50 protein-coding genes (2 of these 50 running past the window's edge) are annotated in these 57,368 nt (G+C 65.0%); 25 read left to right on the top strand and 25 right to left on the bottom strand.

The window, feature by feature from the left end:
• The 6 genes from AC1PQG_RS04590 to AC1PQG_RS04565 form a co-directional block, all read left to right on the top strand.
• Positions 1-420, top strand: partial view of a branched-chain amino acid transaminase gene (locus tag AC1PQG_RS04590; protein ID WP_374486637.1) — the 3' portion only. It extends 501 nt beyond the left edge of the window; the window shows 420 of its 921 coding nt (coding positions 502-921); its start codon lies off the left edge, out of view; the stop codon is at positions 418-420.
• A gap of 18 nt (positions 421-438) precedes the next feature.
• Positions 439-639: a zinc-finger domain-containing protein gene (locus AC1PQG_RS04585; RefSeq protein WP_481121474.1), complete on the top strand. Its 201-nt coding sequence runs from the start codon at positions 439-441 to the stop codon at positions 637-639.
• Positions 640-718: 79 nt separating this feature from the next.
• A complete protein-coding gene (locus tag AC1PQG_RS04580) occupies positions 719-1,150 on the top strand; it encodes a YybH family protein (RefSeq protein WP_481121473.1) in 432 nt (143 codons plus the stop codon).
• Positions 1,151-1,170: 20 nt separating this feature from the next.
• Positions 1,171-2,121 (top strand): YheT family hydrolase, encoded by a 951-nt coding sequence (locus AC1PQG_RS04575; RefSeq protein ID WP_481121472.1) that lies wholly within the window; start codon positions 1,171-1,173, stop codon positions 2,119-2,121.
• A gap of 125 nt (positions 2,122-2,246) precedes the next feature.
• Positions 2,247-3,629, top strand: a complete 1,383-nt coding sequence (locus AC1PQG_RS04570) for a phosphomannomutase/phosphoglucomutase (protein WP_481121471.1) — start codon at positions 2,247-2,249, stop codon at positions 3,627-3,629.
• 166 nt (positions 3,630-3,795) lie between these two features.
• Positions 3,796-6,099 carry a bifunctional diguanylate cyclase/phosphodiesterase gene (locus AC1PQG_RS04565; protein WP_481121470.1) on the top strand — a complete coding sequence of 768 codons (2,304 nt, stop codon included), beginning with the start codon at positions 3,796-3,798 and terminating at the stop codon, positions 6,097-6,099.
• 45 nt (positions 6,100-6,144) lie between these two features.
• Here the strand turns inward: AC1PQG_RS04565 and alaS are convergent, their stop codons facing one another.
• The gene (gene alaS / locus AC1PQG_RS04560; RefSeq protein WP_481121469.1) at positions 6,145-8,769 is read right to left on the bottom strand and encodes an alanine--tRNA ligase; all 2,625 of its coding nucleotides are present in this window, start codon (positions 8,767-8,769) and stop codon (positions 6,145-6,147) included.
• Between the two features lie 143 nt (positions 8,770-8,912).
• Between alaS and AC1PQG_RS04555 the strand changes: the two genes are divergently transcribed.
• Positions 8,913-9,464 (top strand): cob(I)yrinic acid a,c-diamide adenosyltransferase, encoded by a 552-nt coding sequence (locus AC1PQG_RS04555; protein ID WP_481121468.1) that lies wholly within the window; start codon positions 8,913-8,915, stop codon positions 9,462-9,464.
• A 55-nt stretch (positions 9,465-9,519) separates the two neighbouring features.
• Here the strand turns inward: AC1PQG_RS04555 and murI are convergent, their stop codons facing one another.
• The 3 genes from murI to queG form a co-directional block, all read right to left on the bottom strand.
• The gene (murI, locus tag AC1PQG_RS04550) at positions 9,520-10,329 is read right to left on the bottom strand and encodes a glutamate racemase (RefSeq protein WP_481121467.1); all 810 of its coding nucleotides are present in this window, start codon (positions 10,327-10,329) and stop codon (positions 9,520-9,522) included.
• Between the two features lie 69 nt (positions 10,330-10,398).
• On the bottom strand, positions 10,399-11,172 hold the full coding sequence (locus AC1PQG_RS04545; RefSeq protein ID WP_481118260.1) for an N-acyl amino acid synthase FeeM domain-containing protein: 774 nt from the start codon (positions 11,170-11,172) through the stop codon (positions 10,399-10,401).
• 9 nt (positions 11,173-11,181) lie between these two features.
• Positions 11,182-12,279 (bottom strand): tRNA epoxyqueuosine(34) reductase QueG, encoded by a 1,098-nt coding sequence (gene queG, locus AC1PQG_RS04540; protein WP_481121466.1) that lies wholly within the window; start codon positions 12,277-12,279, stop codon positions 11,182-11,184.
• Here queG and tsaE point away from each other — a divergent pair.
• Positions 12,262-12,771 carry a tRNA (adenosine(37)-N6)-threonylcarbamoyltransferase complex ATPase subunit type 1 TsaE gene (gene tsaE, locus AC1PQG_RS04535; protein ID WP_481122966.1) on the top strand — a complete coding sequence of 170 codons (510 nt, stop codon included), beginning with the start codon at positions 12,262-12,264 and terminating at the stop codon, positions 12,769-12,771. The two genes, queG and tsaE, sit on opposite strands and share 18 nt — an antisense overlap.
• 38 nt (positions 12,772-12,809) lie before the next feature.
• Positions 12,810-14,153, top strand: a complete 1,344-nt coding sequence (locus AC1PQG_RS04530; protein ID WP_481122965.1) for an N-acetylmuramoyl-L-alanine amidase — start codon at positions 12,810-12,812, stop codon at positions 14,151-14,153.
• 24 nt (positions 14,154-14,177) lie between these two features.
• On the opposite strand, the gene AC1PQG_RS04525 is transcribed toward AC1PQG_RS04530, so the two are convergent.
• The 8 genes from AC1PQG_RS04525 to AC1PQG_RS04490 form a co-directional block, all read right to left on the bottom strand.
• Positions 14,178-16,535, bottom strand: coding sequence for an ATPase, T2SS/T4P/T4SS family (locus AC1PQG_RS04525; protein ID WP_481121465.1), 2,358 nt, complete (start codon positions 16,533-16,535; stop codon positions 14,178-14,180).
• A 106-nt stretch (positions 16,536-16,641) separates the two neighbouring features.
• A complete protein-coding gene (locus AC1PQG_RS04520; RefSeq protein WP_481121464.1) occupies positions 16,642-17,412 on the bottom strand; it encodes a 3',5'-cyclic-nucleotide phosphodiesterase in 771 nt (256 codons plus the stop codon).
• A gap of 115 nt (positions 17,413-17,527) precedes the next feature.
• On the bottom strand, positions 17,528-18,211 hold the full coding sequence (locus AC1PQG_RS04515; RefSeq protein ID WP_481121463.1) for an FHA domain-containing protein: 684 nt from the start codon (positions 18,209-18,211) through the stop codon (positions 17,528-17,530).
• A gap of 24 nt (positions 18,212-18,235) precedes the next feature.
• On the bottom strand, positions 18,236-19,015 hold the full coding sequence (locus AC1PQG_RS04510) for a PP2C family protein-serine/threonine phosphatase (protein WP_481121462.1): 780 nt from the start codon (positions 19,013-19,015) through the stop codon (positions 18,236-18,238).
• A gap of 23 nt (positions 19,016-19,038) precedes the next feature.
• Positions 19,039-19,737 (bottom strand): TerC family protein, encoded by a 699-nt coding sequence (locus AC1PQG_RS04505; protein ID WP_481121461.1) that lies wholly within the window; start codon positions 19,735-19,737, stop codon positions 19,039-19,041.
• A gap of 94 nt (positions 19,738-19,831) precedes the next feature.
• On the bottom strand, positions 19,832-20,725 hold the full coding sequence (gene sucD, locus AC1PQG_RS04500) for a succinate--CoA ligase subunit alpha (protein ID WP_481121460.1): 894 nt from the start codon (positions 20,723-20,725) through the stop codon (positions 19,832-19,834).
• An 11-nt stretch (positions 20,726-20,736) separates the two neighbouring features.
• Positions 20,737-21,897: an ADP-forming succinate--CoA ligase subunit beta gene (gene sucC, locus AC1PQG_RS04495; protein ID WP_481121459.1), complete on the bottom strand. Its 1,161-nt coding sequence runs from the start codon at positions 21,895-21,897 to the stop codon at positions 20,737-20,739.
• 285 nt (positions 21,898-22,182) lie between these two features.
• A complete protein-coding gene (locus AC1PQG_RS04490) occupies positions 22,183-22,740 on the bottom strand; it encodes a DUF2889 domain-containing protein (protein ID WP_481121458.1) in 558 nt (185 codons plus the stop codon).
• On the opposite strand from AC1PQG_RS04490, the gene AC1PQG_RS04485 reads away from it, so the two are divergent.
• Positions 22,688-24,730 (top strand): type IV pilus assembly protein FimV, encoded by a 2,043-nt coding sequence (locus AC1PQG_RS04485; protein ID WP_481121457.1) that lies wholly within the window; start codon positions 22,688-22,690, stop codon positions 24,728-24,730. The genes AC1PQG_RS04490 and AC1PQG_RS04485 overlap by 53 nt on opposite strands.
• Here AC1PQG_RS04485 and AC1PQG_RS04480 read toward each other — a convergent pair whose 3' ends face one another.
• A complete protein-coding gene (locus AC1PQG_RS04480) occupies positions 24,731-25,477 on the bottom strand; it encodes a Nif3-like dinuclear metal center hexameric protein (protein WP_481121456.1) in 747 nt (248 codons plus the stop codon).
• A gap of 66 nt (positions 25,478-25,543) precedes the next feature.
• On the opposite strand from AC1PQG_RS04480, the gene AC1PQG_RS04475 reads away from it, so the two are divergent.
• The 3 genes from AC1PQG_RS04475 to AC1PQG_RS04465 all read left to right on the top strand — a co-directional run bounded on the left by AC1PQG_RS04475 (position 25,544) and on the right by AC1PQG_RS04465 (position 29,293).
• A complete protein-coding gene (locus AC1PQG_RS04475) occupies positions 25,544-26,713 on the top strand; it encodes a Do family serine endopeptidase (RefSeq protein ID WP_481121455.1) in 1,170 nt (389 codons plus the stop codon).
• Positions 26,710-27,954 carry an MFS transporter gene (locus tag AC1PQG_RS04470; protein ID WP_481121454.1) on the top strand — a complete coding sequence of 415 codons (1,245 nt, stop codon included), beginning with the start codon at positions 26,710-26,712 and terminating at the stop codon, positions 27,952-27,954. The genes AC1PQG_RS04475 and AC1PQG_RS04470 overlap by 4 nt, the downstream gene beginning before the upstream one ends.
• A gap of 85 nt (positions 27,955-28,039) precedes the next feature.
• The gene (locus AC1PQG_RS04465; RefSeq protein WP_481121453.1) at positions 28,040-29,293 is read left to right on the top strand and encodes an alkaline phosphatase family protein; all 1,254 of its coding nucleotides are present in this window, start codon (positions 28,040-28,042) and stop codon (positions 29,291-29,293) included.
• Between the two features lie 16 nt (positions 29,294-29,309).
• On the opposite strand, the gene AC1PQG_RS04460 is transcribed toward AC1PQG_RS04465, so the two are convergent.
• Positions 29,310-30,335 (bottom strand): type I glyceraldehyde-3-phosphate dehydrogenase, encoded by a 1,026-nt coding sequence (locus AC1PQG_RS04460; protein ID WP_481121452.1) that lies wholly within the window; start codon positions 30,333-30,335, stop codon positions 29,310-29,312.
• 408 nt (positions 30,336-30,743) lie between these two features.
• Here AC1PQG_RS04460 and AC1PQG_RS04455 point away from each other — a divergent pair, with 408 nt between their 5' ends.
• The 6 genes from AC1PQG_RS04455 (at position 30,744) to AC1PQG_RS04430 (ending at position 37,718) form a co-directional block, all read left to right on the top strand.
• Positions 30,744-32,507, top strand: a complete 1,764-nt coding sequence (locus tag AC1PQG_RS04455; protein ID WP_481121451.1) for a PQQ-dependent dehydrogenase, methanol/ethanol family — start codon at positions 30,744-30,746, stop codon at positions 32,505-32,507.
• Positions 32,508-32,568: 61 nt separating this feature from the next.
• Positions 32,569-33,357 carry a substrate-binding periplasmic protein gene (locus tag AC1PQG_RS04450; RefSeq protein ID WP_481121450.1) on the top strand — a complete coding sequence of 263 codons (789 nt, stop codon included), beginning with the start codon at positions 32,569-32,571 and terminating at the stop codon, positions 33,355-33,357.
• A 32-nt stretch (positions 33,358-33,389) separates the two neighbouring features.
• Positions 33,390-33,869: a c-type cytochrome gene (locus AC1PQG_RS04445; RefSeq protein WP_481121449.1), complete on the top strand. Its 480-nt coding sequence runs from the start codon at positions 33,390-33,392 to the stop codon at positions 33,867-33,869.
• 220 nt (positions 33,870-34,089) lie between these two features.
• Positions 34,090-35,514: an aspartate ammonia-lyase gene (aspA, locus tag AC1PQG_RS04440; protein WP_481121448.1), complete on the top strand. Its 1,425-nt coding sequence runs from the start codon at positions 34,090-34,092 to the stop codon at positions 35,512-35,514.
• 34 nt (positions 35,515-35,548) lie between these two features.
• The gene (locus AC1PQG_RS04435) at positions 35,549-36,847 is read left to right on the top strand and encodes a dicarboxylate/amino acid:cation symporter (RefSeq protein WP_481121447.1); all 1,299 of its coding nucleotides are present in this window, start codon (positions 35,549-35,551) and stop codon (positions 36,845-36,847) included.
• A gap of 115 nt (positions 36,848-36,962) precedes the next feature.
• Complete coding sequence (locus AC1PQG_RS04430) at positions 36,963-37,718, top strand: sulfite exporter TauE/SafE family protein (RefSeq protein WP_481121446.1); 756 nt, start codon at positions 36,963-36,965, stop codon at positions 37,716-37,718.
• Positions 37,719-37,740: 22 nt separating this feature from the next.
• Here AC1PQG_RS04430 and thiC read toward each other — a convergent pair whose 3' ends face one another.
• Positions 37,741-39,657, bottom strand: a complete 1,917-nt coding sequence (gene thiC, locus AC1PQG_RS04425) for a phosphomethylpyrimidine synthase ThiC (protein ID WP_481121445.1) — start codon at positions 39,655-39,657, stop codon at positions 37,741-37,743.
• A 393-nt stretch (positions 39,658-40,050) separates the two neighbouring features.
• Here thiC and AC1PQG_RS04420 point away from each other — a divergent pair, with 393 nt between their 5' ends.
• The 3 genes from AC1PQG_RS04420 to AC1PQG_RS04410 all read left to right on the top strand — a co-directional run bounded on the left by AC1PQG_RS04420 (position 40,051) and on the right by AC1PQG_RS04410 (position 43,790).
• Positions 40,051-41,199 carry a porin gene (locus AC1PQG_RS04420; RefSeq protein ID WP_481121444.1) on the top strand — a complete coding sequence of 383 codons (1,149 nt, stop codon included), beginning with the start codon at positions 40,051-40,053 and terminating at the stop codon, positions 41,197-41,199.
• 40 nt (positions 41,200-41,239) lie between these two features.
• The gene (locus AC1PQG_RS04415) at positions 41,240-42,910 is read left to right on the top strand and encodes an outer membrane protein assembly factor BamB family protein (protein ID WP_481121443.1); all 1,671 of its coding nucleotides are present in this window, start codon (positions 41,240-41,242) and stop codon (positions 42,908-42,910) included.
• A gap of 211 nt (positions 42,911-43,121) precedes the next feature.
• Positions 43,122-43,790, top strand: coding sequence for a c-type cytochrome (locus AC1PQG_RS04410; RefSeq protein WP_481121442.1), 669 nt, complete (start codon positions 43,122-43,124; stop codon positions 43,788-43,790).
• 332 nt (positions 43,791-44,122) lie between these two features.
• Here the strand turns inward: AC1PQG_RS04410 and AC1PQG_RS04405 are convergent, their stop codons facing one another.
• The 5 genes from AC1PQG_RS04405 to AC1PQG_RS04385 form a co-directional block, all read right to left on the bottom strand.
• Positions 44,123-46,414, bottom strand: a complete 2,292-nt coding sequence (locus tag AC1PQG_RS04405; protein ID WP_481121441.1) for a TonB-dependent receptor — start codon at positions 46,412-46,414, stop codon at positions 44,123-44,125.
• 103 nt (positions 46,415-46,517) lie between these two features.
• On the bottom strand, positions 46,518-47,597 hold the full coding sequence (locus AC1PQG_RS04400) for an ABC transporter substrate-binding protein (RefSeq protein ID WP_481121440.1): 1,080 nt from the start codon (positions 47,595-47,597) through the stop codon (positions 46,518-46,520).
• Positions 47,598-47,633: 36 nt separating this feature from the next.
• A complete protein-coding gene (locus AC1PQG_RS04395; protein ID WP_481121439.1) occupies positions 47,634-48,653 on the bottom strand; it encodes an amidohydrolase family protein in 1,020 nt (339 codons plus the stop codon).
• A gap of 32 nt (positions 48,654-48,685) precedes the next feature.
• Positions 48,686-49,948, bottom strand: coding sequence for an acyl-CoA dehydrogenase family protein (locus AC1PQG_RS04390; RefSeq protein ID WP_481121438.1), 1,263 nt, complete (start codon positions 49,946-49,948; stop codon positions 48,686-48,688).
• 32 nt (positions 49,949-49,980) lie between these two features.
• On the bottom strand, positions 49,981-51,300 hold the full coding sequence (locus AC1PQG_RS04385; protein WP_481121437.1) for an MFS transporter: 1,320 nt from the start codon (positions 51,298-51,300) through the stop codon (positions 49,981-49,983).
• Between the two features lie 342 nt (positions 51,301-51,642).
• Here AC1PQG_RS04385 and AC1PQG_RS04380 point away from each other — a divergent pair, with 342 nt between their 5' ends.
• Both AC1PQG_RS04380 and AC1PQG_RS04375 read left to right on the top strand, forming a co-directional pair.
• Positions 51,643-52,728, top strand: coding sequence for an AraC family transcriptional regulator (locus tag AC1PQG_RS04380; RefSeq protein ID WP_481121436.1), 1,086 nt, complete (start codon positions 51,643-51,645; stop codon positions 52,726-52,728).
• A 157-nt stretch (positions 52,729-52,885) separates the two neighbouring features.
• A complete protein-coding gene (locus AC1PQG_RS04375) occupies positions 52,886-53,443 on the top strand; it encodes a M15 family metallopeptidase (protein WP_481121435.1) in 558 nt (185 codons plus the stop codon).
• Positions 53,444-53,455: 12 nt separating this feature from the next.
• On the opposite strand, the gene AC1PQG_RS04370 is transcribed toward AC1PQG_RS04375, so the two are convergent.
• From AC1PQG_RS04370 to petA, 4 genes are read right to left on the bottom strand one after another with little or no spacing between them, the layout of a single operon-like run.
• Positions 53,456-53,701 carry a YfhL family 4Fe-4S dicluster ferredoxin gene (locus AC1PQG_RS04370; RefSeq protein WP_481115463.1) on the bottom strand — a complete coding sequence of 82 codons (246 nt, stop codon included), beginning with the start codon at positions 53,699-53,701 and terminating at the stop codon, positions 53,456-53,458.
• A gap of 14 nt (positions 53,702-53,715) precedes the next feature.
• Positions 53,716-54,381, bottom strand: coding sequence for an MBL fold metallo-hydrolase (locus tag AC1PQG_RS04365; RefSeq protein ID WP_481121434.1), 666 nt, complete (start codon positions 54,379-54,381; stop codon positions 53,716-53,718).
• Between the two features lie 11 nt (positions 54,382-54,392).
• Positions 54,393-54,692 carry a cyd operon YbgE family protein gene (locus tag AC1PQG_RS04360; RefSeq protein ID WP_481121433.1) on the bottom strand — a complete coding sequence of 100 codons (300 nt, stop codon included), beginning with the start codon at positions 54,690-54,692 and terminating at the stop codon, positions 54,393-54,395.
• An 18-nt stretch (positions 54,693-54,710) separates the two neighbouring features.
• A complete protein-coding gene (gene petA / locus AC1PQG_RS04355; protein WP_481121432.1) occupies positions 54,711-55,340 on the bottom strand; it encodes a ubiquinol-cytochrome c reductase iron-sulfur subunit in 630 nt (209 codons plus the stop codon).
• Between the two features lie 293 nt (positions 55,341-55,633).
• Here petA and AC1PQG_RS04350 point away from each other — a divergent pair, with 293 nt between their 5' ends.
• Positions 55,634-56,968 carry a sigma-54 interaction domain-containing protein gene (locus AC1PQG_RS04350; protein WP_481121431.1) on the top strand — a complete coding sequence of 445 codons (1,335 nt, stop codon included), beginning with the start codon at positions 55,634-55,636 and terminating at the stop codon, positions 56,966-56,968.
• Between the two features lie 151 nt (positions 56,969-57,119).
• On the opposite strand, the gene ccoG is transcribed toward AC1PQG_RS04350, so the two are convergent.
• Positions 57,120-57,368, bottom strand: partial view of a cytochrome c oxidase accessory protein CcoG gene (ccoG, locus tag AC1PQG_RS04345; RefSeq protein ID WP_481121430.1) — the 3' portion only. 1,191 nt of this gene lie beyond the right edge of the window; only the last 249 of its 1,440 coding nucleotides appear in the window; its start codon lies off the right edge, out of view; the stop codon is at positions 57,120-57,122.

Raw genomic sequence — 57,368 nt, 5'->3', positions numbered from 1 at the left:
TCCATCCTGGCCAACCTGGAAGCCACCGAAGCGGGCTACGACGAGGCCCTGCTCCTCGACACCAACGGCTTCGTGGCCGAAGGCGCCGGCGAGAACCTCTTCGTGATCAAGGACGGCGCCATCTACGAACCCGAGATCGCCTCTGCACTGACCGGCATCACCCGCGCCTCCGTGATCCGCGTGGCCAAGGAGTTCGGCCTCGACGTGGTTTCCAAGCGCATCACCCGCGACGACATCTACATCGCCGATGAAGCCTTCTTCACCGGCACCGCCGCCGAAGTGACCCCGATCCGCGAACTGGACGGCCGCACCATCGGCGAAGGCAAGCGTGGCCCGATCACCGAGAAGCTCCAAAGCCGCTTCTTCCAGATCGTCAGCGGCCAGGCCCCCGAATACGAAGAATGGCTGTCTTACATCTAAGATCCCACGGAGCAACCCATGCCTGAAAATCAGGACAAGTCGAAGCCGATCGAAGTCACCGCCCACGAGTTGCCGCTGCACTGCCCGATGCCCGACGCCCCGCTATGGGCACGGCACCCGCGCGTCTTCCTTGACGTCACCAAGGAAGGCCAGGCAACCTGCCCTTACTGCGGCGCGAAATACGTCTTCAAGGGCGAACTGCCCAAGGGACACCACTGAGGCTCTTCATCGGGCCACAGCCAGAACGGGGGCGGCAACGCCCCCGTGTCGCATGCGAACTTCCATCCAAGAAACACGCATGAGCAACCCGATCTACACATCACCCGACGATGCCGAAGCCGCGTTCTACGCCGCGCTGGCCCGTGCTGACATTGACGGCATGATGGCCGTCTGGTCGGAGGACGAAGAAGTGGTCTGCGTCCAACCCGGCAGCATCCGCCTCGTCGGACTCGCGGCGATCCGCGAATCCTGGCGTCAACTCTTCGCCAGCGGCACCCGCATCACCGTCAACATCAGCCACCCAGTACGCTGGGTCAGTGTCATGACGGCCGTGCACACCCTGCAGCAGCACGTGCATGTGGAGGGCGATGACCGTCTCCACCCTCCCATCATCGCCACCAACGTGTTCACCCGCGGAGCGCTGGGCTGGCGCATGGTCATGCATCACGCTTCCCTCGCGCCCGATATGGACAGCCTGCACAGCAACGACGCCCCCCACGTGGTCCATTGACATCGAACGCACCTGACAGGGTGACCTATGTCGCCCCCCTCTGGCTCCCCGGCGGACACGCCCAAACCATCTGGCCACTGCTGCGCAAGGGATCGGCACCGGCCCTCCACCGGGAGCGCTGGGATACGCCGGACGGCGACTTCATCGACCTCGATTGGTTGCCGCATCAGCCCGGTGCGCCGCTGGTCACCCTCTTTCATGGACTGGAAGGCTCGAGCCGGTCCCCTTACGCACGCCACCTCATGCGGCATCTGGCGGAGCGGGGCTGGAATGGCGTAATCCCCCATTTTCGCGGCTGTTCCGGCGAACCCAACCGCCTGCCCCGCGGCTACCACGCGGGCGATGCCGACGAGATCGGCTGGATCCTGGAACGTCTGGCCAATCTTTTCCCCACGCAACCCCGCTACGCCGCTGGCGTCTCACTCGGAGGCAATGCTCTGCTGCTGTGGCTCGGCACCCGCAACAGTGCGACAGCTGGGCTGGTCACAGCCGCCGCAGCGATCTGCCCACCAGTTGACATGACGGCAACCGGCCACGTACTGGCCCAGGGCTTCAACCGCCTCTACACGCGCCACTTCCTGGCCACCCTCAAACACAATGCAGCCGTCAAGCTGAGCCAGCATCCGGGGCTTTTCGATGGCCACGCCATGTGGCGCACACGTACGCTGTACGAATTCGACGACCTGGTGACCGCCCCCTTACATGGCTTCCGGGGTGCGGACGAGTACTGGCGCCAGGCGTCGAGCAAGCCACATCTGAGAGGAATCCAGGTACCGACCCTGCTCCTCAATCCCTTGAATGATCCTTTCCTTCCCGCCCATTACCTGCCTGGCCGACGAGATGTTTCCGACACGGTCCTGCTGGAGCAACCCACGGAAGGCGGCCACGTAGGCTTCGTCAGCGGCGCATGGCCCGGTCATCTGAATTGGCTACCCCAGCGCATACTGTCCTTTTTTCAGACAGAGCGCTGATCACCCCGACGGCGAGGCAGTAAGAGCAGCAAGAAAACGTTAAATTCCGTGCCGTCAACACACCCAGTCGTCATGGTGCACCGCGTATAATCGAACCCTCATCGTTTCCGACCGGAGTCCACAACATGTTCGTTCCCGCCCCAGAGATTTTCAAGGCCTATGACATTCGCGGCATCGTTAACAAGACCCTGACTGCCGAGGCCGTACGGGCAATCGGCCAGGCCCTCGGTTCCGAAGCAGTTGCCCGCGGTCAGAAGGCCATCGCAGTGGGACGGGATGGGCGCCTCTCCGGTCCGGAGCTGGCCGGTGCACTGGCCGACGGCATCCGGGCCGCCGGTGTCGACGTCATCGACGTCGGCTGCGTGCCGACCCCGCTCACCTACTTCGCCGCCTACGAACTAGGCACCCACTCCTGTGTGTCTGTCACCGGCAGCCACAACCCGCCCGACTACAACGGCCTCAAAATGGTCCTCGGCGGCCAGACCCTGTTCGGCGAGCTGATCCAGGGCCTGCGCCAGCGCATCATCGACGGCGATCTGGTGACCGCCGCCGAACCCGGCAAGCTCAGCCACGCCGACGTGGTGCCGGCCTACGTCGACAAGATCGTCGGCGACGTAAAGTTATCCCGCCCGATGAAGGTCGTCATGGATTGCGGCAATGGCGTGGCCGGCGCCGTCGCACCGGAACTCTTCAAGCGCCTAGGCTGCGAACTGGTCAAACTGTTCTGCGAAGTGGACGGCAACTTCCCCAACCACCACCCCGACCCCTCCAAGCCGGAGAACCTCCAGGACGTGATCCGCGCCCTGCAGGAAACCGATGCCGAAATCGGCCTGGCCTTCGACGGCGACGGCGACCGCCTGGGCGTCGTCACCAAGGACGGTGAGATCATTTTCCCCGACCGCCAGCTGATGTTGTTCGCCGAAGATGTGCTGACCCGCGTGCCCGGCGGCGAGATCATCTACGACGTCAAGTGCACCCGTAACCTGGCCGGCTGGATCAAGGACCGCGGCGGCAAGCCCACCATGTGGAACACCGGCCATGCGCTGGTCAAGGCCAAGCTGAAGGAAACCGGCGCACCGCTGGCCGGCGAGATGAGCGGCCACGTGTTCTTCAAGGAGCGCTGGTACGGCTTCGACGACGGCCTCTACACCGGCGCGCGCCTGCTCGAAATCCTGTCTCGTCACGCCGATGCCAACCCGGCGCTCAAGGGCCTGCCGAACGCCACCAGCACCCCCGAGCTGAACATCAAGATGAATGAAGGCGAACCCTTCGCGCTGGTGGACAAACTCAAGGCCGAAGCCCAGTTCAACGGTGCGGAAAGCATCCTGACCATCGACGGCGTGCGCGTCGAATACGCCGACGGCTTCGGCCTGGCCCGTCCGTCGAATACCACGCCAGTGGTCGTCCTGCGCTTCGAAGCCGACAACCAGGCCGCCATCGAACGCATCCAGGCCGACTTCCGGCGTGCCATCGAAGGCGTCTGGCCGGGCGTCGCACTGCCGTTCTGATCCATCAGGCCGGGCTTGCCGCTCCGCCGCCAGGCCCGGCCTGATGGTTTTTTACACAAATCGCTTCCTCCCTTGTGAGAAAAAAGTGAGACTGGCGGCTGGCAACAGCCGAACAGCCCTCACCGGGACGCCGTCATAAGTTCCACGCCTCGATGGAGGAACAGCCATGAAGGCTGTGCCCACTTTTCAGTCGGCAAGCTTCAGCGCATCCCAATTCCGGACGCGGCTGATCATTGCCGTGGTTCTGCTGAACCTGATGGTCATCGGCCTAGCCTTTCAATCCCTATACCAGGGGCTGGAGCAGTCGCGGGAACGCGCCATCATCAACACCCGCAATCTGGCGCAATTGCTCGATCACGACATCGCGGCCATCTTTGATCGTATCGACCTGACGCTTCAGGCCCTGGTGGACGATCTTGACGATAGCTTAGCGGGCAAGCACGACACCACGCGCTACCAGAGCATTCTCCAACAGCACTTCTCCAGGCAGCCGGCCCTGCACAGCCTTCTGATCGTCGATAAACAGGGTAGCCTGCTCGCCAGCAGCGGCCAGTTGAACCGGACCCCTGCACTGCTTGCCGATCGAGATTATTTCCGGCGCCACCGCGACTCGGCGTCGGCCAGCCTCGTCATCTCCCCGCCGCTGCAGGGACGTATCGGTGGAGAGTGGATCATCACGCTCAGCCGACGCATCAATACCGGCAACGGCCAGTTTTCCGGCATCGCCGTCGCCAGCATCCGCCTGGCCCACCTGCGCGAACTGTTTGCGGGCATCAATCTGGGGCCGGGCGGGGCGGTAACCCTGCGCGATGCCAACCTCGGCCTAGTCACCCGCCATCCAGCCCCAAGCACATCCGAAGTACAGATCGGCTCCCGGGTCGTCTCCCCCCAACTCGCCGCGGCGATCCGGGCGAATCCCGCGCACGGCGCTTATCTCGCCGTCACGCAGATCGACGGTATCGAGCGGACCAATGCCTATCTGCGCATGGAGCACTATCCCTACTACATCATCGTCGGGCTGGCTGATGATGACTATCTGCTCGGCTGGTACCGCGAACTCACCAAGACGGCAGTACAGGTCGCCGCCTTCATATTGGCAACCCTCCTCATGCTGAGTCTGCTGATCCACACCTGGTCACTTCGGGAGCGGGATCTGAAACACATCGCCAGCAAGGAGCTGGAGCTGCGCATCCTGCTCGACACCGCCCCTGATGCAATGGTCATCATCGATTCGTCCGGGCATGTCCGCCGTGCCAACCAACGCGCGCTCAGCACCTTCGGCTATCAGTACGAAGATCTGATCGGATGCCCTGTCGGAAACCTGCTGGCATCCGAGTGGAACGAGCTGACTCAACCGTCCCATTCCGTCTCCGACGTGGACCTCATCGCCCTCGCTGCAGATGGGCGCAGCTTCCCGATCAGCGTCAGCATGACCCCGACTGAAACCGAGAGCGGGCGCATGGCAACGCTGGTGATCCGGGACAGCAGCGAACGCCGCGAGCGGGAGGATGCCTTGCGGCTGGCTTCACTCGTCTATCAGGCGGTCGGCGAAGCCATCATGGTCACCGACACCACCAATCGCATCGTGGCGATCAATCCCGCCTTCACCCGGCTCACCGGCTTCACGCCCGAAGAAGCGATCGGGCAACAGGCTGCCTTTTTCAGCTCCGGGCGCCACGACCACACCTTCTTCCGCAGCATGTGGGAGAGCCTTCACGCCACCGGAACCTGGAAAGGGGAAATACTGAACCGCCGGCGCAACGGAGAAATCGCTGCCGACTGGCTGATGATCAACACGATCTACGACGACAACGGCCAGGTGCAGTGGCGGGTCGGCATGTACTCAAGTGTCACCGAACAGAAGCGTGCGGAGGAGCAGCTATGGCGCCAGGCCAGCTACGACACGCTGACGGATCTGCCCAACCGCCGACTGTTGCTGGACCGCCTGCAGCAGGATATGAACATTGCCGACCGCACGAAGACGGAAGTCGCGCTGCTGCTGGTGGACCTCGACTACTTCAAGGAGGTTAACGACAGCCTCGGCCATCTGGCCGGCGATCAATTGCTGGCCGAAGTCGCCCACCGCCTGGAGTTCTGCATCCGCGAGATGGACACCGCAGCCCGTCTCGGGGGCGACGAATTCGCCGTGCTCCTCGGCGGCATCACGAATCGGCAGCACGTCGAACCCATTGCCCAGTCGATCCGGAGCACATTGGCCAATCACTACGCCCTCAAGGAAGGCGATGCACGAATTTCGGCCAGCATCGGTATCGCCCTGTACCCTTCGGATGCGAAGGACATCGAAACCCTCTTCCAAAAGGCTGATCAGGCTTTGTACCTCGTCAAGGGCGCCGGTCGTAACGGCTTCAGCTTCTACACAGAACCGTCCACGGAAAAACGGCCGGCAGACTGCCCGGCCGTTCATCTTGAAGCCACTTCACCGACGGAAGGGAAAACCGGCGACGTCTGAGGCAGTGGCGCTGACGCGCACTGCCTCGGGAACATGGGCCTGCACTCAGCCCAGCTTGCCACCCACCCAGCCGGCCACCGCAGCCAGCGCGGCGGGAAGCGCTGCCGCATCGGTACCACCAGCCTGAGCCATATCGGGACGGCCGCCGCCCTTGCCGCCCACCTGCTGGGCAACGAAGTTGACCAACTCGCCGGCCTTGACCTTAGCGGTCAGGTCGGCCGTCACGCCGGCGATCAGGCTGACCTTGCCGTCATTGACGCTGGACAGCACGATAGCCGCCGACTTGAGCTTGTCCTTCAGCTTGTCGAGGGTCTCGCGCAGGGTCGGCACGTCGGCGCCTTCCAACGTCGCGGCCAACACCTTGGCCCCCGCCACGTCGGTGGCCTGGGCGGCCAGATCGTCGCCCTGGCTGGCCGCCAGCTTGCTCTTCAGGCGGGCCAGTTCCTTTTCGAGGGCCTTCACGTTGTCCATCGCCTGGACTACGCGCGCCAGCACGTCCTGCGGCTGGGCCTTGAGCGCACCGGTCACGCCGTCGAGCAGGGCCTGCTGATCCTGCACCAGAGCCAACGCCACATCACCGCACACGGCTTCGATACGGCGCACGCCCGCGGCCACGCCGCCTTCGAGGGTGATCTTGAACAGGCCGATGTCGCCGGTACGCGCCACGTGGGTGCCGCCGCACAGTTCCTTGGAGGAGCCGATAGTCAGCACACGCACCTCATCACCGTACTTCTCGCCGAACAACATCATCGCGCCAGTCTTCTGGGCTGATTCGATGTCCATTACGCTGGCGTCGGTGGCGGCGTTGGCGAGGATCTCGTCATTGACGATGCGCTCGATGCGGGCGATCTCTGCAGCCGTCACCGGCTGGGTATGGGCGAAGTCGAAGCGGGTCTTGTCCGGATCGACCTGGGAACCCTTCTGCTGAACGTGGCTGCCGAGCACTTCGCGCAGAGCCTTGTGCAACAGGTGGGTCGCCGAGTGGTGGCGGGCGGTGCGGGCACGGGCCTGGGTATCCACCTTGGCGGTGACGCCATTGCCGACAGTCAACTTGCCGGTGGTGACCACGCCGTGGTGGCCGAAGACGGTGGCCTGGATCTTCAGGGTATCTTCCACCGCAAAGATGCCATGCACGGAACGCAGCTCACCGCGGTCACCGACCTGGCCACCAGACTCGGCGTAGAACGGCGTGTCGTCGAGGACCACGACACCCATTTCACCCTCGTTGAGCTCGTTGACGGCCACGCCGTCCTTGTACAGAGCCAGCACGTTGCCCTTGGCTTCGAGGTTCTCGTAGCCGTGGAAGGTGGTCGCCGGGCCGTCGTATTCCAGGTTGGCGGCCATCTTGAACTTGCCGGCGGCACGCGCCTGCTCCTTCTGGCGGGCCATCGCAGCGTCGAAAGCGGCGCTATCTACGGTCACATTGCGCTCACGACAGACGTCGGCAGTCAGGTCGAGCGGGAAGCCGAAGGTGTCGTGCAGTTTGAAGGCAGTCTCGCCGTTGAACACGGTGGAGCCGGCCGCAGCCATCGCCGCCAGTTCGCCTTCGAGGATGGCCATGCCGTTCTCGATGGTGGCGAAGAAGCGATCTTCCTCCTGCTTGAGGATGTCGGTCACGCGAGCCTCACCAACCTTCAGCTCGGGATAGGCTTCGCCCATCTCGGCGACCAGGTCCGGCACCAGCTTGTGGAAGAAGGCTGCGCGGGCGCCCAGCTTGTAGCCGTGGCGGATGGCGCGGCGGATAATCCGGCGCAGCACGTAGCCGCGGCCTTCGTTGCCCGGGATCACGCCGTCGGCGATCAGGAAGGCACAGGCGCGGATGTGGTCGGCCAGCACCTTCAGGGACGGGCTGTCCATATCAGCGTCGGAAGTCTCGCGGGCCGCAGCCTTGATCAGGGTCTGGAACAGGTCGATCTCGTAGTTGGCATGCACGCCCTGCAGCACGGCAGAGACCCGCTCCAGGCCCATGCCGGTATCCACCGAGGGCTTGGGCAGCGGATGCATCACGCCCGCCTCGTCCCGGTTGAACTGCATGAACACGTTGTTCCAGATCTCGATGAAACGGTCGCCGTCTTCTTCCGGCGATCCCGGGGGGCCGCCCCAGATGTGCTCACCATGGTCGTAGAAGATCTCGGTACACGGGCCGCAGGGGCCCGTGTCGCCCATCATCCAGAAGTTGTCGGATGCGTAGCGAGCCCCCTTGTTGTCGCCGATGCGGATGACCTTGTCGGCCGGCACACCGACTTCCTTGGTCCAGATATCGTAGGCTTCATCGTCTTCGGCATAGACGGTGACGGTCAGCTTGTCCTTCGGCAGTTTGAAGACTTCGGTCAGCAGCTCCCAGGCATAGGTGATCGCATCGCGCTTGAAGTAGTCACCGAAGCTGAAGTTGCCCAGCATCTCGAAGAAGGTGTGGTGGCGGGCGGTATAGCCGACGTTTTCCAGGTCGTTGTGCTTACCGCCGGCACGCACGCACTTCTGCGATGTGGTGGCGCGGGTATAGGGGCGCTTGTCGAAGCCGAGGAAGACATCCTTGAACTGGTTCATGCCTGCGTTGGTGAACAACAGGGTCGGATCCTCATGGGGAACCAGCGAGCTGGACGCCACGATCTGGTGGCCCTTGGAGGCGAAGAATTCGAGGAACTTCTGGCGGATTTCGGCGCTTTTCATCGGCGTGGGGTCTCCGGTTGTCTCAACTGCGACGGTCGGGGAAGGACAGGTATCAAAGCCGCAAATTGTAGCATCCCTCCCTACCGTGCCCCGCTGGCTATAATCGGCCTTCCAAAAACACAACTCCTTCAGGAGACAGCACAATGGGCCACCGCCTGTCCAAGATCTACACCCGCACCGGCGACGCCGGCACCACCGGCCTCGGCAACGGTAACCGGGTTTCCAAGAACAGCCTGCGCATCCACACCCTCGGCGAAGTGGACGAGGTCAATGCCGCCATCGGCGTACTGCTGTGCGAGGAACTGCCAGATGACGTGCGTACGCTGCTGACCAACGTGCAGCATGACCTCTTCGACCTGGGCGGCGAAGTGTGCATTCCCGGCATGGAGATGATCACCGCCAAGCAGGTGCAGTATCTGGAAGACGAGCTCGATCGTTTCAACGACGACCTCGAACCACTGAAGGACTTCATCCTGCCGGGCGGCACCCGTGCTGCCGCCCTCGCCCACCAGGCCCGCACCATCTGCCGCCGCGGCGAGCGGATGATTGTGGCGCTAGGGCAGGAAGAAGCCGTCAATGACGCACCGCGCCAGTACCTCAACCGTCTGTCCGACCTGCTCTTCGTGCTCGGCCGGGTTCTCAACCGCGCCGGTGGCCGTGGCGACGTGCTATGGCAGAAGCGTAAGAACGCTTAAATGAAAAAGGCTGCGGATCACGCAGCCTTTTTCATACTTGGACCGTCACCCTTGTTCACCAGTCTACTTTCTGAACCTGGCCCAGCGAACGCCCAAGGAAACGCTCTCCAATGGTCTGGAAACGCAGCGGGATGTCGGTGACGGTATAGCGGTAGGTGGACAAGCTGTCGCCAGGATTGGCGATGCCCATTTCGTTCAGCGTACGGGCCGCCTGCTCGGCCACGGTGATCGCCGAATCGACCAGATGCACGTCCGGCCCAACGACTTCCTGCAGGAGGGGCTTGATCAGCGGGTAATGGGTGCAGCCAAGGACCAGCGTATCCACATTCTCCGCCAGCACCGGCTTGAGGTATTCCTGGGCTGTCAGGCGCGTAACCTCATGATCCAGCCACCCCTCCTCGACCAATGGCACGAAGAGCGGGCAGGCCTGGGAATACACGCGCACGTTGGGATCGATGGCATGCATACGGCGCGCGTAAGCGTTGCTATTGACCGTCGTCGGCGTACCGATCACGCCGATCGCCCGCGAGCGAGACTCCGCGACGGCCGCCCGGGCTCCTGCATCGATCACATCGAGCACAGGAATGCCCCCCGCCTTCTGCTTGACCACCGGCGCCGCCACCGCCGCCATCGTGTTGCAGGCGATGATCAGCATCTTGACGCCCTGCTCGAGCAAGTAATCGGTGATCTGCCCTGTGAAGTGCTCGATGGTCGCCACCGACTTCACACCGTAGGGTACGCGGGCCGTATCGCCGAAATAAACGATGTTCTCGAGAGGCAGGCGCTCCATCAGCGCTCGCACCACGGTTAATCCACCCACACCGGAGTCGAAGACGCCGATGGGCAGCTTGCCAAGATCAGACATGAAAATGCGGAGGAAAGAGGAGTCGGGATTCTACGCCAGCCGGCCCTTGCTGGTGCGGGGCCGGGCTAATCAGTTCTTGAGGCGCTCAATCATTTCCAGTTCTTCTTCAGGCGTGAAGGCGAACTTGTAGATCGATTTCTCATCCGGCAACTCGCGCCAGCGCCCGCCGATTTCTTTCATCCGCTGCTCGATGCGAGCGCATGATATATGCATCAAAAGGGCCGGAGCCTTGACACGCTCACACGTACGCTCCTCACCTAACTGGCGGAATTCCAGCATCTTCTCGTAGAAATCCCGGTGGCGCGGATTGATCTCGATGAGGATGTCGGTACAACCTTTGACGCGCGCCGAATAGACGTAGAGCAGATTGAACAGGGAGGCGATGAGACGCTTGGAGCGGGCCGATGGGTCGATCGCAAATCGACCGAACTCGCAAAGCTTGCGCCCTTGCGCACGCAGGCGTGCAGCTTCGGCCCCATAGGTGCTGTCAAGCGCCAGCCCGGCAGGTGAGTCGACATTGACCGTGAGGGTTGCATAGACACGGCCGAACAACTCGGCGTTCATCGTCAGCTGATTCGGCTCGTCCTTGGAGTCAAGCTGGCCGTAACCGCGCCACGCATAACGCTTCTGGATCAGAAGTTCGGTTTCACGGCGGCGCTCACCGTCACGCATCAGCATCTTGATGCGGAACTTGTCCGGCCGGTGGCTAGGCGCATCGACCTTCGGATCGTCTTCGGCGATGCACAGTGGATCGAAACGCCATGACTCCATGGCGGTAACTTCCGCTAGAGTTTGCGGAGCCGGAGTTTCGTGTACGGGAAGTTTTGACTGTTTTCGGAACATCGTCACCAACTATACCGCGGCATCCCGGGGCTGTGCATCGTGTTGTTGCAAAGCCCACTGGATATGTTCTGCAAGCAATGGAGAAGCCGCCCCAAGACGCGCCTCAAGGACCTGCCTCACCGCTATTTCACGAGGTGCGTTACCCAACGCAACGGCCAGATTGCGTGACCAGCGCTCGTAACCGATACGGTATATCGGACTACCAGCCATACGTTCGACAAAATCCCTCTCTGTCCAATGGAATAACTCTACCAGTTTTGCATTATCAAGCCCATGTCGCGGGGCAAACTCAGCCTCAACGGAGATGCGGGCGAATTTATTCCAGGGGCATGTTACCTGACAGTCGTCACAGCCGTAAATCCGATTCCCTAGCAGTCGGCGAAACTCCAAAGGAATAGCCTCCTTCAACTCGATGGTGAGGTAGGAAATGCAGCGGCGGGCGTCCACCTGATAAGGCGCGATGATGGCCCCCGTGGGACATGCAGCAATGCAAGCGGAACAACTGCCGCAATGGTTCTCCACAGCTGGATCGACCGGCAGTGGCAGGTCGGTATAAATTTCACCGAGAAAGAAGAATGAACCGACTCGCCGCGACAGCAGCAAGCTGTGCTTGCCCCGCCAGCCCAAACCCGCCTTGTCGGCCAGTGCAACCTCCATCACTGGCGCGGAATCCACGAATACCCGATAGCAGTGGGGAACCGCAGCACTGATCCGGTCCGCCAGCTTTTGCAGACGTCCGCGCAGCACCTTATGGTAGTCACGCCCAAGCGCGTAACGGGATACGTAGGCAAGGGCAGGGTCCGCCAATACATCTGCAGCCGATTTGGCCACGGGCCAGTACGACATACGCACCGAAATGACTCTCCGCGTACCAGGGACCAGCTCCGCCGGACGGGAACGCTTGGTTCCATGTTTGTACATATAATCCATCTGTCCATGGCAACCGGCGGCAAGCCAGTCTTCCAAGCCGGATTCTGCATGCGTCAGATCGACATCCGAAATACCCGCCTCATCAAAACCCAGGGCTTGTGCCCAGTCCTTGATCTGCAACGCCAGAGATGCCAGATCACCTCGTTCATCAGAAGGATTATCGTGTCCCACGCTCATCCCAGTCATGATAATGCCCCCTCCGGGAGCCTGTACCTCGCCAATGAAAATGCCACTCTCGCCGCCGGCGAACAGCTGGCAACAGCCCTTCCCTCACGCCTGACCATCGTCCTGCGCGGTGACCTTGGGGCTGGTAAAACAACGCTCACTCGTGGTCTGCTACGCGGCCTCGGCTTCACCGGGAAGGTAAAAAGCCCAACATATACCTTGGTCGAACCGTACAAAGATTCTAGAATTATCGTATATCACTTTGATTTTTATCGTTTCACCCATGCAGAAGAATTTCTCGAGGCAGGGCTGGAAGAATACTTCGAAGGCGACGGCATTCGTATTGTGGAGTGGCCTGATCGCGCGAACCCTTATCTTCCGGCAGCAGACCTCGAAGTTCAGCTGCAGCTTTCCGCCGAAGGCGGTCGTACTCTTGAATTTCGGCCGTTGAGCGGAGAAGGTCGCACATGTCTCGAACGTTTCGCCGCATCCCATCACCACTGACTCCCCTGCACGTCGGCACCGCCATGCGTTAACGCTTCATCGGTTCCGCCGGTGCCAGCCTCCTCCTGTTGATCAGTCCGCTGGGCCGAGCCGCCCAAAGCAGTGTTCTGGCCGTGCGGGTCTGGCCGGCCAAGGACTACACCCGCATAACCCTGGAAAGCCGGGACGTCCTCAATTTTACCCACCAGTTGGTACACAGCCCGGAACGGCTGGTCGTCGACCTGGAAGGCGTCGAGCTCAACGAGGTGCTCCAGTCCCTGCCGACCAAGATCACCGGTCAGGATCCGTACATCCAACTGATCCGCGCCGGGCGCAACCGCCCGGGCGTCGTACGGCTGGTCATCGAACTGAAGGCCGAAATCAGCCCCCAGGTGTTTACACTGAAGCCGATCGGCGAATACGGCCATCGCCTGGTACTCGATCTCTACCCGACAGAGCCGGTCGACCCCCTGCTGGCGCTGCTCGAGAAGATCACCCCTGAAGAAGCCGTCGTCGGCGGTGCGCCACCGCCCCAGAAGCCCGAAAGGTCCGAGGAACCGCGCAAGGCCGTCGACGTCGCACGCAAACCGGAACAATCCGCCAAGCGCGAACCGGCAAACATCGAACCACCCCAGCAGGCCTCCCGCCCCGCCACCAAGCCGGCAGACGAGGACAGCAGCATCAGTCGCCTGATCACAATCACCATTGACCCTGGCCACGGCGGTGAAGATCCGGGCGCGGTCGGGGCGGCTGGCAGCTACGAAAAGCATGTCACGCTATCGGTGGGGAAACGATTGAAAGCCAAGATCGACGCCGAACCCAACATGCGCGCCATGCTTACCCGCGACGCGGACTATTTCGTACCATTGCAGCAGCGCGTCGCCAAAGCGCGCCGGGTGCAGGCCGATTTGTTCGTGTCGATCCATGCCGACGCCTTCATCAGCCCGACAGCCCGCGGCAGCTCGGTATTCGTGCTGTCCGAAAAAGGTGCATCGAGCACGGCTGCTCGCTGGCTGGCCCAGAAGGAAAATGCAGCAGACCTGATCGGTGGCGTCAATCTGGGCGTAAAAGACGATCACCTTGCCCGCACGCTGCTCGATCTGTCTCAAACAGCGGCCCTCAACGACAGCATGAAAGTCGGCAAGGCAGTCCTCGGCGAACTCGGCAACATCAATCGCCTGCACAAGGGCGAGGTCGAACAGGCAAGCTTCGCCGTGCTGAAGGCCCCGGACATTCCGTCCATCCTGGTGGAAACCGCCTTCATCTCCAACCCGGACGAAGAGGCCAGGCTCAACGACGAGGCTTACCAGGACCGCATGGCCGACGCGATCCTACGTGGGCTGCGCCGCTACTTCGCCAAGAACCCGCCGATGGCCAAATCCAAGCTGGCCCGCCTCGATTGAGAGGGCGGGCGCAGGTGGGCACGGTCAGCGAATGCAGACCTTGCTCACCTGCTTGAGGTCAGTCAGACCGTCCAATACCTTTTCGATGCCATCGTGGCGCAGCGTCCGCATCCCCTCTTCGAGGGCGGTGGCGAGCAGCACGGCGACCCGGGCACGCTCCTGGATCAGCTCCTTGACGCGCGCGGTCCCAACCATCAACTCATGCAAGCCCAGGCGGCCCTTGTAGCCTCCGGTACAATGTTCGCAGCCGACCGGTGCATACAGCGTGAACCGTCCTTGTGCATCCGCGTAGCGCTGACGCCAGGCATTGAGAATATCGCCCCGTGCTCGCACCGGATCCTCCTGGAAAGCCGCCGTATGGCGCAGGTCTTCGCAATATTCGTCGAGCAGGTGACGTATCTCCGCCTCATCCGGCTGATAGGCCTGCTTGCACTTTCCGCACAGGCGTTTGGCCAGTCGCTGAGCCAGCACGCCCAACAGCGCGTCGGAGAAATTGAACGGATCCATGCCCATATCCAGCAGGCGCACCACCGACTCCGGCGCACTGTTGGTGTGCAGGGTACTGAACACCAAATGGCCCGTCAGTGAGGCCTCCAGGCCGATGGACACCGTTTCCTTGTCACGCATTTCACCGACCATGATCACATCGGGGTCGGCCCGCAGGAAGGAGCGCATCACCGTCGGGAAATCGAGCCCCGCCTTACGATTCACCTGCACCTGACGCAAGCCCTTCTGGGTGATTTCCACCGGATCCTCTGCCGTCCAGATCTTGGTGTCAGGAGTATTGATCGAACCGAGAATGGAGTGCAGCGTGGTGGTTTTGCCCGAGCCCGTCGGGCCGCAGACGAAGAAGATCCCGTAGGGCTTGGTGATCGTCTGCTGCAGGCGAGTGAAATTGTTGTCCAGCAACCCAAGCTTATCGAGCGGCAGCGGCTCACTATTGGCCAGCAATCGCATCACCACATCTTCCATGCCGCCAGCGGTGGGAATCGTCGCTACTCGCAGTTCAATATCGAGGGGCGCAAAGCGTCGGAACCTGATCTTGCCGTCCTGCGGCTTGCGACGCTCGGAGATGTCCAGATCGCACATGATCTTGATGCGGGTAACGATCGGGCTCCGGTAGCTGGCCGGAATCTCGATGTAGGGGACCAGCGAACCGTCCTTACGGAAACGGATCTGGGTCTTTTCCTTACCTGGCCGCGGCTCGATATGGATGTCCGACGCCCCCTGACGATGGGCGTCGACGATGATCCTGTTCACGAGCTTGACCAACTCATTGTCAGCGGCAGCGGACGCATCATCGGTGGAGACGCCTCCTTCCCCTTCATCCTCTCCCATGTCGGACAGCAGCTCAGTCACCGATGCATCATCGGCTCCGGCCGCAAACAACTGGGCCACAGTCTGCATGAACTCCAGGTGCGTGGTCACGTGGAAGACAGGCACCGCCTTCGGAAAGACGTTCTGCACCATCCGCGAGGCCGTTGCCTGCTCAGGATCGGTAACCATCACCACCAAGCCATCCGCCCCCTCCTCCAACGGCAACCACTCGACCTGCTGCACATAGTCCCGCTTCAGGTTACGGAGCAGATCGAAGGGCTTGACCCGGTCTGGCCGGAAAGGCTCATAGGGCACCCCGAAGAAACGGGAAATCGCATTGCCGATGTCGGCCAGCTTGATCCCGTATTCGGTAATGAGCAGTTGCTCGATGGAAATGCCACGCTCCCGTGCAAGGCTGGTTGCCGTCTCGAGCTCCTGCGCCGTCAGCTTCGAATCGTGCACCAAGCCCTCGTATTTGGACTTGGGCTGGGTCAGCGCATGGCGACGTTGGGAGAAGGCAATCGCGAGCGTCTGCCCGAGCCCCTGGATGCCCTCTTCCGCCACGGACGAAAAAACTTCGCCACTACGGCTATTGATGAGCTGGATGACCCCCAGCACATCACCTTCGTCCTGCCGGATCGGCGCCACCAGCATCTGATGGGACCGATAACCGGAGCGCTCATCCACCTCCCGCCGGAACTCCATACGCGGCGAAATGGCTTTTAGTGCATGCTCATCGTACGCATCGGCGATATTGAGCATTTTCCCTGTCAGCGCCACATAGCCAGCCACACTGTTCTCGGCGATTGGCAGCCGGATAGTACGGATGGTCTGCAAGCCGGTCTTGATCCGCGATGAGATCGTGCTGCGATTGTCATCAACCACATAAATGGTCATGCGCTCAGCGGCAAACAGCGCACAGATCTCCGACGAGAGCTCAAAGATTATCTCGTCGATGTTCTCGGTTGCATGAACCCTGTTGGTGACGGCCTGAAGACCTTTGAAGAAGGCCAGGCGACTGGCCACATCACGGCCACTCGGTCTGCTGAGAGCACTGCTACTCATGAAAATGCCATATCCGGAAAATGAAACGTTTCATACAGCCGCTTGACTTGAAGAGACACTCACAGAGACGAACCGGTAACTTCGACGCAACGGGTGTCCCCGGCAATCAGAGCTCGATTTCAAGACCGTTGTACAACGCTTTCGGCTTGAATTGACCGCAATTGTCGGTAATTTCCTGCAGCGTCGTCTGTGCCCGACTTGGCTTGAGGTGGGTAATCCATACATCCGGCTTCGCCTTCACCTTTTCCAGGAACAAGGCCAGCAGGCTTGGACACAGGTGACGGGATGCCAACGCCAGGTCTTGTTGCTCGTCGGGGAAAGCGGTCTCGACAATCAGATGCCGAAGATCGGGAATCTTGTTGATGGCTGCAATAAGCGCATCCGAGTACGCCGTATCGCCAGAAAACACCAGACTGCGCCCATCCACCGACAACTGATAGGCTACCGCTGGCACCGTGTGCAGTGCCGGCAGCATCGTAACCTCACGCCCTCCTCCAATCCGCGCCGACTCGCCGACCCGCATTTCCTGGAAACGCAGGAACGGATTGCTGCGATCGGGAATCGACGAGAAATCAGGCCACACCAGCCAGTTGAAAATATGCGAACGCAGGATACGCAGCGTCTCGGGGGAGCCGTGCACGACGATCGGCATCGAACGTGCGTCACCGACCGTGTCGACAAGCAAGGGGATCATCGCGATGTGATCGAGATGGGCGTGCGTCACGAAGACGTGATCGATGCGCAGGAGTTCTTCAAACTCCAGATCACCAACACCCGTGCCGGCGTCGATCAGCACATCATGATCCACCAGCAGGGCGGTAGTGCGCTGACTGCGCCCACCAATCCCGCCGCTGCACCCGAGAACCCTTACTTTCATCTTGATATCTCGGCACCTCTCAAGTGCGATCGGCCAGTCGCCCAGCCCTCGCGAATAGTCGGAAAAATTCCAATGAACTTCAGCCCCCCCATCCCTGGAACGAGGATCACCGCCGTCAAGTCGCGCTCTTCGTAAAGAACTCCATTTTGACACCGGCAATTTCAATGATGTCATTGTCGTTCAGGCGATGTGCCTGGGCATCCAGGGCGCGCCCATTCACAAGGGGGAAGACGGTCCCTTCAACGTGGGTGATGAAATAGCCGTGCGGACGCCGGGTAATCACCGCAACCTGGGTACCGGGCTTGCCAAGAGTGGTCAGAGATTTGGATAACTCCAGCGTGCGCCCCGCATGCGCTCCGCTGAGAATCTGCAGCATCCCCAGCGCCCCCACCGGAGCGGCAGTATTGGTGGAAGTCAGATCCGCCGATGCATTCGACGCAGAACCCACGTCCGTCGCCACAGCAGCCTGCGCGTAGCTCACGGCCTCACCCTGATCAGCCCCGGACGCCGCACTGTCGACGAGATACTTCAAGCGGTACTTTCCCAACTCGATCACATCGCTGTCCTTCAGGACATGCTTCTTGACCGGCTGCCCATTCACATAGGTGCCATTGGTACTGTTCATGTCCTCAAGAAAAGCGTCATTGAGGATAGTCACGATCGCTGCATGCTCGCCACTGATCGCCAGATTGTCGATCTGGATGTCGTTGTGCGGCTTCCGGCCGATGGTAGTGCGCTCCTTTTCAAGAGTCATTTCCTTCAACACCAGACCATCCATGCTCAATATCAACCTGGGCATCACTCTTCCTATCTACAACCAGCCTCAATCAAGTTCAGTGCCGAGCCGTCCTGCCCGGCGCGACGACACAATGACAACCGAAACATTATCCACGCCCCCCCGATCATTCGCCAGATCGATGAGGTGCTCTGCCGCCAATCGGGGAGCCCCGCCGAGAGCCCCTAGCACATCCGCGATTTCGGTGTCGGGAAGCATATCGGTCACCCCATCCGAGCACAGGAGATAAATGTCACCATCTTGCAGCGGAAAATCAGCGACATCGGCTTCGACACAGGCTGCCACGCCAACCGCCCGGGTCAACAGACCACGCAACTCGACGGGACCGGGAGCAAGAGGGTCAATCATGCCCGCGTCGCATTGCTCCCGCAATACGCTGTGATCACGGGTCAGGCAATCGAGTACATCGTTCCGCCACCGGTAGATGCGGGAATCACCCACATGACAGGCCAACAAGCGGTCGCAGGAATCAGGCAGGCAGATCCCGACCAAGGTCGTTCCCATCTGCCTCAGAAACGGATCCCGCTGGGCCTCGTCAAACACGGACTGATTGGCAACTGCAACTGCAGCCCTCAGCTCGCCCTCATCGATCGCCCCCTGTGCCACGACCATCTGCATGTACGCCATCCAGGCCTCAGCAGCAAGGCGGGATGCCACGGCCCCACCTACATGCCCCCCCATGCCATCGGTCAGTACAGCAAGGCCCAGGCGCTCGGAACAACAGACGTAATCCTCATTACGGACACGAACACGCCCCACATGGGAAAGCATGGCCATGCGCCAACGCACAGACTGTTGTTGATCCATGGTCGAAGTTTAGGCAATGCGCCTCAAAGAATCTGCCGCTCCGGAACGTTCTCTGTGCGCTTTTGCAGCAAACGGGCAACACCCAACACGACCAAGGCACCCACGCCTCCCGCCACGGGCCTCAACCATGCGGGATGATCAACCAGGATGGAACGCCAGAGCGGGTCATCGACGATCATCCCGCCCGCCACCCACCCCAGCAACGCCGCCCCGAGCGTGACGATCAACGGGAAGCGCTCCATGCACTTCATGATGAGCTGGCTGGACCACACGATGATCGGAATGCTCACCGCCAGACCAAGCCCCAACAGCATCAGGCTGTCTCCCGCGGCCCCCGCTACGCCGATCACATTATCGACACTCATCACGAAGTCGGCCACGATGATCGTTTTCACCGCCCCCATCACAGAGGTCGCGGCGTCGATCTCGTGGTTGCCGTCATCCTCCGGCAGCAGCAGCTTGGTGCCGATCCACAGCAGCACGAGCCCGCCGATCAGCTTGAGCCAGGCGAGTCCGAGCAGGCTCGCCGCAAACGCCGTCAGCGCCACACGCAGGCCAACGGCCCCTGCCACACCCCAGAAGATACCGACCCTCCGCTGCTCCGGCTGCAAACGACGGCACGCCAGCGCAATCACCACCGCGTTGTCACCGGACAACACCAGGTCGATGGCCACGATCTGCAACAAGCCAATCCAGAACGTCGGTAGCAGGAACTCGGACATGTAAGACTCAACCGATGAAAAATGAAGGTACTAAAAACAAAACCGCGCCCGGGCGGCAGCCACGGGCGCGGTTTACTTCAGGCGACAGACCTGATTACAGCATGGCCTTCAGCAGCTTGGCCATTTCAGACGGATTGCGCGTCACGGTGAAACCGCACTCTTCCATGATGGCGAGCTTGGCGTCAGCAGTGTCGGCACCGCCGGAGATCAGCGCGCCGGCATGGCCCATGCGCTTGCCCGCGGGGGCAGTCACACCGGCGATGAAGCCGACGATCGGCTTCTTCATGTTGGCCTTGCACCATTGGGCGGCTTCAGCCTCATCGGGACCACCGATTTCACCGATCATGATGACGGCGTCGGTATCCGGATCGTCATTGAACATGCGCATGACGTCGATGTGCTTCAGGCCGTTGATCGGGTCACCACCGATACCGACCGCGGAAGACTGGCCCAGACCGATTTCGGTCAGCTGGGCAACGGCTTCGTAGGTCAGGGTGCCGGAGCGGGAAACCACGCCGATGCGACCCTTGCGGTGGATGTGGCCCGGCATGATGCCGATCTTGATTTCATCGGGGGTGATGAGACCCGGGCAGTTGGGGCCCAGCAGCAGGGTTTCCTTGCCGCCGGCAGCAACCTTGGCCTTCATCTTGTTGCGCACTTCCAGCATGTCGCGGACCGGGATGCCTTCGGTGATGCAGATCGCCAGGTCCAGGTCAGCCTCGACAGCTTCCCAGATCGCGGCAGCCGCGCCTGCGGGCGGCACGTAGATCACGGACACGGTAGCGCCGGTTTCACCGGCAGCTTCCTTGACGGACGCGTAGATGGGGATGTCGAAGATCTTCTCGCCAGCCTTCTTGGGGTTCACACCGGCGACGAAGCATTCCTTGCCGTTCGCGTACTCCTGGCACTTCTCGGTGTGGAACTGACCGGTCTTGCCGGTGATGCCCTGGGTGATGACCTTGGTGTCTTTGTTGATCAGGATGGACATTCGCTAACTCCTTACTTGACCGCGTCGACGATCTTCTGGGCCGCTTCGGCCATGGTGTCGGCCGCGATGATCGGGAGGCCCGAGTCGCGCAGGATCTGCTTGCCGATCTCTTCGTTGGTGCCCTTCATGCGGACGACCAGCGGGACGGACAGGTGCACTTCCTTGGCCGCGGTGACCACGCCGGTGGCGATGGTGTCGCAGCGCATGATGCCGCCGAAGATGTTGACGAGAATGCCCTTGACCTTGGGGTTCTTGAGCATGATCTTGAAGGCTTCGGTCACCTTCTCGGTGGTGGCGCCGCCGCCCACGTCGAGGAAGTTGGCCGGTTCGGCACCGAACAGCTTGATGGTGTCCATGGTGGCCATCGCCAGACCGGCGCCGTTCACCAGACAGCCGATGTTGCCGTCCAGGGAGATGTAGGCCAGATCGAACTTGGAAGCTTCGATTTCGTCCGCGTCTTCTTCGTCCAGGTCGCGCATCTCGACGATCTCGGGATGGCGGAACAGGGCGTTGGAGTCGAAGTTGAACTTGGCGTCCAGAGCCTTGATGGTGCCGTCGCCTTCGTGGATCAGCGGATTGATTTCCGCCAGCGAAGCGTCGGTTTCCATGTAGGTGGTGTACAGCTTCTTGAAGGTGTCCACAGCTTGCGCCACGGAACCTTCGGGGATGCCGATGCCCTTGGCCAGCGTCAGAGCCTGCTCGTCGGTCAGGCCGGTGAGCGGGTCGACGAAGACCTTGATGATCTTCTCGGGGGTGCTGTGTGCGACTTCCTCGATGTCCATGCCGCCTTCGGAGGAGGCCATGATCGCAACCTTCTGGGTCGCGCGGTCGGTCAGCGCTGCAACGTAGTACTCGTGCTTGATGTCGGCACCTTCCTCGATCAGCAGATTACGCACCTTCTGGCCTTCCGGGCCGGTCTGGTGGGTGATCAGCTGCATGCCGAGGATCTGGCCGGCGTACTGGCGCACTTCGTCCAGGGACTTGGCGACTTTCACGCCACCGCCCTTGCCGCGCCCGCCGGCGTGAATCTGGGCCTTGACGACCCAAACCTTGCCACCCAGGGTCTCAGCTGCCTTGACCGCGTCGTCAACAGTCGTGCAGTGAATACCGCGCGGAACCGTTACGCCGAACTTCTTCAGGATTTGCTTGCCCTGATATTCGTGAATTTTCATGGTTGCCCTTCGATCGAAGTCTTGGCCTTATAAAGGCCGCTCACGCTTGGTTGATGGGACTCTTCGGGGCCAGCACGCACCCCGCGACACATACGCCGTTCTCCCTCGTCCAACGTATGTACCGCCCCGCTTTCCACCCTGCCCGCTTATGCTGCCGAGCTGGCCGGAAAACCATCCTCGACCGACCTGCCTCTTGACATGTCAGTATTTGGATCAACCGATTATATACGAAACCTCGGGCACAACCGCTTTCACGCTGCACCGCACAGTGGCGGCAGAGCCGGGCTATGCGGAATCGGACTTGCGGTACCAGCGTGGGTAATAGCGCATCACCGTCTGAGAGGTCGTTTCGAGGGCATGGCAACGGTCGAGCTGAAAGGGTTTGCCGCCGTCGTCGCCCTCTCCCGTGTCACGCCGGAAAGTGGCCATGGTCTGGATCGCCGCCGTCGGCAGGGATGCCAGCAATTCCGTAAGATGGGTGCATCCCCGCACATCGCTGAACATCTCGCTGACCGCCTTGCGGAAGCCACGCACCAGATTCAGGCCGATCAGCGCCCGATACGCAGGCCCGATGGTGTCGCAACCACCTGGATAGGGCACCCACTCGGAATGAGCCTCCACATCGACGACCTCGAAAGCACTATCGATGGTGACGCGGATGAACAGGTCATGCACCGGATCGCCGGCCTTGCGGATGCCGGACGCAAGCGGATAGTCCGCATCCTTCGCGTCGGTCAGGCGAGCATCAAGGTCGAACAGGCCATCGTCCCTCAAAAAACCCTGGACTTCGATGCTGCGGGTATGGGCACGACGACGCCCGACAACAGGTTCGGAAAGCGGCATTGAAATCAAAAAACAAAATGACGGAGGACAATACGCAAATGGACCAAAAGAAAATCCGTGGCCCATTTCACGACACGTAACATTTGCCTCTGCTTCGCGGAAAACAAGGCACCGCGCCTACAGACAAACTTCACTAGAATATTGTATCGACTGCGGCGCACTGTTGGATGCCGCGACGCACAACAAAGCAACCGCGATCCCATCGCCTCCGTCTCCATTGATGAACAGCGCGCCAAAGCCCCTCTCCATACTCGTCGCGACGCTTGCCCTGTTATTTGGACCTTCCGTCATGGCGGCAGGGATGGGTGATCTTGTCGTCCATTCCGCGCTGGGCCAACCCTTGCGCGCAGAACTGCGGCTGACTCCTGACGCGGGTGAATCAATCGAGCCGGACTGTCTTTTGATTGTCGCTCCTGCTACGGCAAGTGCTGACGACCTGCCCTGGATCCGGAACGCCCGGCTCTCGCTCCAAGGCAACCGGCTACGCATCACGACCCGCGAGCCCATCAACTATCCGGCCGCCATGCTCAGCCTGCGCATGACCTGCGGAGTGGACCTCCAGCGCGACTACCCCATCCTTCTGCAACCGCCGATCGAGCGTGCCAGTACGCCTGAGATCAGCCCCCCCACGGCCGGCGTCCCCCCCTCATCGCGCGCTCGCAGCACCCCGGCCCGTAGATCCTCGCAGACCGTTACGGTGTCCACCGGCAAACGTGGGGAGCATGCCGGCCAGCCAACGGTCAGTGCACGCGACAAGACCGCCAGGAGAGGAACAGGCAAGAACCGGCATGGCGACAGACTGATCCTCAGCAAGGACAAAAACACGGCACTGCGTCTCGACTACCAGCTTCCCCGCCCCCCCGCCGCGGCGGACACACCGGAGCCTCCCGCCGGCAAATCGACACTGTCCGCCTACGACGCAAGCATCTCGGCCCAACTGGAACTCGACGAAAAGATCAAGCGCCTCGAGGAATACCAGACAGTGCTACGCCAACGCATTGCGGAACTGGACAGGCAGGAGGCCGCCCGGCACCCTGCGCCGGAGCAGGCGCCCCCTGAGCAGGCCAAGGTGGCTCCGCCCCCCCCCTCGCGCCCCATGCCCCCCGCTACCGCGCAGCAGGCCAATGTCGGCCCTGGCGTCATGCCGGACTGGCTGATGGCACTCGGCGGCATCGTAGCGGTGGTCGCTGGCGGCCTGGCCCTGATGTGGATGCGCAAGCGACACGCCGAGGCCGGATCTGAAACCGCAGTCGATGCGGAACTACCGGATGAGCCCCTGCCCCTCCCCCACGAACCCATAATCGAATCCCACACTGCGGCGGCGGCCACTCCCGCCGCACCGCAGGCCCAGGCCGCTCCGACCGCACTGCCAGCGGTGCCCCCGCCGCAATCCTACGCACCGCAGCCCGCCCAAGACGAGGCTACCGACTGGGCCGCGCGCACGTTTGCCCCGGCCCATCCGATTCCTTTCGACGAAACCGTCGACGAGCAGGATTCGGCCCTCGAACTGGCGGAAATCATGATGTCCTTTGGACGCACACAAGGTGCCGCCGAGACCCTGGCCGACTACATCCGCCACAATCCACGCCAAGCCGTAAAACCGTGGCTCAAGCTGCTCGACGTCTATCATGTGGCCGGCATGCGGGCCGAGTTCGAGGCACTGACCCGTCAGCTCAACAAGACCTTCAACGTCAAGACGATCACCTGGGCCGACTTCAAGGCGTCCAGGGCAGCACCGGACTCCATCGAGCAGATGGAGCATGTCATACACCAACTGCAGGAGTTGTGGGGAACCCGGGAAGCCCAGGTCTACATCCACCAGTTGCTGCGCGACAACCGGAACGGCACCCGTCAGGGCTTCCCCCTCAACGTGGTCGAAGAACTCCTGCTGCTGGTCGCCGTCCTCGACGACACACTAGGCACCTATCGGCCGAACCTGGAACTCACCCTCGCGGACCTGGAGCCCAGTCCGGCCAGCAAGGCAGCCTGATCAGACAGGGTTGTCCACCTCGACGAACTCGGCTTCGATGCCGAAGGTTTCGGCCAGGTGGCGGCCCAGCGCCTGCACGCCATAACGTTCGCTGGCATGGTGGCCCACCGCCAGGTAGGCCACGCCAGACTCCCGTGCCAGGTGGGTCGTCTGCTCCGACACCTCACCGGAGATGAAGCAGTCCACCCCGGTGGCGATGGCCTGCTCAAAATAGCCCTGCGCACCGCCAGTGCACCAGGCCACCCGTCGTATCGTCTGCTCGGCATCCCCCAGCACCAATGGCTCACGCCCCAGCCGCGCGGCGGCCTGGCGGGCCAGTGCCGTCAGGCTGGTCTCATGGGATAAGGAACCGGTCCAGCCCAGATCCTGCTCGCCGAAGCGACCATCCGCATGCCAACCCATCAGCTTGCCCAACTGCGCGTTGTTGCCCAGCTCCGCATGAGCATCCAGCGGCAGGTGGTAAGCGAACAGGTTAATGTCGTTATTGAGCAGCGTCGCCAGGCGGCGCTTGCGCATGCCGGTGATGCGCCCGTCCTCGCCACGCCAGAAGTAACCGTGATGGACCAGCACCATGTCCGCCCCCTTCGCCACCGCCGCATCGAGGAGCGCCTGGCTGGCCGTCACGCCGCAAACCACGCGGTGCACCTCGGCCCGTCCTTCCACCTGCAACCCGTTTGGGCAATAATCCTTAAATATCCCGACATTCAGCAGAGTGTCGAGATAGCGCTGCAATTCGGCTCTGTCCATGGCCGCCTCCCCTTAACCCTTCAAATTTCCGGATGCCCTCGGGCACCCCCGGTCGCAGATTTTACGATGCATCGCCTGTGGATGATCTTTGCCCAAGCCGTCACCATCTCGGTGGCGATCCTGTTCGTGGTCAGTACGCTGAAACCCGAATGGATCGGCGAGCGCGCCGTGCTGCCCTCTGTGACCATCCAGGAAGCGGCGGCCCCGGCAGCGCTCCCGATGGGGAAAGGCCCCGCTTCCTACGCAGACGCCGCCAAGGCCGCGCTGCCAGCCGTGGTGCACGTGTTCACCAGCAAGGAAGTGAAGGCCCAGCGCAATCCCTTCAGCGATGACCCGCTGTTCCGCCACTTCTTCGGCGACCGCCTGAACAATAACAACAAGCCCCAGCAACGCGCCTCCGGTCTCGGCTCAGGCGTCATCGTGTCACCAGAAGGTTACATCCTCACCAACAACCACGTCATCGAGGCCGCCGACGAGATCGAGGTAGCCCTCAACGACGGCCGCAAGCTGCCGGCCCGCATCGTCGGCCGCGACCCGGAGTCCGATCTGGCAGTGCTGCAGATCAAGACCGACGGCAAGCTGCACCCGATCACCTTCGGCCACACCGAGCAGCTCCACGTCGGCGACGTGGTGCTCGCCATCGGCAACCCCTTCGGCGTCGGGCAGACTGTCACGATGGGTATCGTGTCGGCCCTTGGCCGCTCCCATCTGGGCATCAACACCTTCGAGGACTTCATCCAGACCGACGCGGCGATCAACCCCGGCAACTCCGGCGGAGCCCTGATCGATGCAGCCGGCAACCTGGTCGGCATCAATGCGGCGATCTATTCCCGCTCCGGCGGCTCCCTCGGCATCGGCTTCGCGATCCCGGTATCCCTGGCCCGCAGCGTGATGGAGCAGATCATCCAGAGCGGCTCGGTCACGCGCGGCTGGATCGGCGTCGAAGTGCAGGCCATCACGTCCGACCTGGCAGACTCCTTCGGCATGCCGTCCAGCGACGGCACACTGATCTCGGGCGTCATGCGCGGCAGCCCCGCGGACCGGGCTGGCGTCAAGCCAGGCGACGTGCTGCTGACCGTCGAAGGGCGCAAGGTCAATGACCCGCAGATCATGCTCGAAGCCATCGCGGCGCTCCTGCCGGGGCGCAAGGCCAACGTCGAGCTGCGCCGCGGCAAGGACAAGCTCGACCTGAAGGTGGAAATCGGCCGCCGCCCGGCCCTGTCCCGCGGCGAATGAGCGCCCCCACACCCGATCCCCACGCGCCGGACTTCCTGCGCCGGCACCGCCCCTTCGTGCTGTTCTGGCTGGCCCGCATCCTGTACGGCGGCGGCAGCCAGATCAAGGACGTGGCGGTCGGCTGGCAGGTCTACCAGCTCACCGGCAGCGCGCTCGATCTAGGCCTGGTCGGGCTGATCCAGTTCCTGCCGCGCATCCTGCTCACTGCCATCGCCGGCGACCTGGCCGACCGCCATGACCGGCGCTGGCTGACCGTCGCAGCCCAACTGGTGCAGACCGCCGGCCTGGCCGTCCTCGCCATCGCCAGCGCCACCGGCTTCGTCAGCCGCGAGCTGATCTTCGGCGTGGTACTGCTCCTCGGTGCTGCCCAGACCTTCCAGATGCCGGCCAGCGCGTCCCTGCTGCCGAGCCTGGTACCCGCCGCCGCGCTGCCGCGGGCGCTGGCCCTGAGCGCCTCGGCGATGCAGGCGGCAACCATCGTTGCGCCGGCCCTCGGCGGCTTCCTGTACCTGCTCGGCGCACCAGTGGTGTATGCACTTACCGCACTGCTGCTGGCCCTGTCGTCGGTCTTCCTGTCACGCCTGCCCGACGTGCACGTGGAACGCGTGCTGTCCGGCTCCGCATGGCAACGCTTCGTCGCCGGCATCCGCTTCATCCGCGGCCAGGGCATCGTCTTCGGCGCCATGTCGCTGGACCTCTTCGCGGTGCTGTTCGGCGGCGCCACCGCGCTGCTGCCGATCATCGCCCACGAAGTGCTGCACACCGGCTCCTGGGGCCTCGGTCTGCTCCGCTCCGGGCCGGCCATCGGTGCACTGGCGATGGCCCTGTGGCTAGCCCGCAACCCACTGCGCCATTCGGTCGGGCGCATCCTGTACGCATCGGTGGCTGCCTACGGGCTGTCCATCATCGCCTTCGGGCTGTCGTCCAACCTGTGGCTATCCGTGTTCTTCCTCGCCATCGGCGGCGCCACCGACATGGTCAGCATGGTGATCCGTCAGTCACTGGTGCAGTTGCAGACGCCGGACGACATGCGCGGCCGGGTCAGCGCGGTCCATTCCATCTTCGTCGGCGCGTCCAACCAGCTCGGCGAATTCGAATCCGGCCTCACCGCCGCCTGGTTCGGCACAGTGCCGTCAGTGCTGATCGGCGGCGCCGCCACGCTGATGGTCGTGGCGCTGTGGACACGCCTGTTCCCGCAATTGAGACAGACGGAAACCCTGCACGGCACGCCGTCGCGCTAAGGCAAGCACTCCAAGCCCTGCCGATCCCGTCAAAAGCCCTGGCGACTTCGATCGTCTTTTCATCAGCCGACCGTCCAAGACACCCATGCGTCTCCGCCACCTCGCCGCCTTCGCCCTGCTGACCAGCACGCATCTATTCGCAGCGCCACCGGCCAAGACCAAGCCCTACGACCACATCGTCCTAGTGGTACTCGAAAACCGTTCCGCGGATGCAGGCGGCGAGCGGCGCATCTGGGACAACCCGGCCCTGCCCTTCCTTAACGGCCTGGCCCGCGATCCCCGCTACGGCGCCCGTTTCACCAACGCCTGGGCCGCCGAAACGCCCTACCGACGCATCCCTGCCGGCTTCGAGCGCCCGCTGTCGGCCCGCCCCAGCCAGCCCAACTACCTGTACCTGTTTTCCGCGAGCAACCAGGGCGTGCTGCCGGCATGGTTCGCCGATCTGTCCTCACCATACCGCGGCAAAACCGAATCCGCCCCCAACGGCGACCGCCTGGTAACCCCAGGCGCAGAACAGGCCACAGGCATTGGCAACCAGCTGATCCCGGCGGCCCGCCGCCCCTTCGTCACCGCCAACCTGGGGGCCAGCCTGCGCGCCGGCGGGCGGAGTTTCCTGAGCTTCTCGGAGAGCCTGCCCCACCCGAAGTGGGACGCGGAAGGCGATGCAGACTCCAAGCTCGATCTCTACCGCCGCAAGCACAACCCGGCCATCAACTGGATCACCCTGCCCGGCGCAGCAAGGACTGACAGCGTTCCGGCCGGGCGCCGCCGCTTCCTGCTCCCCCCGGACGTGAACCTCGCCTTCCACGCCAGCGTCAACCCACAGGGACGCCGCTGGCGTGGCTTCGCGGAGGACGCCGAAGGCCGGCCACTGGACTTCACCCTGCTACCGAACGTGGCGCTGGTGATCCCCAACGAACAGCACGACGCCCACAGCGCCTCCCTCGACGCCATGGACACCTGGCTCAAAACGAATATCGGCCCTTACGCCGCATGGGCCACAGCTCACAACAGCCTGCTGATCGTCACCTTCGACGAGGACGGCTCGACGGACAGCAGCCAGGGCGACGCCTACCATTTCGGGCGCGACCGCATCGCCACACTGTTCTACGGCGCCGGCATCACGGCCGGCGACTACGCCGAGCGCATCGACGCCCTCAACGTACTGGCCACCATCCTGCACGACCAGGGCCAACTGGCCGACTTCCGCCGGGATTTCGCGCGGAGCTGCCCCGACGATGCCGCCACTTGTAGCCGTGAACTGGCCAATCTGCGCCCGATCCTCGATGTGTTCGGCCGCGGCCCCGCGCTGAAGGAAATTCCGCCAGTCCGGGACTGAAACCCCGGACAAGCACTCAAGCCATCCGCGAACCCCAGAAGGCGGCCACGTCCACCATCCGGTTGGCGAAGCCCCATTCGTTGTCGAACCACACCAGCAGGTTGAGCAGGCGGTCGCCGCTCATGCGGGTCTGGCCGCCGTCCACGATGGCCGAGTGGGGGCTGTGGTTGAAGTCGATGGAGGCGTGCGGCTCGTCGGTATAGGCCATACGGCCCGAGCCCTGGCCTTCCACCGCCGCCCGCAGGCGGGCTTTCACATCGGCCGCGTCGGTGCCGCGCTTCAGCGTCACCATCAGGTCGATGGCCGACACATTCACCACCGGCACGCGGATCGCCTTTGACTCGATGCGCCCGGCCAGGTGCGGCAGCAGGCGCTGCACGCCGCGGGCCAGGCCGGTGGATACCGGGATCATCGACTGCATCGCCGAGCGGGTGCGGTGCAGGTCGGTGTGGTGGTAGCCGTCAATCAGCGGCTGGTCGTTCATCACCGAATGCAGCGTGGTCAGCATCGCGTGGTCCAGCCCATAGGCCTCGTCGAGGATGGACAGCACCGGCACGATGGCATTGGTGGTGCAGGATGCCGCCGACACGATGCGCTCCGCGCCGCTCAGCAGCTCGTGGTTCATGCCGAAGACGATGGTCTGGTCCACGTCCCCGGCGCTATGCCCCGGATGGGACAGCAGCAGGCGCCGGCAGCCGGCATCGAGGAAACGCTGCAGTTCCGGCCGGTAGCTGTAGCGCCCGGAGGCCTCCACCAGCACATCCACACCGATCTTGCCCCAGTCCACGCCTTCCGGCGTGTCCGCATGGAAAACCGGGATGTCCTTGCCGTCGATGCGCAGGCAGCCTTCGCCGACCTCGACCGTGCCCGGAAAGCAGCCGTGGGTGGAATCGAAGCGGGTCAGGTAGGCCATGCTGTCCAGATCGGCCGGCTCGTTGATCGCCACCACCGAAAACCCCTCCCGCATCGGCGAGGCCAGCAAGGCCCGCAGGAAACACCGTCCGATCCGCCCGTACCCGTTTATTGCAATCCGCAAAGACATCGATCCACTCGTCACACACCGCATCCGGCCCGCATCCCGGTCGTCCCGACCGGCCTCGACGCATCGCGCGGCACGCGATGCATGACGGACAGGAGCGACCGACGCCCGCCCGACAGGGGCGAGACTACACCCTCCGGGCCATCCGCGTCCGCTCCGGCCCCTTCCACCGCCCCGCGCGGGGAACCACTGCGAGCTTGAGACAGCTGTCTCGTCTGTCTCGATCGGACTGCCCAAATTGAGAAGAGTGTCTCGCCCGCCGACCAAGTTCTGAGCGCAAGCCCTTGTTAAGAAAAGATTTCACCGTCTGGCACAAAGCTGGCTGAAGGAACTAGCCGGCCGTTGCGACACCACCTCGCGCGGCCCGACGACAAGCCTCACCACACCACGCTCAAAGCGGGAGACAAAACGATGAGAAAAACCCAACGCATTTCCCGGCCGCTGCTGGCCGCCTCGCTGGCGACCCTGTTCGCCACCGGCGCCCTGGCGGCCGACGCGGCCCCTGCCGATCCGGAGCCGCCCCTCGGCGTCGACGTCCTGGAGGCCGGCTTCAAGTGGCGCCCCAACTACGTGTCCGAGGACATGCTGATCAATGCCGACAAGGACGCCAACAACTGGCTGCACTACGGCAAGGACTACCAGGCCACCCGCTTCAGCCAACTGCGCCAGATCACCCGCGACAACGTCGTGCGGCTGGTGCCCAAGTGGAACCTGTCCTTTGGCGTGAACGACGCCCAGGACAGCCAGACCACCGTCGTCAACGGCCGCATCTATGTGACGGCCAGCCAGAACAAGGTCTTCTCCCTCGACGGTGAGAGCGGCCGCATGCTGTGGAAATACGAGCATCCGCTGCCCGGCGACATCGGCCCGCGCCTGTGCTGCGAGGCCGTCAACCGCGGCGTCGCGGTGTTCAAGAACATGGTCTACATGGCGACCCTCGACAGCCACGTGGTCGCCCTCGACAACACCACCGGCCGTGTGTTGTGGGACGTCGCGCTTGGCGACTACCGTACCGGCGAGATCTACACCTCGATGCCGCTGGTCGCCAACGGCCTGATCGTGGTCGGCAACTCCGGCTCCGACGTGGGCGGCAACGTCGGCAAGATCACCGCCCTCGACCCGGACACCGGCAAGACCGTGTGGCAGACCACCACCCGCCCGACCAGCGCCAGCGACCCCGCCGCCAAGACCTGGGCCAACGACTCCTGGAAGACCGGCGGCGCCTCCGCCTGGCTGACCGGCAACTACGACCCCAAGACCAAGACCATCTTCTGGGGCGTCGGCAACCCCACGCCGGACTTCGACCCCCGCGTGCGCGCCGGCGACAACCTGTACAGCAACTCCACGCTGGCCCTCGACGCCGCCACCGGCAAGATCAAGCACCACTTCCAGTACACCCCCAACGACTCCTGGGACTACGACGGCAACAACGAAACCATCCTGGTGGACGACGACCAGGGCCGCAAGGTGTGGCTGCATGCCGACCGCAACGGCCACGTCTATTCCATCAACCGGGACAGCGGCAAGTGCAACTGGGTGGTACCGATCGCCCGCGTGAACTGGGTCACCGGCTTCCAGGGCAACTGTCGCCCGATCGTCAATCCGGACAAGGTGCCCGGCTACGACAAGGTCGCCACCGACGTCGCCCCCATCCTCGACGGCGGCAAGGAATGGCACCCGGCCGCCTACAGCCCGCTCACCAAGCTGCTCTACGTGCCCTACATCGACAGCTCGATGGATATCCAGGCCAAGAAGATGGAATGGAAGCAGGGCGAGTGGTTCCTGTCGTCCAAGGTCCTCAAGGCCAACCCCTACACCGGCGGCGTGAAGGCCTTCGACGCCACCACCGGCAAGCTGGCATGGTCCCGCCCGCAGAGCACGCCGGCCACCAGCGGCCTGCTCGCCACCGCCGGCGGGCTGGTCTTCTCCGGCGACGCCGAAGGCTACTTCTCGGCGATGCGCGACGACACCGGCGAAACCCTGTGGCGCTTCAACGTCGGCACCGGCATCCACGGCAACCCGACCACCTTCAACGTGAACGGCCAGCAGTACGTGGCCATCGTCTACGGCCCTGGCGGCGGCAGCCTGTGGCCGCTGGTGTACGGCGAGCTGTTCAAGCACCAGAACCGCGGCGGCGGCATGATGGTCTTCGCCCTCTCGCCGCAGTACCGCTAACCCCGTCCCTGCCCTTGCGGCGGGCGCGGCCCAAGCCTGGGCCGTGCCCGCGGAGCGATCCATGACACCGCGCACACGCCTTTGCGGCACCTTGCTGGCCCTGCTCGCCCACGGCCAGCCGGCCGGCAGCGCGCCGCCCCCGGCAGAACCAGGCGGCGGTCCGCTGACCGTCTGCCTCGCCGAAGCCAACCCCCCGTTCTCGGCCAGCAGCCTGCCGGACGGCGGCATCGACGCCGAACTGGCCCGCGCCGTCGCACGGCAACTCGGCCGGGAAGTCCGCCTGCAGTGGGTAACCATCCCAAACCGCGGCGGGCTCGGCAAGGCCCTCGCGCAGAACCTCGCCGGCGGCGCCTGCGCGCTGTTCGCCGGCATTCCGGAAAGCGGCGGGCCCAACGAGGAGCTGGCCGAGAAACGCCTGGCCGCCAGCACGCCCTACCTGGAAACCGGCTATGTGCTGGTCGGCGCCCGCACGCAGATCAGCAAGCTCGACGACGCCCGCCGGCTCGGCCGGATCGGCGTGGTCACCGCCACACCGGCCGATCTGTACTTGTTCCAGCAGCACCTGCACCGGGTGCCCTACGGCAACAACGGCGCACTCCTCGCAGCCCTCGCCGACGGCAGCGTGGACGCCGCCGCACTGTGGCAGCCGGCCCTCGCCGAGGCCCGGCGGCTGGGCCAGGCCTCGGCCAGCGACGGCCTGGCGCTGCCCGAGGCCGGCCGCACCCGCTTCGTCTTCGCGCTGCGCCGCAGCGACCCGGCCCTGCTGGCCGACGTCAATGCCGCGGTGGACAGCCTGCACAGCGACGGCCGCCTCGCCGCCATCCTGAGAGCCCACGGCCTGGCGCCGTGATCAAACTCCAACGATCCCCACACCAGAGAACCATGACACACCCCACGTTCCCCACTTCCCTCACCGCCCGTGCCATCCGGCAACGGGCGTTCGCCGTCGGCCTGTGCCTCGCCCTCGGGCTCAGCGGCCTGGCCCACGCCTTCGGCGTGACGCCGGCCGGCGGCGCCCCCGCCGCCGCGTCGGCCAATCCCCTCGCCGGCAACGCCGAGGCCGCCCGCAAGGGCGAGGAGCTGTTCGGCCGCAACTGCCAGCAGTGCCACAACACCCGCGGCCACGGCGGCAAATGCCCGCAACTCGTGCGCGGCGCCTGGGCCCCCGGCGGCCCCAACTCCGACAAGTTCATGTTCGACACCATCTCCAAGGGCCGCCCCAACACGCAGATGGGCTCCTTCGGCATGGCCCTCGGCGAGGAGGAGATCTGGCAGATCGTCACCTTCCTGCGCGAGGAAGCCGTCCGCGTGAAGGCCGCTGCCCGCAAGGCGGGCGACGACGACGATTCGAACTGGTACTGAGCCCTCATCCCCACCGCACCGTTCGGATTTCCGGATGCTTTTTTCACCCCCTTTCCGGGAATCCGAACGAACCTGTAACCGGAGAAAACAAAACCCTTTAAAAACATACTCATAAAAACTCGGATCGAGGTCCGAGCGGTGGCACAGCTCCTGCAAATGAATGGGCACGACGGCCTCTCCACGGCCCGGCAAACGACATTCAAAAGCATTGGAGACACGCATGACCACCACCGCCATCTACCGCACGGAGCACGATCTGCTCGGCGACCGCCAGGTTCCCACCGCCGCCTACTACGGCGTGCACACCTTGCGGGCCCTGGAGAACTTCAACATCAGCGGCATCTCCATCGCCGCCTATCCGGACCTGGTGCGCGCCCTCGCCCAGATCAAGCTCGCCGCCGCCCAGGCCAACCAGGAACTGGGCCTGCTCGACAGCGAGCGCACCGACGCCATCGTCAAGGCCTGCCGCGAAGTGATCGCCGGCCAGTACCACGATCACTTCGTGGTGGACGTCATCCAGGGTGGCGCCGGTACCTCTACCAACATGAACGCCAACGAGGTGATCGCCAACCGGGCGTTGGAGATCCTGGGGCACCGGCGCGGGGAATACCTGTTCCTGCACCCCAACGAACACGTCAACATGAGCCAGTCCACCAATGACGTGTATCCCACCGCCCTCAAGCTGGCTACCTACGTGGGCATCTTCCGCCTGGTGGACGCCATGGCCCACCTGCGCTTCGCCTTCGAACGCAAGGCCACCGAATTCGCCGACGTGCTGAAGATGGGCCGCACCCAGCTGCAGGACGCCGTGCCGATGACCCTCGGCCAGGAGTTCTCCACCTACGCCACCATGCTCGGCGAGGACGAGGAGCGCCTGAAGGAAGCCGCGCTGCTGATCCGCGAGATCAACCTCGGTGCCACCGCCATCGGCACCGGCATCAACGCCCACCCGGACTACGCCGGCCTGGTGTGCCGCCGCCTGGTCGAAGTCAGCGGCATCCCGGTGGTCACCGCCCCGAACCTCATCGAAGCCACCCAGGACTGCGGCGCCTTCATCCAGCTGTCCGGCGTGCTCAAGCGCGTCGCCGCCAAGCTGTCCAAGGTCTGCAACGACCTGCGCCTGCTGTCCTCCGGCCCGCGCGCCGGCTTCTGCGAGATCAACCTGCCGGCCCGCCAGGCCGGCTCCTCGATCATGCCGGGCAAGGTCAATCCGGTGATCCCGGAAGTGGTGAACCAGATCGCCTTCGAGGTGATCGGCAACGACATGACCGTCACCTTCGCCGCCGAAGCCGGCCAGCTGCAGCTCAACGCCTTCGAGCCGATCATCGCCCACAGCCTGTTCAAGAGCGTGCTGCACCTGTCCCGCGGCTGCACCACGCTGGCCGACCTGTGCGTGGATGGCATCACCGCCAACCGGGACGCCCTGCGCGCCAGCGTCGAACGCTCCATCGGCATCGTCACCGCGCTGAACCCCTACATCGGCTACGCCAACGCCACCGACGTGGCTGCCGAAGCCCACGCCACCGGCAAGGGCGTCGCCGAGATCGTGCTCGCGCGCCAGCTGATGAACGCCGAGCAGCTGGCCGAGGTGCTGCGCCCGGAAATACTGACCAAGCCGCAAATGATCCCGACCCGGGCCGCCTGAGCAGCCCTCCATTCATAGGAACAAGGAGAACATCATGAAAATGAACCGGCTGACGACCCTGATCGGGATCGCCCTAGTGCTCGGCATCATTGTCGGCTACGCCTGCAACACGCTGGCCGCCACGCCCGCCCAGGCCAAGGAAATCGCCTCCTACTTCGGCATCCTGACCGACGTCTTCCTGCGCCTGATCAAGATGATCATCGCACCGCTGGTCTTTGCGACCCTGGTCGCCGGCCTGGCCGGCATGGGCGACACCAAGACGGTTGGCCGCATCGGTCTCAAGGCCCTCGGCTGGTTCGTCTGCGCCTCGTTCTGTTCGCTGCTGCTCGGCCTGCTGTTCGCCAACCTGCTGCAGCCCGGCACCGGCCTCAACGTACCGCTGCCCGAAGCTGGCGCCGCCACCAACCTGAAGACCAGCGCGCTGAACCTGAAGGACTTCATCACCCACGTTTTCCCGAAGAACATCTTCGAGGCGATGGCGGCCAATGAAATCCTGCAGATCCTGGTCTTCGCCGTGTTCTTCGGCACCGCCCTCGGCCACCTGCACAGCCAGACCGCGCGCAGCCTGGTGTGCACGATGGAAGAAGTCGTCCATGTGATGCTCAAGGTCACCGACTACGTGATGCGCTTCGCCCCGGTCGGCGTGTTCGGTGCCGTCGCTGGTGCCATCACCACCAACGGCCTGGGCATGCTGCTCGTCTTCGGCAAGCTGCTGCTCAGCTTCTACGCCGCGCTGGCCGCCCTGTGGCTCGTGCTGATCGCCGCCGGCTACTTCGTGCTCGGCAAGGACATCTTCCGCCTGCTCAAGCTGATCCGCGGCCCGATGCTGGTCGGCTTCTCGACCGCCTCCAGCGAATCGGTCTATCCGAAGCTGATGGAGCAACTCGAAAAGTTCGGCATCAAGAACCGCGTCACCAGCTTCGTGCTGCCGCTGGGCTACTCCTTCAACCTCGACGGCTCGATGATCTACACCACCTTCGCGGCGCTGTTCGTCGCCCAGGCCTACGGCATCGAGATGAGCCTGACCACGCAGATCACCATGCTGCTGGTGCTGATGGTGTCCTCCAAGGGCATCGCCGGCGTGCCGCGCGCCTCGCTGGTCGTCGTCGCCGCCGTGCTGCCGATGTTCAACCTGCCGGAAGCCGGCCTGCTGCTGGTGCTGGGCATCGACCACTTCCTCGACATGGGCCGCACCGTCACCAACGTGCTCGGCAACGCCATCGCCACCAGCGTCGTCGCCAAATGGGAAAACGCCATCGTCCCGGTCGATGAAGCCTTCGACGACGAAGACGAGGCCCTGCCGGTCGACGACGGCGTTACCGCCGTAGCCTGATCCAACTTCGCCCCCCCGAAACTCGCCCCCCTTGCGGGGGCGAACTCATTCGCCCTCGGCCACAAGATCCGCCAGGAGGACGCATGACTTCGCCCCAACGGAAATCGCCTTCCCCATGTCCCTCGAACTCCTGCTGCTCGGCAGCGTGGCCTTCTTCGCCGGTGCGGTCGATGCCGTGGTCGGCGGCGGCGGCCTGATCCAGATCCCGGTCCTGCTCGGCCACTTTCCGCAGGTCGCCATCCCGACCCTGTTCGGCACCAACAAGCTGTCGAGCATCGCTGGCACCGGCGCGTCCCTGTGGCAGTACGCGCGGACGGTCCGGATCCCGTGGTTCGTCGTGCTGCCGGCAGCGCTGGCCGCGCTGGTCGGCGCCTGGCTCGGCGCCGCGGTCGTGGCCTGGCTGCCCCGCGAGGCGATGCGCCCGCTGGTGATGGTGCTGATGCTGGCGGTGGCCATCTACACCTTCCGCCGCAAGGAACTCGGCCAGGCGCCGACCCGCGAACTGCGCCCGTCCGACCGCTGGCGCGCCGCCGCCTTCGGCGCCGCGATCGGCTTCTACGACGGCTTCTTCGGCCCCGGCACCGGCAGCTTCCTGATCTTCGGCTTCGTGCGCCTGTTCGGCATGGACTTCCTGCGCGCCTCGGCCAGCGCCAAGCTGGTCAATGTCGCCACCAACCTGTCCGCCATCGCCTTCTTCGCCAGCCACGGCCCGCTGCTGTGGGGCATCGGGCTGACGATGGCGGTATGCAACCTGGCCGGCGCGCAGGTCGGCACGCGACTGGCCGTTCGCCACGGCAGCGGCTTCGTGCGCAAGGCCTTCCTGGCGGTGGTGACGATACTGATCGGCAAGCTGGGCTGGGAGATGATGTAACTCCCGCCCGGCACCTCCCAGCTTAAATCTTCCGGTAGATCTCCGCGCCGCTCTTCACGAACTCGACGGCCTTGGTTTCCATGCCCTTGCTGAGGGCTTCGTCTTCGCCGATGCCCTGCTTGGCGGCGAAGTCGCGCACGTCCTGGGTGATCTTCATCGAGCAGAAGTGCGGGCCGCACATGGAGCAGAAGTGGGCCACCTTGGCCGACTCCTTCGGCAGCGTTTCGTCGTGGAAGCTCTTGGCCTTGTCCGGGTCGAGGCCCAGGTTGAACTGGTCGTCCCAGCGGAACTCGTAACGCGCCTTGGACAGGGCGTTGTCGCGGATCTGGGCGCCCGGGTGGCCCTTGGCCAGGTCGGCGGCGTGGGCGGCCAGCTTGTAGGTGATGATGCCTTCCTTGACGTCGTTCTTGTCCGGCAGGCCCAGGTGCTCCTTGGGGGTCACGTAGCACAGCATGGCGGTGCCGTACCAGCCGATCATCGCGGCGCCGATGCCGCTGGTGATGTGGTCGTAGCCGGGGGCGATGTCGGTGGTCAGCGGGCCAAGGGTGTAGAACGGGGCTTCCTTGCAGTGCTTCAACTGCAGGTCCATGTTCTCCTTGATCAGGTGCATCGGCACGTGGCCCGGGCCTTCGATGATGGTCTGCACGTCGTGCTTCCAGGCGATGTCAGTCAGCTCGCCGAGGGTTTCCAGCTCGCCCAGCTGCGCCGCGTCGTTGGCATCATAAATGGAGCCGGGGCGCAGGCCGTCGCCGAGGCTGAAGGCCACGTCGTAGGCCTTCATGATCTCGCAGATCTCCTCGAAGTGCGTGTAGAGGAAGCTCTCCTTGTGATGCGCCAGGCACCACTTGGCCATGATCGAGCCGCCGCGGCTGACGATGCCGGTCATGCGGTTGGCGGTCATCGGGATGTAGCGCAGCAGCACGCCGGCGTGGATGGTGAAGTAGTCGACGCCCTGCTCGGCCTGTTCGATCAGCGTGTCGCGGAAGATCTCCCAGGTCAGCTCCTCGGCCTTGCCGTCCACCTTTTCCAGGGCCTGGTAGATGGGCACGGTGCCGATCGGCACCGGGCTGTTACGGATGATCCATTCGCGGGTTTCGTGGATGTTCTTGCCGGTGGACAGGTCCATCACCGTGTCGCCGCCCCAGCGGGTGGCCCAGGTCATCTTGTCCACTTCCTCGTTGATGGAGGAGCCGAGGGCCGAGTTGCCGATGTTGGCGTTGATCTTCACGAGGAAGTTGCGGCCGATGATCATCGGCTCGGACTCGGGGTGGTTGATGTTGTTGGGGATGATGGCGCGGCCGCGGGCGACTTCGGAACGCACGAACTCGGGGGTGATCTCGCCGGGGATCGCTGCGCCAAAGTCCTGGCCCTTGTGCTGGCGGGTCAGCAGCGCGGCCATCTTCTCGCCCTGCGGGCCGGTGGCGCGCAGGCTTTCCAGGTAGGCGGCCCGGTTCACGTTCTCGCGGATGGCGACGAACTCCATCTCCGGCGTGATGATCCCACGGCGGGCGTAGTGCATCTGGGAGACGTTGGCACCGGCCTTGGCGCGGCGGGGCTTGCGGTGCAGGCCGGGGAAGCGCAGCTCATCGAGCTTGGGATCGGCGGCGCGGGCACGGCCGAACTCGGAGGACAGGTCGGGCAGCACTTCGGTGTCGCCGCGCTCTTCGATCCAGCCCTGGCGCAGGGCCGGCAGGCCGGAGCGGATGTCGATGCGGGCGGTCGGGTCGGTGTAGGGGCCGGAACAGTCGTAGACGAAGATCGGCGGGTTCTTCTCGCCGCCGAAGCCGGTCGGCGTATCGGCCTGGGTGATCTCGCGCATCGGCACTTGAATGTCCGGGCGGCTGCCTTCGACGTGGATCTTGCGGGAATTGGGCAGCGGCGCAACGGCCGCTTCGTCCACATGGGCGGACGCAGCGAGGAATTTGTCGGTGGCGTTCATGGAGGCTCCTTTGGGAATTGGAATTCGATCTATGCTCTTTATATAAATGGCGTACCATCTCCAGTACGGCTTTCAGCAAATTCCACGCCACACCGCGCCAACCCTGGCAAAACGCCCATCCCGCCAATAAGCGCCCAATCCTCCTCCAATCCGCTCCCAATCGGCGTTGAGACGACGGAGACAAAAGAGACGCCTGTCTCCATTCCCCGCTGCCAATTGAGACACCTGTCTCGACTTTTATTTCCCATTTCGCCCTATTTCCCCGTCGGGATTGGAAAAAGACGACCTGGCAAACAAATTGCAATTCCCTCCTCGCCACCGGCCTATTAAGCCGGAGGAATCCGGATGCTTCCGGCTCAATAGCCGGAAGAACAATAACGAGGAGACATACTCATGATTCAGCACTCATCCGCATCCAAGGGCCGTCTGCAGAACCCGCGCATCCTGCGCCACGCCATCGCCATCGCGGTGGCCGGCCTGGCCCTGCCCGCACTGGCCGAAACCAATGTGGCGATCTACGGCATCATCGACGCCGGCCTGCTGTACCAGAGCAAGACCGGCACCGACGGCAAGAGCAAGAGCTCGATGGAAACCAGCGGCCTGCGCCAGACCATCATCGGTTTCAAGGGGGACCGTGACCTGGGCCAGGGCCTGGAAGGCTTCTTCAACCTGGAAGCCCACTTCGACACCAACAACGGCCAGTTCCACGGCACCGGCGATGCCCAGGGCAACGGCACTCCGTTCTTCCGTCGCCAGGCCAACCTGGGCCTGCGCGGCGACTGGGGCAGCGTGACCTTCGGCCGCCAGTACGGCCCCGCGCTGCTGGCCCACATCGGCACCGAACCGCGCGCCTTCAAGGAGCAGTTCTCCAACCTCTACGCCTGGGCCTACAACCAGTACGCCGCCACCAACGGCGCACCGGGCACCGACCGCAACACCAACAACGACGTCGGCATTTTCTTCAGCAATGCCATCCAGTACCGCAACACCCTCGGCCCCTACAGCTTCGGCGTGCTGTACTCCCCCGGCGGCCAGGCCGGCAGCCTGGACAAGAACAGCGTGTGGGCGGTGGGCGGCACCTACACCGGCCCGGTGGTGCTGTCGGCGTCCTACCAGGTCATCAAGGACCAATCCACCGCCAACGACAACGTGCGCCACGGCGGCCTCGGCTTCGCGGTGCCCTTCGGCGACTTCACCTTCAAGGCCAACTACCTCAACGCACGCAATTCCCTCAGCACCGGCGCCAACGTCTCCAACGTCAATGCGATCGGCGTCGGCACCGACTGGAAGTGGCATCCCAAGAACACCGCGACCCTTGCCTACTACGACAACAAGGACCGCATGAACAAGGACGACCACACCCGCAACATCGTCATCAGCAACGACTACTCGCTGCGCAACGACACCATCCTGTACGCTCAGATGGCCTACGTGGATGCAGGCTCCGCGGCCACCATCAAGACCAGCATCGTCGCCGCCGGCATTCCGAGCGTGGGCAACAAATCCACGCTGCTCAACGTCGGCCTGAACTTCACGTTCTGACCCCCGCCCCGACACACCAAAAGATCACAAGGACAACACCATGAAGATCGCCCAAATCCGCCTGGCCGCCTGTCTCGGTGCCGCCGGCCTGATCGCCGGCAGCGCGCTGGCCGCCGACACCCGCCCCGGCTACGCCGACCCGGACAACTGGCCGCAGTACCACCGCAGCTACAACGCCTGGCGTTTCAGCCCCCTCACCCAGATCAACAAGACCAACGTGAAGAAGCTCAAGGTGGCGTGGATCCACCAGCCGGGCAACATCACCCACGGCCTGCAGGCCACCCCCATCGTCATCGACGGCATCCTGTACTACGTGTCGGCCAACAACAACGTGTGGGCGGTGGACGCCACCAACGGCAAGACCCTGTGGCACTACGAGCCCAAGCTGGCCGCCATCTCCAAGCAGGTCTTCTACGCCGCCGCCAGCCGCGGCGTGACGGTCGGCCGCGGCAAGGTCTTCCTCGGCACCCTGGACGGGCGCTTCATCGCCATCGACCAGAAGACCGGCAAGGAGCTGTGGTCCACCCAGCTCACCGACCAGAAGACCCAGTACGGCGCCCTCTTCTCGGCCCCGCCGCAGCTCGCCGGCGACGTGCTGTTCGGCGGCACCACCGGCGGCGACCAACCCATCGCCGGCAAGATCTACGCGGTGAACGCCGACACCGGCAAGCCGGTGTGGAACTTCGACATCATCAAGAACGACCCGGCCAGCTGGCCTGGCGACAGCGGCAAGGTCGGCGGCGGCTCGGCGTGGATGCCTGGCACCTACGACGAGAGCACCGACACCATCTACATCGGCACCTCCAACGCCGCCCCCGACTACTACACCGCCGGCCGCGAAGGCGACAACAAGTACACCTCCACGCTGCTCGCCCTCGACCCCAAGACCGGCAAGCTCAAGTGGCACCGCCAGGAAATCCCCCACGACACCTGGGACTTCGACGCCGCCTACGAGGCCCTGCTGGTCAAGAAGGACGGCAAGGACGTGATCGTCCACCTCAACAAGAGCGGCTTCGTCTTCGTGATGGACAAGCAGGACGGCAAGCTGGAGAACGTCTGGCAGTTCGCCGAGAACATGAACTGGGCCAAGGGCATCGACCCGAAGACCGGCGCCCTCATCGAGCCGCGCCGCCCGCAGCCCGGCAAGCGCGAGCTGCTGTGCCCCAACCTGCTCGGTGCGCGCAGCTGGAACCACGGCGCCTACAACCCGGGTACCGGCCTGTGGTACTCCCACGCGATGGAAGTGTGTAACGAAGTGGTTTCCGGCAAGGACGACCCGTCCAACCTGAACGCCATCTCGGCCCTGTCCCTCGGCATCGACGAAATCAAGCTGGTGCCGCCGCCCAACGGCAAGAAGCCCGACGGCCGCCTCGACGCCCGCGACCCGCTGACCGGCAAGATCAAGTGGAGCATCCACTACGAGCTGCCGCCCCTGTCCAGCGTGCTGACCACCGCCGGCGGGCTGGTGTTCACCGGCGACATGGAAGGCCGCCTGTATGCCTATGACGCCGACAACGGCAAGGAACTGTGGCGCTTCAACGCCGGCTCCGGTGCCCGCGGCGGCCCGGTCAGCTACGCCGTCAAGGGCAAGCAGTACATCGTGATCCCGACCGGCCTCGGCTCCCACGCCCCGGGCTTCCTGTCCGGCGCCTTCCCGCAGATCAAGGACCTGCCCGGCGGCGCCGCGCTGATCGGCTTCACCCTCGAGTAAGCCCGCCTTACGAGCTCCGCGGCACGACGGGTCCGGACGCGGCCCGCCGTGCTGTTCCTAGGGTGTGGTGCAGACCTCCAGGTGCCACACCCCTTTTTTATTCCCCGTTATCCCGTTGGGGCGAATTCATTCGCCCACGGAGGTGGATCGACGCACAGAGGGCGGATGAATTCGCCCCAACAAGACCCCAGTTCCAATCGGAGACAAGACCATGAACGCCCTCCCCATCCGCCTGCGGACATTCGCACCCGCCCTGCTCCTCGCCCTGTTCGCCCCGGCCCACGCGGTCGCCCCACCGCCCGACGAAGGCAAGGCCCTGGTGGCCGCCGGCCACAACCGTTTCGACAAGCTGTGCGTGAGCTGCCACGGCGCAGGCGGTGCCGGCGTGGCTCCCGGCGGCGCCAACGCCAGCTACGGCCCCAAGCTGGCGTCCCGCAGCGACCTGCCCGAAGAACGCATCCGCGACCGCATCATCCACGGCAAGCACGGCGACAAGGCCATGCCGCCGTGGGGCACCGTGCTCGAAGCGAAGGAGATCGACCAGCTCGTCGCCTACGTGCAGCGCATCGCCAGCACGCCCGCCGGGCACGGCACCGGCCCGCTGGCTCCCTTCGACCTCAACGACCAGGCCCGCATCGACGCCGGCAAGCGCCGCTTCGCCAAGACCTGTGCCGGCTACTGCCACGGCTTCGAAGGCGTCGGCGGCCGCGCCCCCGACTTCAAGGGCCGCACCGACCTGCCCGCCGAAGTGGCCTACGAGACCATCTCCAAGGGCCGCCAGGGCGCCGACGTGATGCCCCCGTGGGGCGGCGCCTTCAGCGAAGAACAGATCTGGGAACTGGTCGCCTACCTGCAGTACCTGGGCAAGCAGAAACCGTAAGCGGGCAACGGCGGCGGCCCTTTCGACTCCGGAACGGCGAAAACGGAAGAATACTTTCCGCCTTTCGAGCTCCGCCCCCGAAAGTTCGAGCTCAACATCCGAAACTTCGACCTGAATCACCGAAACTTCGGACTCAAAGCTCGAAGTTTCGGACTCCGGGCTCGAAACTTCGAGCAATCCGGTCGAAACTTCGAGTTCCGAACCCGAAGTTTCGAGCTCGCGATCCGAAGTTTCGGCAAATTCATCCGAAAAACGGAAGGCAATCATCCAATGACGGATGCTTGCCTTCCGTTTTCAGTTAACAAGCGGGCGCCTGCGCGCGCCCGTGCTTGTCAGTACTTCAAGCTCAGACTCAGCCCCACGATGCGCGGCTCGCCGTAGCCGGTCGGGTAGTGGCCGTTGGTGGCGTTGGTGCCGCCCTGGTAGAGCATGGCCTGGTTCTTGTAGCGCTGGTCGGTCACGTTGTTCACGTAGGCCCCGACGGTGACCTTGCTGCCGGGCAGCGTGTAGGCGGCGCGCAGGCTGCCGAGCCAGAAGGCTTCCTGGATGGCGTAGGGGTCGGTGTTGTCGGTGACGTTGAAATTCACCTGGCTGGTGTAGCTCCAGTCGGTGCTGAGCAGCAGGCTGCCGCCGGCGACGGGCAGGCGGTAGTCGGCGCCGAGCAGGCTGGTGACGCGCGGCACGCGGGCGAAGTTGAAGCCGGCGTAGCTCTTGCCCCCTGCGGTGAGCTCGTTGAACTTGGTGCGCAGGCTGCTCAGGTTGGCGCGCAGCTTGAGGGCCGACGTGGCCTGGAACTGGGTCTCGAACTCGATGCCGTCCACCTCGCCGGCGCCGGCATTCATCAACGTCGGGTAGAAGGCGCTGCCGAACACCTGGTTCACCACCAGCTGCATGTCCTTGTAATCGTAGTGGAAGGCGCTGGTATTGAAGATCAGGCGCTGGTCGAGCCAGCTGCTCTTGTAGCCCACCTCGTAGGACTTGAGCTTCTCCGGCTTGACCACCGAGAACTGCGAGACGCCGGGCACCCCGTTGGGGGTGATGTAGGTGTTGTAGTTGCCGGAGCGGAAGCCGCTGGCGTGGCGCACATAGACCAGCTGGTTGGTGGCCAGGCGGTACTCGGGCGTGAAGTCGTAGCCGAGGTTGGACCAGCTGTTCTCCACCCGCCCGTTGGTCGAGTAGTAGGTGCTGGTGGCGGCGGCGCCCAGGGAGTCCGGCGACCACCAGTCGGCCGCCACCGGGAAGGCCGCGGCGCTCGACGCGATGCGCGTGGTGAGGTCGATGCCGACCGTCTCGCGGGTGTAGCGCACGCCGCCGTTGAGCTTGAAGCGCTCGTTCACGCGGTAGCCGGCGCTGCCGAAGAGGGCCGTGCTGCGGGTGTCCTGGGTGTAGGCCGTGTAGTTGTACGACTGGGTGCCCGTGGTGCCGGTGAGCTTGGCGTTGGTGGTGAAGGAGTCGTTCTTGTCGTGGAAGAAGTAGGCCCCGGCGATCCAGCTGAGGTCCTGGTCCTTGCGCGAGGCGAGGCGGAACTCCTGGCTCTCCTGGGTCACGCTGTTACGGTTGTAGGAGCGCGCGTTGCTGCCGGTGCTGTATTCGTAAGGCGTGTAGTCGGAATCCGCCACGCCCCAGCGGCGGCCGTGGTCGACGGCGGTGATTGAGGTGAGGGTCAGCCCGCCGAGGGCCCAGTTGAGGGTCAGGTTGAGGCCCTGGGTCTCGACGCGCAGGGGCAGGTCCACGTTGTAGGCGACGTGGCGGCGATCGCCGTTGCCATTGCCGATGGGCGCCACATAGCCGTAGAGGTCCGCCGCGCCGTTGCGGGTGACCGAATACCAGGGGTTCTGCGTGCCTTCCAGGTTGCGCAGGTTGAGGGCCAGGCTGGCGTCGAAGTCCGGCGTCACCAGGGCCAGCAGCTGGAAGCGGCCCGCGAAGTCGCGGAAGTCGCCAACATCGCGGCCGGTCACGGTGTTGGTGGCGAGGCCGCCGCGCTCCTCGTAATGCACGGCGGCACGGCCGGCCAGCACGCCTTCCTGCAGTTCGCCGCCGATGGCGCCTTCAGCGACGCGGGTGCCGTAGCTGCCGGCCTCGAAGCGGGCGTAGCCGTCGGTGTTGAAGGTGGGCTTCTTGGAGATGAAGTGGAAGGCGCCGCCGGTGGTGTTCTTGCCCCACAGGGTGCCCTGCGGCCCGCGCAGCACTTCCACCTGCTGCAGGTCGTAGAGCGGCGCGCCCTGGAACAGGTTGTTGTTGTAGTAAACCTGGTCGGAGTAGAAGCCGATGGGATTGACCGCGTTGTTGGTGGCTTCGTTGGAGCCGACGCCGCGGATGAAGAAGCGCGGCCGGGCGCGACTCTCGGTGTTCCAGCCCTGGGCCGCCGGCACGAACTTGGCCACGTCCTTGGTGCTGCGCAGCTCGGCGTCCTGGATGTCGGCGCCGCTGATGGCGGTCACCGCGGCGGGCACCTCCTGCAGTTTTTCCGAGCGCTTGGTGGCGGTGATGACCACCGTGTCGAGGGCGGCGCTGTCTGCCTCGCCGTCGGCAGCCCAGGCGGCCGGGACGCTGCCGAAGCCGATCAGGGTGCCGGCAACGGCCAGGGCGATGCGCTGTCGTTTGAATCGCTTTACGTGATGCACTGTGTTCTCCGCGCAAGAGGGCACGGCCCGCCCGCCAGGGGCGCAGCCGGCCGTTTCGGTTTCAATGGAAAAGGGGAATAAGGGTCGGGAATCGGGACCCGGGCTAGACCTTGCCGGCGGCCTTCCAGTCGGCCAGCAGCAGCCGGGCCTCGGCGAGGGGCGCCGGGTCCACCCACGGCCCGATATCGAAGTCCTGCGGGATGAAGCCGTGCTCGAGCAGGAAGTCCTTCTGCACGCGCAGGCTGGCGACCTTGTCCGCGTCCAGGTCGATCTGCACCCCCTGGGCTACGCTGTCGTAGGCGCCGGCCAAGGTCTGCGGGGCGACGTTGAAGTCGCGGGCGATCAAGGTCACGGTCTCGTCCGGGTGGGCCAGCGCCCATTCGGCAGCCTGCAGCAGGCGGGCCAGGTAGCGCACCACGATGTCGCGCCGTTCCTCGAGCAGCGCCCCGCTCACCGCCAGGCCGCGCAGCACCGAGGGATGCACGCGGGCCAGCGGGTCCGGGTTGTCGCGGCTCTCATACACGGTACGGATGCCCAGTTCGGCCTCCACATCGGCCGGCAGGCGGGCGAACACCGCGTCCACCTGCCCGGTGCGCAGGGCTTCGGCGAGCACCGCGGCCTGCTCCCTGAAATAGTCGCGGCGCAGCCCGTCGGGCCCCGGCTCGGTGGAATGGGGCGGCGCCGGCAGATCGACGCGTTGCACGTCGGCAAGGCTGAGTCCGGCAGTGGCGAGGGCCGCCGAGAAGAGCTTGAGCTGCTGGGCGATCATCAGGTCGAAGGCCTGCTCGGCCCGCCCGATGATGCCGACGCGGCGGCCCTTGAGGTCGGCCGGCGTGGCGATGCCGGACGCGGCCAGCACCTTCAGCGGGTAGGAGCCTTCCAGCCAGGCCAGCGCGACGATGCGGTTATCCACCCCGTGGGCGCGCGCCCACACCGCCGGCGCGTGGCCGGCGTTGCGGACCCACAGGCGTTCGTGGTGGGCGTAGGCCAGCTTGCCGGTGAAGCCGATGGACTTGAACGTCACGTCGAAGCCGGGCTCGTCGGCGAACTCGTCCTGCAGGTAGCCCAGCTGGTAGGCCAGCGCCGAGGCGGTGGGCACCGCCGGGCAGCGGGTCAGGCTGAGGGCGCTGCGGGTCGGGGTGGCGGTGGGCGCGGGCGGGGCCGCGCCGAGGGTCACGGTCATCGGAATCTCCTGGGTCGATGCGGGGCCGGGCGGCGCTCAGGCGGCCCGGGCCAGGCGTTCGAGAATCTCCCGCCCGTTGTTGAAGAGGGTCTGCAGCGTTACGGCGTCGAGGCCGCTGCCGCGCACCGCGGCCAGCACCGGTGCACTCGGCACCAGCGGGTAGTCGGAGCCGAAGAGGATCCGCTCGGCCCCCAGCACGCGCACCGCCAGGCCGAGGGCTTGCGGATCGCTGCCGAGCACGCCGGTGTCGATATACACCCGGCGCAGCGCCGGCAGCTGCGGCGGCAGGCCTTCCTTGCGGCCCCGCGCGTCGATGGAGCCGGCCAGCGCCGGCAGGATGCCGCCGAGCATGGCGAGCTGCACCGTCACGTCCGGGTAGCGTTCGAGGTAATCCGTGAGGGCCAGGGTGATCCACGCGGCGGAGAACTGGGACGTGGATTCCAGCAGCCAGCGGGCGGTGGCGGCGTCGGCCGCCGGCGGATGGGCCCACTGCCCCGGCACGCTGGGATGGGCCAGGCCGGTGTGCAGGTAGAGGTGGCTACCGTGGCGCTGGGCCACTTCGAGGATGGGCGCCACGTGGCGGGCGCCGTCCAGGCTGAGGAAGGCGCCGGCCGGCAGCACCGCGCCGATCAGGCCCAGCTCCCGGTGGGCCCGGTCGAGCTCGCGGGCCGACCATTCGACGTCGGCGGTGGTCAGCGCGGCGAGGCCGCTGAGGCGGCCCGGATGGCGGGACACCAGCTCCGCCAGGTCGTCGTTGTAGTCGCCGAACAGCGTGCGGGAGGCCGCCGCGTCGAGGGCCGGGTCGACACCCAGCGTGGTCGGCCACGAGATCACCTGGTGGTCGATGCCGGCCTCGTCGATGTGGGCGATGCGCGTCGGCCCGTCGAAGAAGGTCGGGCCGATGGGGATCGCACGGGACAGCACCGAGCTGTTCACCAGGAACTCCAGCCCGCCGTCGGGGCGGCGCTGCACGCGGGGCGCGGCGTCGCGCGTTTCGAGGAAGGCCAGCGCGCGGGGCGACAGCCAGTGGGTGTGCCAGTCGATGATCTTTGTCATGGTCGGGTTCTCTCTCGGGGTCGGGGGGCGGATCAGGCCTGGGCGGGTTCGGGGAAACGCGACGGGAAGCGCGGCAGGGTGCCGTTCAGCGCGTAGTCGCCAACCAGGCGCAGGGACAGGACCAGCGGGTCGTGGGAGGCCAGCGTGCGGACGTCGCGCCAGTAGCGGTCGAAGTCGTTGGCGGCGCTGGTGCCGCGGCCGCCGGCGAACTCGAAGACCCGCGGCGTCACCTCCAGCGCGATCTGCGAGGCGTGGGAGCGCAGGCCGAGGGACTTCACCGACAGCTCGGACAGGCCGTCCTCGTCGATGTGGGCGCGGCCGTCCCAGCCTGCCTGCAGGTCGGCGATGAAGCGGTCGAAGTAGCCCAGCGCCGCCTCGACCTTGATCCACAGATCGGCGAACTGGGTCTGCACCAGCGGATCGCCGCCGATGGAACTGGCGCCCGGCAGGATCGACTGGCGCCGGTCGTGCAGCGCGTAGTCGCGGGCGGCGTCCAGCGCGGCCAGCGCCAAGCCGAGGTACACCGCCGAGTAGTACAGCGCCCCGAAGGTGGTCCAGAAGGGCAGCACGCTGCGCTGGGCGCCGGCATGCTTCCACGGGATCACCTCGTCCGCGTAGAGGCGCACGTTGTCGAAGCTGACGGTGCTGGAGTCGGCGCCGCGCAGGCCGATGGGGTTCCAGTCGTCGTGGAAGCGGATGCCTTCCCGGTCGGTCGGCAGGTAGCCGTAGATGAAGTGCTGGCGGTTGCTGTGCTCGGCCAGCACGGTGGTGACGTTGGCGAGGGGCGCGCCGGTGTTCCACTTCTTGACGCCGTTGATGACGTAGCCGCCATCCGGGTGGGGCGTGGCGAAGAACTCCCGGTTCACGTACTGGGTCACGTTGCCCCAGTACCAGCGCCCGGCGGTGGCCTGGCGCACGATGGCGGCGTTGTCGCCGGTGAAGTCGTGGAACAGCGGCACCGCCGAGTTGTACATGTGGAAGCCCAGCAGCGCGCCCACCGAGCCGTCGCCGCGGGCGATCTCCAGCACCGACCAGGCGGCGTCGCGCACGCTGCCCCCTCCCCCGCCGTGCTCCCGCGGGTAGAAGAGGTTGACGATGCCGGTCTCGCGCAGGCGGCGGATCGCGTCGGCGGGACGGATGCGCTGGTGGTCGCGCTCGGCGGCGCCGGGCTTGAGCTCGGCGGCGAGGGCGCGGGCGGCGGCGATCCAGTCGCCGGGATAGGGCTCGAAGCGGAGGTCGGCGGGCGCAGCGGCGCGGGCGGCGTCCCGTTCGGGAGTCGCGGTGATGAGGCTCATGGCAGGCTTTCGTTGCGGGTTGCGGGGGAAGTTCAGGACGCGGTGGGCAGCACGCGGGCCGGGCTCAGCTTGATGGCCACGGCCAGCCCCAGCCAGACCAGGCCGGCGGCCAGGTAGCAGGCCGGCGCCACCAGCACCGCGGTGGCGAGGGAGTAGCGGTCGGACAGCACGCCGACCAGCTCGGGGCCGATGACGCCGGCCACGCCGGAGGTCAGCACCACCGAGAAGGCCGCGGCGCTGTTGCGCAGGCGCGGCGGCACGGTCTCCACCACCAGCGTGGTCAGCGTGCCGGCGCTGAGGCCGAAGCTGGTGATGGCGGCGACGATCAGGACCTGCGCCAGGGCCAGGTCGGCGGTGGTGTAGGCCAGCGTGAAGGCCGCCGCGGCGATCACCGAGGTGCTGCTCAGGAAGGCCGGGAAGCCCCAGCGGTACTGGCGCAGGAACAGGCTCGACAGGTAGCCGCCGATCAGCCCGGCCGGCAGCGTGAAGAGCAGCGTCTGGGCCAGGAAGGCCGAGGCCTGCTGGTTGGCGAGCCCATGGACGCGGTGCAGGAAGGCCGGAATCCACATCTGCACCGACATGGCGGTGAAGAAGAACACCAGCGCCACGCCATGCAGCACGTAGCCGGGGCTGCGGAACACCGCCAGGCTGGCGCGGAAGTCAGGCCGTTCGACCGGCTTGCCATCGGCCGCCCGCGCCTCGCTGCCGCCCAGCTCCGGCTCGCGGACCCACAGCAGCGCCAGGAACAGCGCGATGCCTGGCACCCCGGCGACGAAGAAGGCAGCCCGCCAGCCATACCGGGCGGCAACCCAGCCGCCGACGGCCAGCGCCAGCGCGGCGCCGATCTTGTTCTTCAGCATGTACAGCGAGAACACCAGGTTGCGCCACTTGGGGCGGTACAGATCGGCCAGCCAGCTCGGCGCCAGGCTGTTGTAGGCGGCCTCGCCGAAGCCGGTGACGATGCGCCACAGGAGCAGGCCGGCGAAGCCCTCGGCGAGCCCGGTGGCCGCCGCCGCCACGCTCCACAGCAGCACGCCGGCCAGCAGCACCACCTTGCGCCCGAGGCGGTTGGCGAGGAAACCGAAGACCGGCGCGCCGACGATGCCGGCCAGGGTGAACAGGGATGACAGGCGGCCGATCTGCTCGTCGCTGAAGCCGAACTCGTTCTTGATCGGCGTGAGCAGCGACGCAATGATCATCGCGTCCATCACGCAGACCACGCCGAGGGCCAGCAGCAGCGCCAGGGAGGCATGCGCGCCCCAGTCGCGGGACGCCGCGGCGTCGGCCGGATTCGGGAGGCGATCGGCCGGCGGCAATGGCGCGGCAAGAGTGGATTCGCTGGGCGGGGCCATGGTCGGAAATAAATGAATGAATAAAAGGGTATTGGTTCCGGTGCCCCGTCCAATTCGCGGCGGGGCCCATCGCCAAATCTGGACGCTATTGTTGGCGAGCGCCCCCTCCTCGGAGAAGGACAATCCGTGCCACGTTTAGAAGGATTAATGGATTGCTTATCGCAAGGATTGCGTTTGGGGCACGCTGCGCCTTTGTTATATTTTTTCCGGGGCGCCTGGCGGCGGACTGCCGCGCCTTTCGACTTTCCCTATTGGGCCTCGCAAGAAGCCGCCGCTCCCGATACCCATTCACGCCCGCCGCGTACCCGGCGACGCCCACCAATCCGATCATGGAGAGCCCCGATGGGATACCTGGACCCGGACAATCTGCGCCACACGGTTTCCACTGCGGGCTACGGCGCCGCCCGGGGCTGGGACATCGGCATCCACGACCGCCAGTTCACGCTCTACCAGCTGTCCGGGCTGATCGCCTGGGCCCGCGAACGGGGCGCCCTGCCGCCCGCGCTGGAGCGGGAGCTGGGGCTCGACGTGTCGGCCCAGGACTGGCCGTCGATGGTGATCTCCTACGTGGACCTGCGGCGCATCCTCGAACGGCTGTGGCACGGCGCCGACAAGGGGGAATCCCTTTTCAATCACGCGTCGCGCGTCAATTTCGCCAGCTTCGGCCTCATCGGGCTGGCGGCCATGGCTTTTCCCACCGGCGAGGAAGGCATCCGCTTCTGCGCGCGCAGTTTCCGCACCGCGTGGAGTGCGCTGCCGGAAACCGGCGGCGATGGCGGACTGCGCATGCAGCATATTCCGAAATTCCACGACCCGGAAATGCGCAGCGCCCTCGAGCTATTCCATTTCGTCAATTGCCTGTCGGTATCCCGCTCGCGCACGCCGGGCATTCCGATTGCGCGGCAGGTGGAGCTGACGAATTCCGAAGGTATTTCCCGGCAGGCCCTGGAGGACTTTTTCGGCTGCCCGGTGAAACTCGGCGCCGATATCGCCCAGATCCATTTCACGCGGGAGTGGATCCAGCGCCCGACCGGCGTGCCCAATTCCGACGTGCGGACCCAGCTGCTGCGCCTGTGCGCCCAGGTGGACAGCGCCGAGGTGCCGGGCGCCCGCACGCCGCTGCAGTTCCTGTCCGACCACATCCGCGAGATCCGCTCGTCGGAGGAGATGGCCCGCTACATGGGGGTCAGCCGCCGCACGCTGGCGCGCATGCTCGACCGGGAAGGCGTCAGCTACAGCGTACTGTCGCGGGCGGCCCGCTCCCTCCATGCGCAGCGCATGCTGCGCGGCCGGGAGCCGATCCGCGAGGTTGCCGACGTGCTCGGCTTCGCCGACGAACGCAGCTTCCGCCGCGCCTTCCGCGAATGGACCGGCCTGTCACCGAGCGACTACCGGGCCCGCCACGGTGCCGGGGATGTTCTGGCCTGACCGGCTGATGGCAGCCACGCGGGCAAGCTGCGCCACGCAAACTGAGCCTGTCCCCCAGCGGGAGGACGGACACGCACCGCTGCGGCGTGCCTGTCGCACGGCCTTCGTATTAGGATAGCGGCGGGCCTCATCGGCCCCCCCCTTCACGCCCACGGCCATGGCTCCCTCTCTTTCCAGCCCGCAGACGCAGCTGCCCGACCTCCTCCACCAACTCGGCATCCCGGCCAGCGAGATCGCCCGGCGCGGACTGCCGGTGTTCGTGGAAGCGCAGGACCTGGTCGTGGTGGAAACCCTTGCCGCCCGGGGCTTTCTGCTGCAGCCGCGGGCGGCCCAGGCGTGGTGGGAGATGCAGGCCGCGGCGGCAGCGGACGGGGTCGTGCTGGAGCTGGTATCGGCCTTCCGCAGCATCGAGCGCCAGGCGGAGCTGATCCGCCGCAAGCTGGACAATGGCCTCGCGCTGGCCGACATCCTGAGCGTGCTGGCTATTCCGGGCACGTCGGAACACCACACCGGCTGCGCCATCGACGTGACGACGCCGGGCTGTCCGCCGGCGGACGCGTCCTTCGAAGACACCGCCGCCTTCGTGTGGCTGAACGCCCATGCGGCAGGTCATGGCTATACCCTGTCTTTCCCGCGCAACAATCCCGAGGGCTATCTCTATGAGCCCTGGCACTGGTGCTTCGAGCGGGATCGGCTGCTGGCCGAAGCAGACTGAACGGTCTTTCCTTCAAGCCCTCGTCCGCTCGTATTTCGCATGTAGTTCGTCCCGGCTCTCCACATGTGCCGGGTCATGGACGATGCAGTCCACCGGACAGCTCTGGATGCACTGTGCCTCATCGAAGTGGCCAACGCATTCGGTGCATCTGGCGGGGTCGACCACATAGATGTCGTCTCCCTGGGAAATAGCTTCGTTAGGGCACTCGGGAACGCACACGTCGCAGCTGATGCATTCCTCGGTAATCATCAAGGCCATGGTTTTCTCCTGATTCAAAGAGATTGGGAATCGAAACGGAAGCCAGCGGGCTTCGGCCGCTGGCGTTCCCGGAAAGCAGTCATGAAGGCATCGCGGGAACGCGGCAGGAAGAAGGGGTTGCGCTGGCGTTCCTCGCCGATCGTCGACACCGTGCGCCCATGCACGTCATGGCCGGGAAAGACCAGCACCTCGTCGGGCAGCGTGAACAGCCGGTGCACGACCGAGTCGTAGATGCGCCCCGGATCGCAGACCTCCCCTTCCGCCAGGCCGCAGCCGCCCAGCTCCAGCGCGTCGCCGCAGAACAGGCGGTCCTGCCACAGGTAGCTCACGCTGAACGGCGTATGGCCGGGCGTGGCGATCACGCGGATCGCCTCGGCGCCGACGAGAAGCGTGTCGCCATCGCCGGCGGCCCGGTAGCGTTCGCCGCCGCCCGGCGGCGCGCCGGCCACCAACGGCACCGCCGGATAGAGATGGGCCAGGCGTTCCAGCATGTCGCCATGGACATGGGTCAGCAGGATCATCCGCAGCTCGAAGCGGCGCTCGGCCAGCAGGGATTGAAGCAACAGCGCCTGGCAGGGATCGGGATTGGGATCGACGGCGACCGCCGCCGCCGCTTCCGCCGGGGCGAACAGGTAGCTCATCGCGGAAGTCTGCGGGTCGAAGAACTGCCGGAAGTACATTGCGGCGCTCCTCAATGCCCCGCCATCCGCAGCACGGCCATCACGAGCGCGGACAGGCAGGCTTGGCTGGATGCGGCGAGCCGCAGCGGCCGCCACGCGGGCAGCGCGCCGAAGCCGCTCGCGAATCCGGCGACCATCGCCCACAGCAGCCACAGGGCAGCGAGCGGGTCGGCAACGCCCCAGCGGTCCAGCGCGATGTGTGGAAAGGCCGTCAACAGCACGGCCAGCAGGACGCCGGTCAGCAGGGACAGCCGCCGCAGCCCGGGGTCTGTGTCATCGGGCATTCCCGCGTCGGGATGAATCTTGCGCATGGCCATCCTCCACCGACCTCAGGCCGCCGCCGCATCGTCCGCGCCAATCAGCAGACGGGTGTCGCTGAGGTACTTGTAGGGCGGGATCTCCAGGTTGGTCGGTGCAGGCTTGTTCTTGAAGACCCGCCCCGCCAGATCGAAGGTCGAGCCATGGCAGGGGCACAGGAAGCCGCCGGGCCAGTCGGCGCCGAGGGCCGGGTTACCGGCCTGGAAGGCGCTGGACGGCGAGCAGCCGAGATGGGTACAGATGCCGACCGCCACGAAGATCTCCGGATTGCGCGAGCGATGGGTGTTGCGGGCGTAATCGGGCTGCTGGGAGGCCACGCCGGATTGGGGATCGACCAGCTGGGGCTCGGCTCGGGCCAGCGCGGCCAGCATGTCGGGGGTACGCCGCAGGATCCACACCGGCTTACCGCGCCATTCGACAACCATCAGCTCGCCCGGCGCGAGCTTGTCGATGTCCACCTCGACCGGCGCCCCGGCGGCCATCGCCCGCTCGGACGGGGTCAGCGTCGCCACGAAGGGCGCGGCGGCGGCCACGGCCAGCGCCCCGCCGGCTCCGGCGGTGGCGATGAGCAGGGTCCGGCGGGACGGATCGCGGGGAGATTCGGGTCCGCCGAAGGCGGGCGGCAGGGTCGTGGTGGGCATGGAATCCTCTCGGTTGGGCTGGCGGTGGTGGTCACGCTGTATCAGCTCCGGCTAATCAACATCCATGCCATCCCAATGCACAACGACACCCCCTTTCACATCAATTACTTACGCACCCACAGCGCCGAGCATGCTGCCATCGGGCCTGCCACGCGCACTGCCACGACCTTGCCTGGCAGTTCTTTCGGCCACCAGGACGGAATGAGCTCCGAAACAGGCCTCCCGGAGTGATTTGACCGTGGCGGTCTGCCATGACAGCATCCGGCAGTCCATCTGGCAGAAAGCCTTTCCCCATGAGCATCGGCCCCCATCCCCTCCCCGAACTCGTCTCCTTCCTCGACACGTTGCCGGAGCCGCACATCCTGTGCGACCGCAACTACCGCATCCTGGCGGCCAACGGCGCCTACCGTGCCAAATGCGAGCGGCCGGACGACTTGATCGGGCGCCACTGCTACGAGGTGTCCCACCACTACCCGGTGCCCTGCGACCAGGCCGGCGAATCCTGCCCGCTGGCGCGCAGCCTGCAGTCCGGCCAGCGGGAGCGCGTGGTGCATCTGCATCACACCGCCGGCGGCGAGCGCTACGAGAACATCGAACTGTCGCCGGTGCGCGACCGGGGCGGCGAGATCGCCTTCTTCATCGAGAAGCTGGAGCCGCTGCCGGTGGCCCGCGGCGTCGCCGCCGACCAGGGGCTGATCGGCCGGGCGCCGGCCTTCCTGGCGATGCTGGAGCTGGTGGCCCGCGTCGCCCCATCCGAAGCGAGCGTGCTGCTGCAGGGGGAGTCCGGCACGGGCAAGGAACTGGCCGCTCAGGCCATCCACGAGGCGAGCCGGCGCGCCGATCGGCCCTTCGTGGCGGTGGATTGCTCCGGCCTCACCGAAACCCTGTTCGAGAGCGAACTGTTCGGCCACGAGCGCGGCGCCTTCACCGGCGCAACCACGCGCAAGAGCGGCCTCGTCGAAGTGGCCAGCGGCGGGACGCTGTTCCTCGATGAGTTGGGCGATATTCCGCTGGCGATGCAGGTCAAGCTGCTGCGCTTGCTGGAGACCGGCACCTACCGGCGGGTCGGCGGCACCGAGCTGATCCGCGCCGACATCCGCCTGGTCTCCGCCACCCACCGGCCGCTCAAGGCCCTGGTGGAAAGGGGCCAGTTCCGCCAGGACCTGTTCTACCGCGTGAATGCCTTTCCGATCAGCCTGCCGCCGCTGCGCCGCCGCCGCGAAGACATCCCGCTGCTGGCCGAAGCCCTGCTCAAACGGGTGGCGCCGGAGCGCCCACTGGGCATCGCCGCGGACGCGCTGGACTGCTTGCTGACCTACGACTACCCGGGCAATGTGCGGGAGCTGCGCAACATCCTGGAGCGCGCCAGCCTGCTGTGTGACGGTGATCTGCTGCAACTGCGGCATCTGCCGGAGGAGCTGCAATTCGGCGAATCCGGCGGCGATGCGGCCGCGGACGCCGGCAACGTATTGAGCCCCGACGCCCTGACCGCCGGGCGCCCTGCAGCACCGAGTGACGCCCAGCTGCGCGCCGCGCTGCAGGGCCACCGGGGCTCGCGCAAGAGCCTGGCGGCGCAGCTGGGCATGAGCGAGCGCACGCTATACCGCCGCATCAAGGAACTGGGCTGACGGGTATCCGGGCAGGCAAGCGCCAGCGAACACCGGCAGCCCCCATCCACCGACCTTCCGGACGTGAAAAGGGGAAGCCGGATCGCTCCTGCTTCCCCTCGCCTGCCGCTGCGCCAACCCCACGCACAGTGGGGCCGACAGCTTCCGGTCCTTACTGCGGTATCAGGAACACCGACTTCTCCCGTACCGCCACGGTTTCATCGTCCAGCGCCTTCACCTCGATATACACGGTGTTGGAGCCGGGCTTGCCCGACTCGGGCGGCGCCGCCACTTCGATGGTGACCGACTTGAGTTCCGCCGCATCCAGCTCGATCGGCCCGGCCGGGCTCAGCTTCACCCCGTCCAGCCCGCTCGCCGATAGGGCATAGCGCCGCGGCTTCTCGGTCATGTTCATCACCTG

This window comes from Zoogloea sp. GDB6 (assembly GCF_056724105.1).
This window is presented reverse-complemented; position numbering and strand designations above follow the sequence as displayed.

Bases quoted from the DNA above. Each gene is read 5' to 3' on its own strand.
- AC1PQG_RS04585 (WP_481121474.1), top strand. From the start codon at position 439: ATGCCTGAAAATCAGGACAAGTCGAAGCCGATCGAAGTCACCGCCCAC.
- AC1PQG_RS04580 (WP_481121473.1), top strand. From the start codon at position 719: ATGAGCAACCCGATCTACACATCACCCGACGATGCCGAAGCCGCGTTC.
- AC1PQG_RS04570 (WP_481121471.1), top strand. From the start codon at position 2,247: ATGTTCGTTCCCGCCCCAGAGATTTTCAAGGCCTATGACATTCGCGGC.
- AC1PQG_RS04565 (WP_481121470.1), top strand. From the start codon at position 3,796: ATGAAGGCTGTGCCCACTTTTCAGTCGGCAAGCTTCAGCGCATCCCAA.
- alaS (WP_481121469.1), bottom strand. From the start codon at position 8,769: ATGAAAAGCGCCGAAATCCGCCAGAAGTTCCTCGAATTCTTCGCCTCC.
- AC1PQG_RS04555 (WP_481121468.1), top strand. From the start codon at position 8,913: ATGGGCCACCGCCTGTCCAAGATCTACACCCGCACCGGCGACGCCGGC.
- murI (WP_481121467.1), bottom strand. From the start codon at position 10,329: ATGTCTGATCTTGGCAAGCTGCCCATCGGCGTCTTCGACTCCGGTGTG.
- AC1PQG_RS04545 (WP_481118260.1), bottom strand. From the start codon at position 11,172: ATGTTCCGAAAACAGTCAAAACTTCCCGTACACGAAACTCCGGCTCCG.
- queG (WP_481121466.1), bottom strand. From the start codon at position 12,279: ATGAGCGTGGGACACGATAATCCTTCTGATGAACGAGGTGATCTGGCA.
- AC1PQG_RS04525 (WP_481121465.1), bottom strand. From the start codon at position 16,535: ATGAGTAGCAGTGCTCTCAGCAGACCGAGTGGCCGTGATGTGGCCAGT.
- AC1PQG_RS04520 (WP_481121464.1), bottom strand. From the start codon at position 17,412: ATGAAAGTAAGGGTTCTCGGGTGCAGCGGCGGGATTGGTGGGCGCAGT.
- AC1PQG_RS04515 (WP_481121463.1), bottom strand. From the start codon at position 18,211: ATGCCCAGGTTGATATTGAGCATGGATGGTCTGGTGTTGAAGGAAATG.
- AC1PQG_RS04510 (WP_481121462.1), bottom strand. From the start codon at position 19,015: ATGGATCAACAACAGTCTGTGCGTTGGCGCATGGCCATGCTTTCCCAT.
- AC1PQG_RS04505 (WP_481121461.1), bottom strand. From the start codon at position 19,737: ATGTCCGAGTTCCTGCTACCGACGTTCTGGATTGGCTTGTTGCAGATC.
- sucD (WP_481121460.1), bottom strand. From the start codon at position 20,725: ATGTCCATCCTGATCAACAAAGACACCAAGGTCATCACCCAGGGCATC.
- sucC (WP_481121459.1), bottom strand. From the start codon at position 21,897: ATGAAAATTCACGAATATCAGGGCAAGCAAATCCTGAAGAAGTTCGGC.
- AC1PQG_RS04485 (WP_481121457.1), top strand. From the start codon at position 22,688: ATGCTGCGGGTATGGGCACGACGACGCCCGACAACAGGTTCGGAAAGC.
- AC1PQG_RS04490 (WP_481121458.1), bottom strand. From the start codon at position 22,740: ATGCCGCTTTCCGAACCTGTTGTCGGGCGTCGTCGTGCCCATACCCGC.
- AC1PQG_RS04480 (WP_481121456.1), bottom strand. From the start codon at position 25,477: ATGGACAGAGCCGAATTGCAGCGCTATCTCGACACTCTGCTGAATGTC.
- AC1PQG_RS04475 (WP_481121455.1), top strand. From the start codon at position 25,544: ATGCATCGCCTGTGGATGATCTTTGCCCAAGCCGTCACCATCTCGGTG.
- AC1PQG_RS04470 (WP_481121454.1), top strand. From the start codon at position 26,710: ATGAGCGCCCCCACACCCGATCCCCACGCGCCGGACTTCCTGCGCCGG.
- AC1PQG_RS04465 (WP_481121453.1), top strand. From the start codon at position 28,040: ATGCGTCTCCGCCACCTCGCCGCCTTCGCCCTGCTGACCAGCACGCAT.
- AC1PQG_RS04460 (WP_481121452.1), bottom strand. From the start codon at position 30,335: ATGTCTTTGCGGATTGCAATAAACGGGTACGGGCGGATCGGACGGTGT.
- AC1PQG_RS04455 (WP_481121451.1), top strand. From the start codon at position 30,744: ATGAGAAAAACCCAACGCATTTCCCGGCCGCTGCTGGCCGCCTCGCTG.
- AC1PQG_RS04450 (WP_481121450.1), top strand. From the start codon at position 32,569: ATGACACCGCGCACACGCCTTTGCGGCACCTTGCTGGCCCTGCTCGCC.
- AC1PQG_RS04445 (WP_481121449.1), top strand. From the start codon at position 33,390: ATGACACACCCCACGTTCCCCACTTCCCTCACCGCCCGTGCCATCCGG.
- aspA (WP_481121448.1), top strand. From the start codon at position 34,090: ATGACCACCACCGCCATCTACCGCACGGAGCACGATCTGCTCGGCGAC.
- AC1PQG_RS04435 (WP_481121447.1), top strand. From the start codon at position 35,549: ATGAAAATGAACCGGCTGACGACCCTGATCGGGATCGCCCTAGTGCTC.
- AC1PQG_RS04430 (WP_481121446.1), top strand. From the start codon at position 36,963: ATGTCCCTCGAACTCCTGCTGCTCGGCAGCGTGGCCTTCTTCGCCGGT.
- thiC (WP_481121445.1), bottom strand. From the start codon at position 39,657: ATGAACGCCACCGACAAATTCCTCGCTGCGTCCGCCCATGTGGACGAA.
- AC1PQG_RS04420 (WP_481121444.1), top strand. From the start codon at position 40,051: ATGATTCAGCACTCATCCGCATCCAAGGGCCGTCTGCAGAACCCGCGC.
- AC1PQG_RS04415 (WP_481121443.1), top strand. From the start codon at position 41,240: ATGAAGATCGCCCAAATCCGCCTGGCCGCCTGTCTCGGTGCCGCCGGC.
- AC1PQG_RS04410 (WP_481121442.1), top strand. From the start codon at position 43,122: ATGAACGCCCTCCCCATCCGCCTGCGGACATTCGCACCCGCCCTGCTC.
- AC1PQG_RS04400 (WP_481121440.1), bottom strand. From the start codon at position 47,597: ATGACCGTGACCCTCGGCGCGGCCCCGCCCGCGCCCACCGCCACCCCG.
- AC1PQG_RS04395 (WP_481121439.1), bottom strand. From the start codon at position 48,653: ATGACAAAGATCATCGACTGGCACACCCACTGGCTGTCGCCCCGCGCG.
- AC1PQG_RS04390 (WP_481121438.1), bottom strand. From the start codon at position 49,948: ATGAGCCTCATCACCGCGACTCCCGAACGGGACGCCGCCCGCGCCGCT.
- AC1PQG_RS04385 (WP_481121437.1), bottom strand. From the start codon at position 51,300: ATGGCCCCGCCCAGCGAATCCACTCTTGCCGCGCCATTGCCGCCGGCC.
- AC1PQG_RS04380 (WP_481121436.1), top strand. From the start codon at position 51,643: ATGGGATACCTGGACCCGGACAATCTGCGCCACACGGTTTCCACTGCG.
- AC1PQG_RS04375 (WP_481121435.1), top strand. From the start codon at position 52,886: ATGGCTCCCTCTCTTTCCAGCCCGCAGACGCAGCTGCCCGACCTCCTC.
- AC1PQG_RS04370 (WP_481115463.1), bottom strand. From the start codon at position 53,701: ATGGCCTTGATGATTACCGAGGAATGCATCAGCTGCGACGTGTGCGTT.
- AC1PQG_RS04365 (WP_481121434.1), bottom strand. From the start codon at position 54,381: ATGTACTTCCGGCAGTTCTTCGACCCGCAGACTTCCGCGATGAGCTAC.
- AC1PQG_RS04360 (WP_481121433.1), bottom strand. From the start codon at position 54,692: ATGCGCAAGATTCATCCCGACGCGGGAATGCCCGATGACACAGACCCC.
- petA (WP_481121432.1), bottom strand. From the start codon at position 55,340: ATGCCCACCACGACCCTGCCGCCCGCCTTCGGCGGACCCGAATCTCCC.
- AC1PQG_RS04350 (WP_481121431.1), top strand. From the start codon at position 55,634: ATGAGCATCGGCCCCCATCCCCTCCCCGAACTCGTCTCCTTCCTCGAC.